The organism is Flavobacterium sp. (assembly GCF_041392085.1).
Classification (GTDB): domain Bacteria; phylum Bacteroidota; class Bacteroidia; order Flavobacteriales; family Flavobacteriaceae; genus Flavobacterium.
The window spans coordinates 173,014-230,684 of the sequence record NZ_JAWKMW010000008.1 but is presented as its reverse complement, the minus strand read 5'-3'; the positions used below and the strand labels follow the sequence as shown (position 1 = coordinate 230,684).

The 57,671-nt window shown below is 35.9% G+C and carries 47 protein-coding genes, 2 tRNA genes and 3 rRNA genes (2 of these 52 only partly in view); 35 read left to right on the top strand and 17 right to left on the bottom strand.

Annotated elements, in window-relative coordinates; all coding sequences use genetic code 11:
• From R2782_RS08715 to R2782_RS08695, 5 genes are all read left to right on the top strand, one after another.
• Positions 1-610, top strand: the 3' portion of a protein-coding gene (locus R2782_RS08715; protein WP_371267844.1) for a homocysteine S-methyltransferase family protein. 380 nt of this gene lie to the left of the window's left edge; only the last 610 of its 990 coding nucleotides appear in the window; the start codon falls outside the window, past its left edge; the stop codon is at positions 608-610.
• A complete protein-coding gene (gene metH / locus R2782_RS08710) occupies positions 610-3,297 on the top strand; it encodes a methionine synthase (protein WP_371267843.1) in 2,688 nt (895 codons plus the stop codon). Before R2782_RS08715 ends, metH begins: the two co-directional genes overlap by 1 nt.
• Positions 3,298-3,374: 77 nt before the next feature.
• On the top strand, positions 3,375-4,331 hold the full coding sequence (gene metF / locus R2782_RS08705; protein ID WP_371267842.1) for a methylenetetrahydrofolate reductase [NAD(P)H]: 957 nt from the start codon (positions 3,375-3,377) through the stop codon (positions 4,329-4,331).
• 67 nt (positions 4,332-4,398) lie between these two features.
• Entirely contained in the window at positions 4,399-5,481 is a 1,083-nt protein-coding gene (locus tag R2782_RS08700; RefSeq protein WP_371267841.1) for an acyloxyacyl hydrolase, read from the top strand.
• A 4-nt stretch (positions 5,482-5,485) separates the two neighbouring features.
• Positions 5,486-6,223 (top strand): head GIN domain-containing protein, encoded by a 738-nt coding sequence (locus tag R2782_RS08695; RefSeq protein WP_371267840.1) that lies wholly within the window; start codon positions 5,486-5,488, stop codon positions 6,221-6,223.
• Position 6,224: 1 nt separating this feature from the next.
• On the opposite strand, the gene gldA is transcribed toward R2782_RS08695, so the two are convergent.
• Positions 6,225-7,124 carry a gliding motility-associated ABC transporter ATP-binding subunit GldA gene (gene gldA / locus R2782_RS08690; protein WP_371267839.1) on the bottom strand — a complete coding sequence of 300 codons (900 nt, stop codon included), beginning with the start codon at positions 7,122-7,124 and terminating at the stop codon, positions 6,225-6,227.
• Positions 7,125-7,384: 260 nt separating this feature from the next.
• Here gldA and R2782_RS08685 point away from each other — a divergent pair, with 260 nt between their 5' ends.
• The 18 genes from R2782_RS08685 (at position 7,385) to R2782_RS08600 (ending at position 26,280) form a co-directional block, all read left to right on the top strand.
• Positions 7,385-8,212, top strand: coding sequence for a prephenate dehydratase (locus R2782_RS08685; RefSeq protein ID WP_371267838.1), 828 nt, complete (start codon positions 7,385-7,387; stop codon positions 8,210-8,212).
• Positions 8,209-9,354 (top strand): pyridoxal phosphate-dependent aminotransferase, encoded by a 1,146-nt coding sequence (locus R2782_RS08680; RefSeq protein WP_371267837.1) that lies wholly within the window; start codon positions 8,209-8,211, stop codon positions 9,352-9,354. The genes R2782_RS08685 and R2782_RS08680 overlap by 4 nt, the downstream gene beginning before the upstream one ends.
• A gap of 1 nt (position 9,355) precedes the next feature.
• On the top strand, positions 9,356-10,195 hold the full coding sequence (locus tag R2782_RS08675; protein ID WP_371267836.1) for a prephenate dehydrogenase: 840 nt from the start codon (positions 9,356-9,358) through the stop codon (positions 10,193-10,195).
• Positions 10,196-10,236: 41 nt separating this feature from the next.
• A complete protein-coding gene (locus R2782_RS08670; RefSeq protein ID WP_371267835.1) occupies positions 10,237-11,319 on the top strand; it encodes a chorismate mutase in 1,083 nt (360 codons plus the stop codon).
• Between the two features lie 25 nt (positions 11,320-11,344).
• Entirely contained in the window at positions 11,345-12,313 is a 969-nt protein-coding gene (rsgA, locus tag R2782_RS08665) for a ribosome small subunit-dependent GTPase A (protein WP_371267834.1), read from the top strand.
• A gap of 21 nt (positions 12,314-12,334) precedes the next feature.
• Positions 12,335-12,787, top strand: a complete 453-nt coding sequence (gene dtd / locus R2782_RS08660) for a D-aminoacyl-tRNA deacylase (RefSeq protein WP_371267833.1) — start codon at positions 12,335-12,337, stop codon at positions 12,785-12,787.
• A gap of 37 nt (positions 12,788-12,824) precedes the next feature.
• A complete protein-coding gene (locus R2782_RS08655) occupies positions 12,825-15,260 on the top strand; it encodes a hypothetical protein (RefSeq protein ID WP_371267832.1) in 2,436 nt (811 codons plus the stop codon).
• Between the two features lie 295 nt (positions 15,261-15,555).
• Positions 15,556-16,626: a Fic family protein gene (locus R2782_RS08650; RefSeq protein WP_371267831.1), complete on the top strand. Its 1,071-nt coding sequence runs from the start codon at positions 15,556-15,558 to the stop codon at positions 16,624-16,626.
• Positions 16,627-16,953 (top strand): nucleotide pyrophosphohydrolase, encoded by a 327-nt coding sequence (locus R2782_RS08645; RefSeq protein WP_026711001.1) that lies wholly within the window; start codon positions 16,627-16,629, stop codon positions 16,951-16,953. It begins immediately after the preceding gene.
• Between the two features lies 1 nt (position 16,954).
• Entirely contained in the window at positions 16,955-17,140 is a 186-nt protein-coding gene (locus tag R2782_RS08640) for a hypothetical protein (RefSeq protein ID WP_371267830.1), read from the top strand.
• Positions 17,137-17,463: a multidrug efflux SMR transporter gene (locus tag R2782_RS08635; protein WP_371267829.1), complete on the top strand. Its 327-nt coding sequence runs from the start codon at positions 17,137-17,139 to the stop codon at positions 17,461-17,463. Before R2782_RS08640 ends, R2782_RS08635 begins: the two co-directional genes overlap by 4 nt.
• A complete protein-coding gene (gene aroA / locus R2782_RS08630; protein ID WP_371267828.1) occupies positions 17,463-18,734 on the top strand; it encodes a 3-phosphoshikimate 1-carboxyvinyltransferase in 1,272 nt (423 codons plus the stop codon). The genes R2782_RS08635 and aroA overlap by 1 nt, the downstream gene beginning before the upstream one ends.
• Positions 18,735-18,911: 177 nt before the next feature.
• Positions 18,912-19,961, top strand: a complete 1,050-nt coding sequence (gene queA / locus R2782_RS08625; protein ID WP_371267827.1) for a tRNA preQ1(34) S-adenosylmethionine ribosyltransferase-isomerase QueA — start codon at positions 18,912-18,914, stop codon at positions 19,959-19,961.
• Positions 19,962-20,231: 270 nt separating this feature from the next.
• Positions 20,232-21,509, top strand: coding sequence for a kynureninase (gene kynU / locus R2782_RS08620; RefSeq protein ID WP_371267826.1), 1,278 nt, complete (start codon positions 20,232-20,234; stop codon positions 21,507-21,509).
• A gap of 87 nt (positions 21,510-21,596) precedes the next feature.
• Positions 21,597-21,947: a four helix bundle protein gene (locus R2782_RS08615; protein WP_371267825.1), complete on the top strand. Its 351-nt coding sequence runs from the start codon at positions 21,597-21,599 to the stop codon at positions 21,945-21,947.
• Positions 21,948-22,085: 138 nt separating this feature from the next.
• Positions 22,086-23,174, top strand: a complete 1,089-nt coding sequence (locus tag R2782_RS08610) for an agmatinase family protein (protein WP_371267824.1) — start codon at positions 22,086-22,088, stop codon at positions 23,172-23,174.
• A 109-nt stretch (positions 23,175-23,283) separates the two neighbouring features.
• A complete protein-coding gene (locus R2782_RS08605; RefSeq protein WP_371267823.1) occupies positions 23,284-25,674 on the top strand; it encodes a penicillin acylase family protein in 2,391 nt (796 codons plus the stop codon).
• Between the two features lie 45 nt (positions 25,675-25,719).
• Positions 25,720-26,280, top strand: a complete 561-nt coding sequence (locus tag R2782_RS08600) for a hypothetical protein (protein ID WP_371267822.1) — start codon at positions 25,720-25,722, stop codon at positions 26,278-26,280.
• Here the strand turns inward: R2782_RS08600 and R2782_RS08595 are convergent.
• The 4 genes from R2782_RS08595 to R2782_RS08580 form a co-directional block, all read right to left on the bottom strand.
• Positions 26,252-27,814 carry a cryptochrome/photolyase family protein gene (locus tag R2782_RS08595; RefSeq protein WP_371267821.1) on the bottom strand — a complete coding sequence of 521 codons (1,563 nt, stop codon included), beginning with the start codon at positions 27,812-27,814 and terminating at the stop codon, positions 26,252-26,254. The genes R2782_RS08600 and R2782_RS08595 overlap by 29 nt on opposite strands.
• A 130-nt stretch (positions 27,815-27,944) precedes the next feature.
• Positions 27,945-29,237, bottom strand: a complete 1,293-nt coding sequence (locus R2782_RS08590; protein WP_371267820.1) for a DASH family cryptochrome — start codon at positions 29,235-29,237, stop codon at positions 27,945-27,947.
• Positions 29,238-29,327: 90 nt separating this feature from the next.
• Positions 29,328-29,477, bottom strand: coding sequence for a DUF2256 domain-containing protein (locus R2782_RS08585; protein WP_371267819.1), 150 nt, complete (start codon positions 29,475-29,477; stop codon positions 29,328-29,330).
• A gap of 1 nt (position 29,478) precedes the next feature.
• Positions 29,479-30,114, bottom strand: a complete 636-nt coding sequence (locus R2782_RS08580; protein WP_371267818.1) for a flavin reductase family protein — start codon at positions 30,112-30,114, stop codon at positions 29,479-29,481.
• A gap of 148 nt (positions 30,115-30,262) precedes the next feature.
• Here R2782_RS08580 and R2782_RS08575 point away from each other — a divergent pair, with 148 nt between their 5' ends.
• On the top strand, positions 30,263-31,606 hold the full coding sequence (locus R2782_RS08575) for an FAD-dependent oxidoreductase (RefSeq protein ID WP_371267817.1): 1,344 nt from the start codon (positions 30,263-30,265) through the stop codon (positions 31,604-31,606).
• Position 31,607: 1 nt separating this feature from the next.
• Here R2782_RS08575 and R2782_RS08570 read toward each other — a convergent pair whose 3' ends face one another.
• The 3 genes from R2782_RS08570 to R2782_RS08560 are packed head-to-tail and all read right to left on the bottom strand — an operon-like array spanning position 31,608 to position 33,958.
• Positions 31,608-31,973: a cupin domain-containing protein gene (locus R2782_RS08570; protein ID WP_371267816.1), complete on the bottom strand. Its 366-nt coding sequence runs from the start codon at positions 31,971-31,973 to the stop codon at positions 31,608-31,610.
• 25 nt (positions 31,974-31,998) lie between these two features.
• Complete coding sequence (locus R2782_RS08565) at positions 31,999-32,367, bottom strand: DMT family protein (RefSeq protein ID WP_371267815.1); 369 nt, start codon at positions 32,365-32,367, stop codon at positions 31,999-32,001.
• A gap of 49 nt (positions 32,368-32,416) precedes the next feature.
• Positions 32,417-33,958, bottom strand: a complete 1,542-nt coding sequence (locus R2782_RS08560) for a helicase HerA-like domain-containing protein (RefSeq protein ID WP_371267814.1) — start codon at positions 33,956-33,958, stop codon at positions 32,417-32,419.
• A 120-nt stretch (positions 33,959-34,078) separates the two neighbouring features.
• Here R2782_RS08560 and R2782_RS08555 point away from each other — a divergent pair, with 120 nt between their 5' ends.
• Positions 34,079-34,711, top strand: a complete 633-nt coding sequence (locus tag R2782_RS08555; RefSeq protein WP_371267813.1) for a 7-carboxy-7-deazaguanine synthase QueE — start codon at positions 34,079-34,081, stop codon at positions 34,709-34,711.
• A 63-nt stretch (positions 34,712-34,774) separates the two neighbouring features.
• On the opposite strand, the gene R2782_RS08550 is transcribed toward R2782_RS08555, so the two are convergent.
• Positions 34,775-35,476 carry a class I SAM-dependent methyltransferase gene (locus R2782_RS08550; protein ID WP_371267812.1) on the bottom strand — a complete coding sequence of 234 codons (702 nt, stop codon included), beginning with the start codon at positions 35,474-35,476 and terminating at the stop codon, positions 34,775-34,777.
• 71 nt (positions 35,477-35,547) lie between these two features.
• Between R2782_RS08550 and R2782_RS08545 the strand changes: the two genes are divergently transcribed.
• Both R2782_RS08545 and R2782_RS08540 read left to right on the top strand, forming a co-directional pair.
• On the top strand, positions 35,548-36,042 hold the full coding sequence (locus tag R2782_RS08545) for a YkgJ family cysteine cluster protein (protein WP_371267811.1): 495 nt from the start codon (positions 35,548-35,550) through the stop codon (positions 36,040-36,042).
• 1 nt (position 36,043) lies between these two features.
• Positions 36,044-36,433: a PH domain-containing protein gene (locus tag R2782_RS08540; RefSeq protein WP_371267810.1), complete on the top strand. Its 390-nt coding sequence runs from the start codon at positions 36,044-36,046 to the stop codon at positions 36,431-36,433.
• Here the strand turns inward: R2782_RS08540 and R2782_RS08535 are convergent.
• A complete protein-coding gene (locus R2782_RS08535; protein WP_371267809.1) occupies positions 36,430-37,698 on the bottom strand; it encodes an exo-beta-N-acetylmuramidase NamZ domain-containing protein in 1,269 nt (422 codons plus the stop codon). The genes R2782_RS08540 and R2782_RS08535 overlap by 4 nt on opposite strands.
• 83 nt (positions 37,699-37,781) lie before the next feature.
• Here R2782_RS08535 and R2782_RS08530 point away from each other — a divergent pair, with 83 nt between their 5' ends.
• The 6 genes from R2782_RS08530 to rrf all read left to right on the top strand — a co-directional run bounded on the left by R2782_RS08530 (position 37,782) and on the right by rrf (position 45,082).
• Positions 37,782-39,017, top strand: a complete 1,236-nt coding sequence (locus tag R2782_RS08530) for an ABC transporter permease (RefSeq protein WP_371267808.1) — start codon at positions 37,782-37,784, stop codon at positions 39,015-39,017.
• 827 nt (positions 39,018-39,844) lie between these two features.
• Positions 39,845-41,360 (top strand): 16S ribosomal RNA (locus tag R2782_RS08525).
• Positions 41,361-41,456: 96 nt separating this feature from the next.
• Positions 41,457-41,530, top strand: a tRNA-Ile gene (locus tag R2782_RS08520).
• Positions 41,531-41,620: 90 nt separating this feature from the next.
• Positions 41,621-41,694, top strand: a tRNA-Ala gene (locus R2782_RS08515).
• Between the two features lie 227 nt (positions 41,695-41,921).
• Positions 41,922-44,801, top strand: a 23S ribosomal RNA gene (locus R2782_RS08510).
• A 172-nt stretch (positions 44,802-44,973) separates the two neighbouring features.
• Positions 44,974-45,082, top strand: a 5S ribosomal RNA gene (gene rrf, locus R2782_RS08505).
• Together the 16S, 23S and 5S rRNA genes with 2 tRNA genes alongside form the textbook arrangement of a ribosomal RNA operon.
• A gap of 322 nt (positions 45,083-45,404) precedes the next feature.
• Here rrf and R2782_RS08500 read toward each other — a convergent pair.
• The gene (locus R2782_RS08500; protein WP_371267807.1) at positions 45,405-45,986 is read right to left on the bottom strand and encodes a tRNA-(ms[2]io[6]A)-hydroxylase; all 582 of its coding nucleotides are present in this window, start codon (positions 45,984-45,986) and stop codon (positions 45,405-45,407) included.
• Between the two features lie 75 nt (positions 45,987-46,061).
• On the opposite strand from R2782_RS08500, the gene R2782_RS08495 reads away from it, so the two are divergent.
• Positions 46,062-47,282, top strand: a complete 1,221-nt coding sequence (locus R2782_RS08495; RefSeq protein ID WP_371267806.1) for a glycosyltransferase — start codon at positions 46,062-46,064, stop codon at positions 47,280-47,282.
• 54 nt (positions 47,283-47,336) lie between these two features.
• Here the strand turns inward: R2782_RS08495 and R2782_RS08490 are convergent, their stop codons facing one another.
• From R2782_RS08490 to porU, 6 genes are all read right to left on the bottom strand, one after another.
• Positions 47,337-48,254, bottom strand: a complete 918-nt coding sequence (locus tag R2782_RS08490) for a fibronectin type III domain-containing protein (RefSeq protein WP_371267805.1) — start codon at positions 48,252-48,254, stop codon at positions 47,337-47,339.
• A 154-nt stretch (positions 48,255-48,408) separates the two neighbouring features.
• On the bottom strand, positions 48,409-50,025 hold the full coding sequence (locus R2782_RS08485; RefSeq protein WP_371267804.1) for a pyruvate dehydrogenase complex dihydrolipoamide acetyltransferase: 1,617 nt from the start codon (positions 50,023-50,025) through the stop codon (positions 48,409-48,411).
• 5 nt (positions 50,026-50,030) lie between these two features.
• On the bottom strand, positions 50,031-51,029 hold the full coding sequence (pdhA, locus tag R2782_RS08480) for a pyruvate dehydrogenase (acetyl-transferring) E1 component subunit alpha (protein WP_371267803.1): 999 nt from the start codon (positions 51,027-51,029) through the stop codon (positions 50,031-50,033).
• A gap of 172 nt (positions 51,030-51,201) precedes the next feature.
• Positions 51,202-51,684, bottom strand: coding sequence for a cytidine deaminase (gene cdd, locus R2782_RS08475; RefSeq protein WP_371267802.1), 483 nt, complete (start codon positions 51,682-51,684; stop codon positions 51,202-51,204).
• 70 nt (positions 51,685-51,754) lie between these two features.
• Positions 51,755-52,969, bottom strand: a complete 1,215-nt coding sequence (porV, locus tag R2782_RS08470; protein ID WP_371267801.1) for a type IX secretion system outer membrane channel protein PorV — start codon at positions 52,967-52,969, stop codon at positions 51,755-51,757.
• Positions 52,970-53,008: 39 nt separating this feature from the next.
• Complete coding sequence (gene porU, locus R2782_RS08465) at positions 53,009-56,872, bottom strand: type IX secretion system sortase PorU (RefSeq protein WP_371267800.1); 3,864 nt, start codon at positions 56,870-56,872, stop codon at positions 53,009-53,011.
• Positions 56,873-57,080: 208 nt separating this feature from the next.
• On the opposite strand from porU, the gene gldJ reads away from it, so the two are divergent.
• Positions 57,081-57,671, top strand: the 5' portion of a protein-coding gene (gldJ, locus tag R2782_RS08460; RefSeq protein ID WP_371267799.1) for a gliding motility lipoprotein GldJ. The gene runs 1,125 nt beyond the window's last position; the window shows 591 of its 1,716 coding nt (coding positions 1-591); the start codon lies at positions 57,081-57,083; its stop codon lies beyond the right edge, outside the window.

Here is a 57,671-nt window from a genome sequence, read left to right as displayed (position 1 = left end):
AACCAATCGAACCGCTTCTATGAGTCCCGATGTGAATGACCCCGGATTTCGTGCCGTAACGTTCGACGATTTACGCATTGCTTACAAACAACAAGTCGAGGCCTTGATAGAAGGAGGTTGTGATATGTTGTTGGTCGAAACTATTTTCGACACCCTCAACGCCAAAGCAGCACTTTTTGCTATTGAAGAAGTCAAAGAAGAACGAAACATCGATATTCCGGTTATGGTTTCAGGCACCATTACAGATGCATCTGGACGAACACTTTCCGGTCAAACCGTAGAAGCTTTTTTAATTTCCATTGCACACATTCCATTGTTAAGCATCGGATTCAATTGTGCATTAGGTGCAGACCAATTGAAACCTTACTTGAAACGTTTGGCGATTAATACACAACTCAATATTTCTGCTCATCCTAATGCCGGATTACCAAACGCTTTCGGGCAATACGACCAAACTCCAGAGGAAATGCAAGCGTTAATTCGTGAGTATTTGCAAGATAATTTAGTCAACATCATTGGTGGTTGTTGTGGCACTACTCCGGATCACATCAAATTAATTGCCGAAGTTGCCAAAGAATTTAAACCTAGACAAATTTTAGAAAAGATATAATGCCTGAAGTTGATTGTAAAAAACAGTTGAAATTATCCGGTCTAGAACCGCTAATTATAACTCCAGAAACAAATTTTGTTAACATTGGCGAACGAACTAATGTGACCGGCTCTCGTAAATTCCTTCGTTTAATTAAAGAAGAAAAGTACGAAGAAGCTCTTGATATCGCTCGTGCTCAAGTGGAAGGGGGAGCTCAAATCATCGATGTCAATATGGATGAAGGAATGTTGGATGGTGTTCAAGCCATGACCAAATTTCTCAATCTAATCGCTGCCGAACCTGATATTGCTCGAGTTCCGGTGATGATTGACAGTTCCAAATGGGAAATCATCGAAGCCGGATTAAAAGTCATTCAAGGAAAAGGAGTCGTCAATTCCATTTCGTTAAAAGAGGGAGAAGAAACATTTATTCATCACGCCAAATTAATTAAACGTTACGGTGCAGCTGTAATCGTCATGGCTTTTGATGAAAACGGTCAAGCGGATACCTACGAGAGAAGAATCGAGATTTGCAAGAGAAGCTATGATATTTTAGTAGATAAAGTTGGTTTTCCGGCAGAAGACATCATTTTTGATCCCAATATTTTTCCGGTAGCCACCGGAATGGAAGAACATAAATTAAACGCATTGGATTTTTTCAAAGCCACCAAATGGATTCGTGAAAATCTGCCTTATGCTCATGTTTCCGGTGGAGTGAGCAACGTTTCTTTTTCTTTCCGTGGTAATGATAAAGTACGTGAAGCCATGCATTCTGCTTTTCTTTATCACGCCATTCAAAACGGAATGACGATGGGAATTGTGAATCCGGAAATGCTTGAAATTTATGATGAAATCGACAAGATTTTATTAGAACATGTAGAAGATGTTTTATTAAATCGAAGAGAAGATGCTACTGAACGACTTTTGGAATTAGCCGAGAGTTACAAAGGTGATTTTAAAGTCAATGAAAAAGCGATACAAGAATGGCGAAATGGTTCCGTGCAAGAACGATTAACCCATTCCTTAGTTAAAGGGATTGATGAATTCATCGAAATAGATGTGGAAGAAGCTAGACTAAATTCCACAAAAGCTATTGAAGTTATCGAAATCAATTTAATGGCTGGAATGAATGTCGTAGGCGATTTGTTTGGTAGTGGAAAAATGTTTTTACCACAAGTCGTAAAATCTGCCCGAGTGATGAAAAAAGCGGTTGCCTATTTACTTCCTTTCATCGAAGCCGAAAAAGACTCAACCGCTTCGTCGTCTGCCGGAAAAGTGTTGATGGCAACCGTGAAAGGAGACGTACACGACATTGGTAAAAATATTGTCGCGGTAGTTTTAGCTTGCAACAATTTTGAAATCATCGATTTAGGCGTAATGGTTCCGCCGGAAAAAATAATCGAAACTGCAATTCGTGAAAGCGTAGATATCATTGGTCTAAGCGGATTAATCACACCTTCGTTGGATGAAATGGTTTATTTAGCCAAAGAAATGGACAAGTTGAACATCAAAATCCCAATTATGATTGGTGGTGCAACGACATCTCGTGCTCATACGGCTGTAAAAATTGCACCCGAATACAAAGAAACGGTTGTGCATGTGAATGATGCTTCCCGAGCGGTGACAGTTGCCACAAATTTATTGCAACCGGAAACAAAAACAACTTACGCTAAAACAGTTCGAGAAGAATATGACCAACTTCGTGAGGGTTATTTAAATAGGAGTAGAGAGAAGAATTTTTTATCCATTGTAGAAGCTAGAAAAAATAAATTGTTGTTGGATTGGAAAAATTATCAGCCCGTTAAACCAAATTTCATTGGAACAAAAGTTGTCGAAGTTGAGTTATCTGAATTAGTTGATTTCATTGACTGGACACCTTTTTTCCAATCGTGGGAATTGTATGGGAAATATCCTGCCATATTAATTGATGAAGTAGTGGGTGAACAAGCTACCCATTTATTTGCAGATGCTCAAAAAATGTTGAAACAAATTGTCTATGAAAAGTGGTTCACTGCCAAAGGAATTTTGGGAATTTTCCCTGCAAATTCAATAAATGATGATGACATCTCTGTTTTCCCGACAACCAACAACCGACAACCGATAATTTTTTTGACCCTAAGACAACAATCCCAAAAAACCGCCGGTGCTCCAAATCTCGCTCTTGCCGATTTCATTGCCCCAAAAGAAAGCGGAATTCAGGATTATATTGGCTGTTTTTGTGTCACAACCGGCTTTGGTGTAGATGAAAAAGCATCCGAATTTGAAAAACAATTAGACGATTATAACTCCATTTTAGTAAAAGCATTGGGCGACCGATTAGCAGAAGCTTTTGCCGAATATTTACACCTAAAAGTGCGAAAAGAAATTTGGGGTTATGCTTCCGATGAAAAATTATCCAATGAGGATTTAATTAAAGAAAATTATGCCGGAATTCGTCCGGCTCCGGGATATCCCGCCTGTCCGGATCATTTAGAAAAACCTACCATTTGGAAACTATTAAATGTAGAAGAAAAAATAGGTGTAACATTAACCGAAAGTATGGCCATGTGGCCCGCAGCATCGGTTTCGGGATACTATTTTGCCCATCCGGAAAGCAAATATTTCGGATTAGGAAAAATTAAAAAAGACCAAGTAGAAGATTATGCCAAACGAAGAAATAGTAGTGTAGAAATGACGATAAAATGGCTTTCGCCGAATATAGCAGATTAAATAATTTGTTTCAGGTTTAAAGTTTCAAGTTGCTCAGCCAACCTGAAACCTGAAACCTGAAACCTGAAACTTAAAACATGAAAGTAACCCAACATATCGAAAACGCCAACGGCAAACCTTTATTCTCATTTGAGATTTTACCGCCTTTAAAAGGTCAAAATATTCAATCTATTTTTGATTCGATTGATCCATTGATGGAGTTCAACCCGCCTTTTATTGATGTAACCTATCATCGGGAAGAATACGAATTCAAAGAATTACCCAGCGGATTATTGCAAAAGAAAATTGTAAAAAAACGTCCCGGAACGGTTGGTATTTGTGCCGGAATTCAAAATAAATATGAGGTTGATGCTATTCCGCACATTTTGTGTGGCGGTTTTACGAAAGAAGATACCGAAAATTTATTAATTGATTTAGATTTTTTGGGTATTGATAATGTGGTGGCTCTTCGAGGAGATGCCTTGAAAAACGAAATTTATTTCAAACCCGAAAAAGAGGGAAATGAGTATGCTTCGGAATTGGTGACGCAAATTCATAACCTAAATAAAGGAATTTATTTGGATGAAGATTTGCAAAATTCGTCATGTACCAATTTTTGCATTGGCGTGGCCGGTTATCCTGAAAAACACATGGAAGCACCTAGTATGGACAGCGATATTTATTTTTTAAAACAAAAAATCAAAAATGGTGCAGACTATATTATTACTCAAATGTTTTTTGACAATCAAAAGTTTTTTGATTTTGTTGACAAATGTCGTAAAGCTGGTATTGATGTGCCTATTATTCCCGGGCTAAAACCAATTACGACAAAAAAGCAATTGAATTTAATTCCGCATCGATTCAAAGTGGATTTGCCGGATGATTTGATTATGGAAGTCGTAAAAGCTAATGATAATGATGCCGTTAAACAGATTGGTATTGAATGGTGCACCGCTCAAAGTAAAGAACTAATCGCTAGAGGAATACCTGTTTTGCATTATTATTCAATGGGTAGAGCAGAAAATATCAAAGCAATTGCAAAGGAAATATTTTAATATCAATTTTTTTATAAAGTTTCCGTACTAATTATATTCTTTTATATTTGCCGGAATAACTTTTAGAATGAGGAAACTTTATTTTTTATTATTATTTTCTTTTTATCTATCTGCCCAAGAAAAAACAGAGACAACTGCTTTAGATGTTCAATATTTTCGTGGAAATGTTTTGCCTCACACGGATGATTTACAGCACTTTCTGCAAGGTCATCCCGATGGAGTTCTAGTCAGTTTATATAAAAAAACATACGGCCATCAAGAATGGGAAAGAGCATTTAATTATCCGGATTATGGGGGTTATTTTATTTTTCAAGATTTTAAAAATGATATTTTAGGAAAAGTTTATGGAGTAGGAGCTCACTATAATTTTTATTTTTTAAATCGAAAAGTTCAGTTTAAAATTGCCCAAGGGGTAGCTTATACAACTGACCCACATGATAAAGAAACCAATAGTAAAAATTATGCTTTTGGTTCCAAAATAGTAGCAAATACTAACTTTGCACTAAATTATACCACACCGCTTGTTGATCGATTTGAATTAAAAGCAGGATTGTTATTCACTCACTTTTCTAATGGAAGAATTAAAGCTCCCAATAGTGGAGTGAATTCGTATGGCGTAAATCTTGGCATTACTTATAATTTTCAAGAACCACTTGAAAGAAAAATAGATACACTACCAAAGGTTAAATTTACAGAACCACTAAAATATAATTTAGTTTTAAGAACCGGAATTAGCGAAAACCCGATTATAGGGAGTGGTCAAAAACCCTTTTTTCATCCGGCTTTTTATGTTGATAAGAGGATTAGCAGAAAAAGTTCTTTTCAATTGGGAGCGGAAGTGTTTTTTACCAATTCATACAAAGAATTTATCAAGTTTCAATCCATAGCTTATCCTGAAGAAAATGTAACGGCAGATACAGATTATAAAAGAGCAGGTGTTTTTATTGGTTATGAACTTTTTATTAATAGAATTTCGCTTGAAGCACAAGTAGGATACTATGTCTATCAACCTTACAAGTCAGATATACCGGTTTACGACAGGGTAGGAATGAAATATTATATTACTAAGAAAGTATTCACCGGATTATCCATTAAAACTCATATTTTCTTAGCGGAAGCCATGGAGTTTGTGATGGGTGTAAGATTTTAAAACTATGAAAAAGTTAATTTTAATTTTCGTAATTGCTATTTTTTTTTACAATTGTGAAAAACCTGGAGATTGCATTAAATCAACAGGGGAAATGATTACAAGAGAAATTGAGGTAACTCCTTTTGAAACTGTTTTTGTTTACACGGGTATAGGATTAGTCATCAAACAAGGACCCGAATATAAGGTAGAAGTTAAAACGGGTGAAAATTTAATTGATGATATTGAACTAAAAGTAGAAAACAATACGCTGACTGTAAAAGATAAAACCACTTGCAATTGGGTTCGCGATTACGGACAAACAATTGTTTATGTTACAGCTCCAAATTTGACAGATATTCATTCTAAGACAGAACAAGATATTAAGTCTGATGGTGTATTGACATACCCAATTATTCGGTTGTATGCTATGGATTTAACAGATGGTGCCGGAACCGGTGATTTTATTTTTGAAGTTGATAATGGTCAATTAGTAATTGCGAATAATAATGTTTCTCGTTTCTTTATTTCCGGAAATACTCAAGAAGCTTTATTAAATTTTTATGATGGGAATGGAAGGTTTGAGGCCCAAAATTTATCTATTGATGTTGCGAAAGTTTTTCATCGCGGTTCAAATGACATGATTATTAAACCAATGCAAAGTGTGGAAGGAGATTTATTTAGTACCGGCAATTTAATATTAGAAAATACACCTCCTAATGTAAATCTAACTGAACATTACCAAGGAAGAGTAATTTACAACTAACTTATTTCTTCGTTTTTTCTCTGAAAATAGTTTCCAAATTTTTACTTTTCAAATGAATTTGAAGGGTTTTCAAGCCATTTTCATTGGCAAAATCAAATAGTTTTGATCGCATATCTTCTGAAGAGATGAACGTTATTTCCCAAACAAAATCTGTTATTTTTTGGGCTGATTTAAAATTGGGTAAAGTAGTAAGCAATTCTTCTGAAACGGCTTTATCAAATTCCACTTCAATCACCTGTTCTTGTTCATCTGACATTAATTTTTCTAATTTTTTATCGGTAACAATTTTTCCTTTGTTAATAATGATGACGCGGTCACAAATGGCTTCCACCTCTTGCATGATGTGTGTAGATAGAAAAACAGTTTTATCTTTTCCAATATTTTTTATCAAATCTCTTATTTCAACCAATTGATTCGGGTCTAATCCGGTCGTTGGTTCATCTAGAATTAAAACATCAGGATGATGTAATAAAGCACATGCTAAACCAACCCGTTGACGATATCCTTTAGATAATTGTCCGATTTTTTTATGGCTTTCCGATGCTAATCCAGTTAACTCGATAACTTCTTGAACTCTGTTTTTTGAAATATGATATACATCGGCATTAAAACTAAGATATTCCCTAATATATAAATCCAGATAAAGTGGATTGTGTTCCGGCAAATAACCAACAACTTTTTGCACCTCTTGACGGTTTTCACTCACATCAAAATTACTCACCAACGCAGTTCCTTCATCAGCTGTAATGTAGGTTGTCAAAATTTTCATTAATGTAGATTTTCCGGCACCATTTGGACCCAAAAAACCGACAATTTCCCCTTTTTTTACAGAGAAAGAAATGTTATCTAAAGCTTTTTGAGCACCATACATTTTTGAAATATTTTTAACCGTAATTGACATACTAATATGATTTTAAGCAAAAGTATAGTTTTTTATTTAACTGATTTTTTTTAAGAAAAGTATTTTCGTAAAATTAAATTACTATATTAGCAAAACAAAATCAAAAAAATGATAACACAAAACACCTATTATTTTACCAATTTCTTTTATTTTTTCTTTGGGAAAAAATCGGGATTGGTATTGTGTTATGTAAGGTAAATTTTTAATTCACAACAAATATAAATCCCGGTTCTTTAGAGTCGGGATTTTTTTATGTATTTATGATAACAAAAATCGCAATTCAGGGTATAAAAGGTTCATTTCACCATCAAGTGGTAGAAAAATACTTTTCGGAACCATTTGATTTGGAAGAATGTCATTCGTTTGAAAGTCTTGTGAAAAATGTAATGAATAATAAGTCAAGCAAAGGAATTATGGCTATTGAAAATTCAATAGCAGGTTCAATTATTCCAAATTATGCATTAATCGATGCTAACAATTTACATATTATTGGCGAATACTATTTGGATATTCATCATCATCTGTTAGCTCTTAGAGGGCAAACAATCGCAGATATAAAAGAAGTACAATCACATCCAATGGCTTTATTGCAATGTGCTGTTTTCTTTTCCAATTATCCACATATTAAATTAATTGAAAGTAGCGATACAGCAGAAACAGCCAAACGAATTCAAGAACAAAAGTTGCTTGGCGTTGCCGCTATTGCAAGTAAAAAAGCAGCAGAATTATATGATTTAGAAATTTTAGCTAATGGAATTCATACCGTAAAAAATAACACTACTCGGTTTGTTATTATAAAATCGGAAAATAAAGAAATTTTGAGAAAAGAAATCAACAAAGCATCTTTAAAATTTGAATTGGAAGATAAACCCGGAAATTTGGCCATTGTGTTGAAGAAGATTAGCGATTGTCAATTAAATATGACTAAAATACAATCGTTACCCATCATTGAAACCCCTTTTCAATATTCATTTTTTGTTGATGTGGTTTTTGACAGATATGAATTTTATGAAGAAGCAAAATTTATTTTACAACAAAAGACTAGACATTTTAAAGTATTAGGGGAATATAAAAATGCACGAACATGATAGCAACAGCAGAACGTTTGAACAGTGTTCAGGAATATTATTTTTCAAAAAAACTAAGGGAAGTAAATCAACTGCTTTCCGAAGGTAAACCAATCATTAATATGGGAATTGGAAGTCCGGATTTATTGCCGCATTTTTCCGTTGTCAATGCTATTCAACACTCAATGAATGACAAAAAAGCCCATGAATACCAAAGTTATCAAGGTTTACCCGAACTTCGAAAAGCGATGGCGAAATTTTATCAAAATCAATTTAATGTTTCACTGGATTTTGATTCCGAAATTTTGCCTTTGATGGGTTCGAAGGAAGGAATTATGCACATATCTATGGCATTTTTAAATAAATCCGATGAGGTTTTAATTCCAAATCCTGGCTATCCAACGTATGCATCCGTTACGGAATTAGTTCAAGCAAACCCCATTTTTTATGACTTATTAGAAGAGAATAATTGGCTTCCTGATTTTGAATCTTTGGAAAAATTAGATTTGTCCAAAGTCAAAATCATGTGGGTGTGTTATCCGCATATGCCAACCGGAGCCAAGGCTACCAAAGAAGTTTTTGAAAAACTAATTACTTTTGGGAAAAAACATCAGATTTTAATTGTCAATGATAATCCGTATAGTTTTGTTTTGAATGATAATCCGATGTCGATTTTTCAGGTTGAAGGAGCAAAAGAAATTGCGTTAGAACTCAATTCGCTCAGCAAATCATTCAATATGTCCGGTTGGCGTGTTGGGATGGTTTTGGGTAATAAAGTTTTCTTAGAGGCTATTTTAAAAGTGAAAAGCAACATGGATAGCGGTATGTTTTACGGCATTCAAAAGGGTGCAATCGAAGCATTAAATTTGGATAAAAATTGGTTTGTGAGTCTAAATAAAATTTATATCAAACGAAGAGATTTACTTTTTAAATTAGTTGAAAAATTAGGTTGTTCGTATGATGAAAAAGGCGTAGGATTATTCATTTGGGCAAAACTTCCAAACAAGGAAATTTCATCCGAAGAATTTATTGATGAAATGTTGATTAAAAAAAATATTTTCATTACACCGGGAACAATTTTTGGCAGTAATGGAGAAGGATACATTCGGTTTTCCCTGTGTATTGAAGAAAAAAAAATAAAAGAGGCTCTAACACGATTTTGATATGAAAGTATATATTGTTGGTTTAGGATTAATAGGTGGTTCAATGGCCTTGGATATTCAACGATTGTATAAAAATACTAAAATCATTGGCATTGATTCTAGTGAGAGTCATCTTAACGAGGCATTATCATTAGGTTTAATTCATCAAAAAGGAAATTTGGAAGATGATTTAGATGGCGATTTTGTTATTTTGGCTGTACCGGTTGATGTGGCTATAGTACTATTACCAAAAATTTTGGATAAAGTTTCAGATAATACAATCGTTTTTGATGTTGGTTCTACCAAAAAACCAATTTGCAAAGCAGTGGAAAGTCATCCTAAAAGAAATAACTTTTTAGCGACACATCCAATTGCTGGAACCGAATTTTCAGGGCCAAAAGCAGCCATCGAAAATTTATTTGAAGACAAAGTAAATATTATCTGTGAAATTGAAAAAACTTCCTATAAAAAACAAGAAAAAGCTTTAGAGTTATTCCGAAGTTTGAATATGCGAATTCGGTATATGGAACCCAAGTCACACGACAAACATATTGCGTATGTTTCTCATTTGTCCCATATTAGTTCGTTTATGTTAGGGAAAACCGTTATCGAAAAAGAAAAAGACGAAAAAGATATTTTTGATATGGCAGGAAGCGGATTTGAAAGTACCGTCCGATTAGCCAAAAGTTCACCTTTAATGTGGACACCAATTTTTAAACAAAATAAAAAACAAATTATCAAATCATTAGAAGAATACATCGCTAATCTATCTTGTTTTAAATCTTTTTTAGAATCCGATGATTATGAAGCCATTTTTAATGAAATGAAAAACACAAACAGAATTAAAGAAATTTTAAAATAAAAAGTTGTCTGACAACCGATAACAGACAACCGACAACCGATATGGAAAACGATAAAAATTTAAAAAACTGGTTAACAGATTTTCAATTAGATCATCCGTTAGTAATTGCAGGACCTTGCAGTGCAGAAACCGAAGAACAAGTAATAAAAATTGCTCACGAATTAAAAGATTCGGATGTGAGTATTTTTCGTGCCGGAATTTGGAAACCTCGTACACGACCGGGCGGATTTGAAGGAGTAGGTGAAATTGGATTAAATTGGTTACAAAAAGCAAAAGCAGAAACCGGACTACTTATGGCGGTTGAAGTGGCTAATGCAACTCATGTAAAATTAGCGTTAGAACATGATATTGATGTGCTTTGGATTGGTGCCAGAACTACCGTAAATCCTTTTGCCGTCCAAGAAATTGCTGATGCCTTGGAAGGAACGAATAAAATAGTGTTGTTAAAAAACCCCGTAAATCCTGATTTATCATTGTGGATTGGCGGTTTAGAACGATTATACAATGCCAATATCAAAAAATTAGGTGTTATTCACCGTGGGTTTTCTACGTATGAAAAAACAAAATACCGTAATAATCCGGAGTGGCAAATTGCCATTGATTTACAAAATAGATTTCCCGATTTACCATTGATTTGTGATCCTTCACATATTACGGGAAGACGTGACATGATTCAGGAAGTTTCGCAACAAGCGTTGGATTTGAATTACGATGGCTTAATCATTGAAACTCACATTGATCCGGATAATGCATGGAGCGATGCGGCTCAACAAGTAACACCAACGGTTTTGAAACAAATTTTTCATGATTTACGCGTTCGAAAAGTAACCGATGAAGCCGATGATTACACTGTGAGGATGAATAAACTACGTACTCAAATTGATGAATTTGACAGTAAAATTCTTGAGATTTTAGGAGGAAGGATGAAAATTGCAGATAAAATCGGTACTTTAAAAAAGGAGAAAAATGTGGCTATTTTACAAAACAAAAGATGGCAAGAAATTTTGGATAAAATGATTGCAGAGGGAAGTCAAAAAGGACTGAGCGAAGATTTTATTGTGCAACTCTTTAAAGCCATACATCAGGAAAGTATTGATCATCAAGAAAAAATTATCAATTCTTGATTAACAAAACGTGTATCTTTGTTCTATGACAGGAATCGTTTATAAATCTACCGGGAGCTGGTACACCATTAAAACCGAGAACAATCAGTTTTATGATTGTCGAATAAAAGGTAAATTCCGTATAAAAGGAATTAAAAGTACCAATCCAATTGCTGTGGGCGATGTGGTAGATTTTGAATTAGATGAAACGTCTGATGAAACCATAGGGTTAATTCATAATATTCATGAGCGGACGAATTATATCGTTCGAAAATCTGTAAATCTTTCTAAGCAATCTCACATAATTGCATCCAATATTGATATAGTTTTTTTATTGGTAACCATCAATAATCCGGTTACTACCTCCAGTTTTATTGATCGGTTTTTGGTAACTGCGGAAGCGTACCACATCAAAGCAGTTTTGGTTTTTAACAAAATTGATACGTACGATGAAGCTACTTTGGAAGAACAATTATATCTTCAATATGTTTATACACAAATAGGATACGAATGTATACGTATTTCTGCCACTGCAAAAAAAGGATTAGATGAGCTGAAGCAAATGATGGAAGGAAAAGTGTGTATGTTTTCAGGTCATTCCGGTGTTGGAAAATCAACTTTAGTGAATGCTTTAGAACCTAATTTGAATTTAAAAACCAAAGAAATATCCGACCTACATCAACAAGGACAACATACGACCACCTTTGCTGAGATGTTTGACTTGTCTTTTGGAGCTAAAATTATTGATACACCCGGTATACGTGGATTTGGGATAGTTGATATGGAAAAATCGGAAATTAAAGGTTATTTTCCCGAATTTTTTGCTTTGGAGGACCAATGCAAATTTAACAATTGTCTGCACAAAGACGAGCCCTATTGTGCTGTAAAGAAAGCCTTGGAAGAAGATAAAATTGCTTGGTCGCGTTACAATAGTTATCTTCAAATTTTAGAGGGTGACGAAGAACAATATCGAAATGATATTTATGCTGATGGAAGAAATCAGGATTTAGATTAACTAGTTTATCTTTACCATAAAATGAAAGCCCTTATCCAAAGAGTTTCGCAATCCTCTGTAACCATTGATGGAACAATTGTCGCCTCCATCCAAATAGGATTATTGATTTTAGTTGGAATCGAAGAAGTCGATACAAAGGAAGATATTGAATGGCTTTCGTCAAAAATTGTCAATCTTCGCATTTTTGCTGATGAAAATGATGTCATGAATTTATCTGTAAAAGATATTAATGGTGATGCAATAATTGTTAGTCAATTTACCCTTCATGCTTCCACCAAAAAAGGTAATCGTCCTTCTTATATCAAAGCCGCAAAACCGAACATTGCAATTCCGATTTATAATCAATTTATTCAACAAATTGAAAAGGATTTAGAAAAAAAAGTACAAACCGGACAGTTTGGAGCGGATATGAAAGTATCACTTTTAAACGACGGACCGGTTACAATTCTTATTGACACGAAAAATAAAGAGTAAATACTTATATTTGTGCTAATTCCTTTATAAAGGCAAAATGAAGTACAACAAAATTCGAGAAGAAGAACTAAAAAATAAAGTAGGAGCCGATTGGTTTAGACAATTTGACACTACTGAAATTATTGGAAATATTGATTTTACTGTTTTTCCATATCAAGATAATTTATTCGGACGCACTCCTTTACTTTGGGCAGAAGCCAAAACAGGTAATTTTGATGTAGCAACCATGTTTGTTCAACTCATTTTAACGATTGGAAAAGCAAGAACCTTTGACAAAACTATACCGCCCGCTTTTTTAGGAGCTTTTGATTTTAAAAAAATAGCGTTTGTGCCTTATATCAATGTGCAAGATATTTTTTATATTAATGATTTCAATTGGAATGTTACACCGAGTAATCATGAAACCAAAGAATTTCAATTGATTAAACAGCGTATTGAGGCCACACTCAAAAAAAACACGTATGTTTATGATTTTGAAAATGACGAAAAAGAACTGCTTGCTTTTATAAAAAATAATGTTGCAAAAGCTACAACAGCGAACAAACTAAAAATCGATAAAAATAATTTTATTCCTATTTATTTACGTTGGTTGGAAACAATAAAACCGATTATCGATGTGAATTGGGACGAACTCAAAAAAGCCAATATTTTAGACAGCGATTTCTATTTGGCCGATTTGTTTGTTGACGATAAAGACACACAAAACATTGAAGATGATCTATCTATTCGGGATAATTTATTTGTCGTTTTTCAAAATGAAGGGTATAAAATTGCCAAGGAAAACCTAAAGCAAATGTTTGATGCGGTCATTCGATTAAAAAACAAAGATACGTATCTTCATTTTTGGAAACGCTACAAACGACCGCCACTTAAAGAATTTCAAGATTACATCATAGAACGCCGTGATTTAATGGTACCACAAGATATTCGTGAGCGTAAAGGTGCATTTTTTACACCACGTATTTGGGTAGAACTTTCTCAAAAATACCTTACCGATTATTTAGGTGAAAACTGGCAAGACGATTATTACATTTGGGATTGTGCCGCCGGAACAGGAAACTTATTAGCCGGATTAACCAACAAATACAACATTTATGCCAGCACACTCGACCAAGCCGATGTAAACGTAATGCACGAACGTATAGACCACGGTGCCAACTTGCTTAAAAATAATGTGTTTCAGTTTGATTTTTTGAATGATGATTTTGCCAAGCTACCTAAAAGCTTGCAAGACATTATTAAGGATGATGAAAAACGGAAAAAGTTAGTAGTTTATATTAATCCGCCTTATGCGGAAAGTGGAGATAGTAAGCAAAGGATGGGAACTGGAAAAAATAAAGCTAATGTTGCTTCTGAAACAATGATATATAAAATTCATAGTGATAATTATGGAACTGCAACAAGAGAATTATTTACTCAATTTTTAATTCGAATAAATAGTGAAATTAAAAACTCTATTGTTGCACATTTTTCTACATTAAAATTTGTGCAATCCCAAAATTTTAGAAAATTCAGAAATTACTTTAAAGCAACATACAAATCTGGATTCCTTGTTCCTGCTAATACATTTGATAATGTAAATGGTCAATTTCCAATAGGATTTTATATATGGAATTTGAAAGAGAAAAAAAATATCGAATCTTTTAAAATAGATGTTTATAACCTTAATGGTTACATTGGAGAAAAATTAATTCACACACACATTAAAGGAACTTTTTTGATAGATTGGCTTCGTAGTTATTATGATAAATCAGGCTATAGTCTTGGATTTCTCAGGGTAAACGGTCCAGATGTACAAAATAATTTAGGGGTGTTTATAACTAGTAATCCTACAGAAAATGATATAAAAAAACATTTTATTTATAACATTACTCTAATGAATATAATTCAGATGTCAATATATCATTCTGTACGAATATCAACAAAAGCAACTTGGCTAAATGATCGAGACCAATTTCTTTTTCCAAATGAAGGTTGGCAAAATGATTTAGAATTTCAAAATGATTGCTTTGCATTTACACTATTTAGCAATAATATTTCCTCAAGTTTTGGCACCAACCACTGGATTCCGTTTACAGAATATGAAGTAAACGCCCAAGCCAAGTTTGAGAGTAATTTCATGACCGATTTTATAAAAGGTAAAATCAAAAAAGAAAGCGGGTCAACTACACTTTTTGAACAATCTACAACAACAGAAAATAAACCACTTGTTTTTTCAGAAGAAGCCACCGCCGTTTTTGATGCCGGTCGAGAACTTTGGAAATATTATCATTCCCAACCCAATGTAAATGTGAATGCCAGTTTATATGACATCCGCGAATATTTTCAAGGTAGAAATGACAAAGGTAGAATGAACAGTAAAAGTGATGATGCTATTTACACTAAACTAATTGCCGAACTAAGAAACAAATTAGCTGTTTTAGCTGATAAAATAAAACCTAAAGTGTACGAATACGAATTTTTGAAAGAGTAAAAACGTTTACAAAAAACAGTGTTTTCTTATTCATGAAACAGTAACATACACAAAAAACATCACTTTCTTGTACATAAAAAAATAACGTGCATAAAAAACACGACTTTCTTGTGCATGAAAAAACAATGTGTATAATTTTCTTTATTTTTTATACATGACATAAATAACGTGCACAAAAAACGTCATTTTCTTGTGCATAAACAAATAACGTGCACAAAAAACGTCATTTTCTTGTGCATGAAATAAGAATGAACACAAAAAAACACCTAAATTTGTGTATAACTAATAGAACATCATGGATAACTTTGAAGTTACAGCATTGCCGCCAAGTATCAATTTAGAAAGTATAGCTATATTAAAGGCATTGGTAACAGCAACTAGAGCATTAGGCGAACTGCGTGGTGAAATAAAAAAAATACCTAATTCTCAAATTCTAATAGATACTATTGCTTTGCAAGAAGCGAAAGATAGTAACGAGGTAGAAAATATTGTAACTACAGATGATGAGTTGTATCAGGCAGCAATTGAAGATGAAAACATTTCACAAGCAGCAAAAGAAGCTCAGAGTTATGCAAAAGCTTTAAAAACAGGTTTTTCAATAATAAAAGAAAAAGGTATTTTAACCATTAATGATATAAAGAAAATACAAGAAATAGTTTCTCCAAATCATCCAGTTCGAAAAGTTCCCGGAACGGTTTTAAAAAATCCAAAAACAAAAGAAATTGTTTATACACCACCACAAAATCATTTAGAAATCATAAAACTTTTAGAAAATTTAGAAGTTTACATCAATGATGCATCATTTCATGAAATAGATGGATTAATTAAAATGCCAATCATTCATTATCAATTTGAAAGTATTCATCCGTTTTATGATGGAAATGGTCGGACAGGTAGAATTTTAAATATGTTGTATTTAGTACAGCAGCAATTGTTAGATATTCCTGTTTTGTATTTGAGTAGTTATATCATTAAAAACAAATCAGATTATTACAGATTATTGCAAGAAGTACGAACAGAAAATAAATGGGAAGAATGGATTACTTGGATGTTAAAAGGGGTTGAGATAACATCAAAAGACACAATTAAAGTGGTTAATAATATAAAATTATTAATGGATGATTACAAACAAAAAATACGAGCTAATCATAAATTTTATAGTCATGATTTAATAAATACTATTTTTAAACACCCTTATACAAAAATTGATTTTATTGAAAAAGAGCTCGGTGTACACAGAAATACAGCCGCAAGTTATCTTAATGCATTAGTTGATGATGAAAATCAGTTTTTAAAGAAAATAAAGATTGGTAAGAGCAATTATTTTATAAATGATAGATTGCTTCAAATATTAAAAAACAGATAAATGAACCTCCAAAACGCCCAACTCGAAGTAGACAACTGGATCAAAAACCACGGTGTTCGCTACTTTAACGAACTCACCAACATGGCACAACTGACCGAAGAAGTAGGTGAGGTGGCACGAATCATAGCCCGTCGCTACGGCGAACAATCCGAAAAAGAAAGCGACAAAAACAAAGACCTTGGCGAAGAATTAGCCGATGTAGTTTTCGTAGTGCTTTGCCTCGCCAACCAAACCGGAGTTGATTTACAAGCCGCTTTTGATAAAAAAATGGACTTGAAAACCAAACGCGACCACGACCGTCATCACAATAACGAGAAATTGAAATAGGTTGAAAAAGAAAGTTATTCATTTCATAACCGCTTTGATTATTTACGGACTCATAGGTTGGTTAATGACCTATTTTTTGGAAGATGAAAATCATAATCCTTGGTTTTTTGTTCTTTTTTGGGCAGTTTCCATGGCTTTGGCTGAATTGTTTATCTTTGAAAAAATAAGAAACAGAAAAAAGAAGTGAACTGGATTCTCCTTATCATCGCCGGTTTATTTGAAGTAGCCTTTGCAGCTTGTTTAGGCAAAGCAAAAGAAACCACAGGAGCAACTATGTGGTTATGGTATACTGGATTTTTAGTTTGTCTAATTATCAGCATGGTTTTATTGGTCAAAGTAACCAAAGAATTACCCATCGGAACCGCTTATGCTGTTTGGACCGGAATAGGTGCGGTTGGAAGTGTACTAGTTGGTATATTTGTATTCAAAGAACCCGCCACTTTTTGGCGAGTATTTTTTATCAGTACCTTAATCATCTCCATCATCGGACTTAAAGTTGTGACTAAATAATGAATTTGCACTTAAAATATAACTCCAAACTCCCAACTCCCAACCCCCAACTTTCCATAACAGGTTCCAAATCCGAAACCAACCGATTGTTGTTGCTACAAGCTCTATATTCAAACATCAAATTAGAAAACACTTCTAATTCTGATGATTCAGAGGTAATGCTCAAAGCCATCCAAAAACACACAACAGACAACGGACAACAGACAACAGACAACGGACAACAGACAACCGTAATCGACATCCACCACGCCGGCACCGCCATGCGTTTCCTCACTGCCTATTTTGCCATTCAAGAAGGAAAAGAAGTCCTACTCACCGGCTCGGCTCGTATGAAAGAACGTCCCATCAAAATTCTGGTAGAAGCCCTTCAGCAACTGGGTGCCGAAATCAGTTATGAAGAAAACGAAGGTTTTCCACCCATTCGCATCAAAGGAAAAAAAATTACTCAAAACAAAGTTGCTCTTCCGGCCAACGTAAGTAGTCAATATATTTCTGCATTATTATTAATTGCACCCAAACTGGAAAAGGGATTAGAATTAACTTTAGAAGGAGAAATTACGTCAATTCCCTATATCAAAATGACATTGGCTTTACTGAATGAAATTGGAGTAGAAACCTCTTTTATTCAAAACCAAATTACCGTCAAACCACTCCATACTCTCAACTCCCAACTCATTACTATTGAAAGTGACTGGTCTTCCGCTTCCTATTGGTATTCCATTATTGCCTTATCTCCTATCGGAACACAAATAACGCTTTCCAGCTACAAACAAAACAGTTTACAAGGTGATGCTTCTTTAGTTGAAATCTACAAAATTTTTGGAGTAGAAACGGTTTTCAAAGGCAATTCAATTGTTTTGCACAAAATAAACAACCTGAAACCTGAAACGTTAAACCTGAAACTAAATAATTCCCCCGACATCGCCCAAACCATCGCTGTAACCTGTTTCGGTTTAGGGATAGGCTGTCATTTAACCGGTTTACACACCTTGAAAATTAAAGAGACGGACAGATTAGAAGCGTTAAAAACTGAGTTAACAAAGTTAGGAGCTAAAGTCTCAGTTACTAATGATAGTTTGATTTTAGAAAATTCAATCAGCATCAACGAAAATATTGCAATTTCCACCTACCAAGATCACCGCATGGCTATGGCTTTTGCACCATTAGCCATAAAAACATCAATTATAATTGAAGAGGCTGAAGTCGTCTCAAAATCCTATCCCACTTTTTGGGAAGATCTAGAAAAATTCGGATTTCAAATTTCAAAATGAGACCATTATGAGTATAAAAATTAGCTCAGAACCTTAGTGCCTTAGCACCTTAGCATCTTTCCAAAAAAAATAAACCCCAAAACACTTGACAACCCCTATTTCGCAATCGTATATTTGCCTCCGGAATTTTAGAACTAGTGAAACTATTCACTAATTACTATTCACTAATCACTATATATGAAATTATCTCATTTTAACTTCAATTTACCTGCCGAATTATTGGCAGAATTTCCAACAGAAAACCGCGACGAATCTCGTTTAATGGTGGTAAACAGAGCCAAAAAAACAATTGAACACAAATTATTCAAAGACATCATTGATTATTTTGACGATGGCGATGTAATGATTATGAACAATACCAAAGTTTTTCCGGCTCGTTTGTACGGAAACAAAGAAAAAACCGGAGCGAGAATTGAAGTGTTTTTATTGCGTGAACTCAATGCAGAACAACGCCTTTGGGATGTGTTGGTTGACCCGGCAAGAAAAATTCGAATCGGAAATAAATTGTATTTTGGGGATGACGATTCATTAGTGGCTGAAGTTATCGACAATACTACTTCTCGAGGTAGAACCCTTCGTTTTTTATACGATGGTTCGTATGATGAGTTCAGAAATAAATTAACCGAATTGGGTGAAACCCCTATTCCAAAATATATCAATAGAGAGGTTACGCCTGATGACGAAGAGCGTTACCAAACGATTTACGCCAAAGTAGAAGGAGCTGTGGCGGCTCCAACTGCCGGTTTACACTTTTCAAAACATTTGATGAAACGTCTTGAAATTAAAGGGGTTGACTTTGCAGAGGTAACCTTGCATGTTGGGTTGGGAACTTTTAGTCCAGTTGAAGTTGAGGACTTGTCTAAACATAAAATGGATTCCGAAGAACTAATTATTACCCAACAAGCTTGCGATGTGGTAAACAATGCTATTGCAAACAAAAAACGTGTTTGTTGTATCGGAACAACCTCCATGAGAGCCATTGAAAGTTCGGTTTCTTCTGCCAAAACATTGAATCCTTACGAAGGATGGACCAATAAATTTATTTATCCGCCTTACGACTTCAGTATTGCCAATTGTATGGTTACCAATTTCCATACACCAAAATCAACACTCTTAATGATGATTTCGGCTTTCTGTGGACACGATTTAATGAAAAAAGCCTATGAAGAAGCTATCAAAGAAAAATACAGATTTTACTCCTATGGAGATGCTATGTTGATTATTTAGTCTGAACCTTTTTCAGATTCTATAAATACCAAATCCCAATCTTTTCCGGTTGGGATTTTTTTTGGCGTGTTCCGCCTAAAAGGCGAACGGGCTTTCGCCACTCGCTTTTTTATTTCATCCCCCTGGGCTGAAATAAAAAGAGCTCAAACAATGGCTCTATCCCTCACGCAATCTGTGCAACATAAAGTTTCAAATCAAAAGTTTATCAGAATTAGTGCAATCCCAAGATGCTAAAAAATTCCTATCTTTACCACACAAACAAACTACTACATGAATTTTCAAAATACACGCGAATTTGCTCAACAATTAGACGCACAAGACGAACTTTTTAAGTACCGTGACGAATTTATTTTTCCCAGTATAAACGGTAAAAACGTGATTTATTTCACCGGAAATTCACTTGGTTTACAACCCAAACGCACTCAGGCCTATGTAGATGAAGTTATGAACGATTGGGCAAAATTAGCGGTAGAAGGTCATTTTTATGCCGACAAACCTTGGTGGGATTATCACGAACGTTTTGCTGTTCCCCTAAGCGGAATAATGGGAGCAAAACCCTCCGAAGTCACAGTGATGAATACCTTAACGGTAAACCTTCACTTGATGATGGTTTCTTTTTATCGACCTACACCCAAAAAATACAAAATCATCTGCGAAGAAAAAGCCTTTCCATCTGACCAATACATGTTTCAAAGTCAGGTTAAATTTCATGGATACGACCCCAAAGAGGCCATCATTGAAATTAAACGTAGAGAAGGAGAACACAACATTCGCCTTGAAGATATCATTGCCAAAATCGAAGAAGTAGGAGAGGAGTTGGCCTTAGTTTTAATTGGAGGTGTAAACTATTATACCGGACAAGTGTTTGACATCAAAACCATCACTGAAGCTGGTCATAAAACCGGTGCTTATGTGGGTTGGGATTTGGCTCATGCTGCCGGAAACATAGAACTTCTATTGCACGACTGGAACGTAGATTTTGCTTGTTGGTGCAGCTACAAATACATGAATTCCGGACCGGGTAATGCATCGGGTTGTTTCGTTCATGAAAGACATCACCACGACAACGATTTACCTCGTTTTGCCGGTTGGTGGGGACACAATAAAGAACGACGTTTCAAAATGGAACCCGATTTTGATCCCGTTCACGGAGCCGATGGATGGCAAATCAGCAATTTACCGATTTTATCTTTAGCTCCTTATCTAGCTTCGGTTGAAATGTTTGCCGAAGCGGGCATGAAAAAATTAATTCAAAAAAGAAATCTGTTAACCGCATATTTAGAATTCATCCTCCACGAAATCGATCGCGAAATTGATGGAACCGAATTTGAAATCATTACACCGCAAAACCAAGAAGAAAGAGCGTGTCAATTATCGGTTTATCTTCACGGTCAAGGTAGAGCATTATTTGAATATTTAATGAAAAACGGCGTCATCACCGATTGGCGTGAACCCAATGTAATCCGCCTTGCTCCCGCACCGTTCTACTGCTCTTTTGAAGATATGTATGAATTTGGACAAATATTAAAAGCAGGAATTAGTAAATAGGATTGTTAGATTATTAGATTTTTGGATTTTTAGAAAGTTTTGAGAATCGAGTAGTTTAATATCCAATAATATGAAAATCAAGAGAATATGCATAGATACAAAGATTTAGAAATATGGAAATTAAGTAGAAAATTTTGTACGCCAATTTACAAAGTTACCCAAAGTTTTCCTGATTCTGAGCGTTACGGGTTAATAAGTCAATTGAGAAGAGCAGCTATATCTGTTCCATCAAATATTGCCGAGGGGTCTGCAAAATCATCAAATAAACATTTTTTAGTTTTCTTAGAAAATGCAATTGGCTCATGTTATGAAATTGAAACCCAGTTGTTGGTTTCCAATGATGTTGGTTATTTGAATGATTCTGATTTAAAAGGTTTATCAGATGAACTTTATAAAATTACATTAATGACAGCAAAATTCATGTCAACATTAAAATAAATACGATTTTTAGATTACCTAATTGTCTGGTTTTTCAAACAATCTAACAATCTAACAATCCAACAATCTAAAAATCCAACAATCTAAAAATCCAACAATCTAAAAATCCAACAATCTAAAAATCCAACAATCCAAAAAATGACAAAACAAGAAATACTCCAATCCTTCGACCCCAGCCAACCCGGTTTAGCCGATGCCACCATTTTTGGCTTACCATTTTCTATAGAAGACAGTGAAATAATCGTAATTCCCGTTCCATGGGAAGTAACAGTAAGTTATGGTTCCGGTACTTCAAAAGGACCGGAAGCCATTTTAGACGCTTCTTTTCAAGTGGATTTAAATCACCAAGAATTCCCTGAATTATGGAAATTAGGAATCTTTTTAGACGAATCGCCAAAAGGAGTTAAAAAGAATTCAAAAAAATATAAAAAGAAAGCTGCTCCCATTATCGAAGCACTCGAAAGTGGTTCGGTAATTGAACATCATCCCGGTTTACAAAAAAACTTGGATAAGATTAATTACGCTTGTTCCGATATGGTAGAAGCCGTTCGTGAAAAAACATTACATTGGTTGAATCATGGTAAAAAAGTAGTTTTATTAGGTGGTGATCACAGCACACCGCTAGGCTATTACCAAGCTTTAGCTGAAAAACACGATAACTACGGAATTCTTCATTTAGATGCTCATATGGATTTGCGAATTGCCTATGAAGGTTTCACGTATTCGCATGCTTCCATTATGTATAACGCTTTGCAAATTCCGCATGTTTCAAAAATAGTACAAGTAGGCATTCGTGATTTCTGCGAACAAGAAGTGGAGGTGGTGAAAAAAGAAAACGGTAGAGTGGTTATTCACACCGATTCCGATTTGAAAAAAGAAACGTTTGAAGGGAAAACTTGGCAACAACAATGCGATACTATTATCGCGGCATTACCACAAAAAGTCTGCATCAGTTTTGATATTGACGGCATGTATCCTTGGTATTGTCCCAATACAGGAACTCCGGTTCCGGGTGGATTTTCCTTTGAACAAGCCGCTTATTTGTTGAGTCGTTTAGCTGAAACAAACAAAGAAATCATCGGATTTGATTTAGTAGAAGTCGCTCCCGGTGAAAATGACGACTGGGATGGAAACGTCGGTGCTCGCATGTTGTTTCACATGTGTGGCGTTTTAGCCAAAAACAATAAAATGAATGTTGGAGAGAAAATCAGCTTTCCACGTAAATAGTATTTTTTAAACTATATACCATTAAGAAGTTGAGAAATTGAGCATCAAAGCTTAATGAATCTTAATTTCTTAATGGTTTTTTTGTAATTTTAAATCAAAATTCTTTCCCATGCGAATTCTGAAAAAAATTGTTGTCATCATTTTTATCCTTTTTGTAATTTTGGCTATAGGTGTTGGAAGTTATGCCTACTTTTTAACCCCAAAATACGATGGTGAAATTGCCTTAAATTCCATCCAAAAAGAAACCACTGTTTATTTTGACGAATACGGAATTCCGCATATTTATGCTCAATCTCAAAAAGATGCAATGACTACATTGGGTTATGTGCATGCTCAAGATCGTTTATGGCAAATGGAACTCATGCGACGCATTGCTCCGGGAAGATTATCCGAAATTTTTGGTCCGGTAATGCTTAAAAACGACAAATTTTTCTCTGGTTTAGGATTAAATGAAGATTCCGAAAAAGCCATCGCTCAATTGGATAAAAATAGCGAAAGTTATCAATTAACATTAGCTTATCTCGATGGAATTAATCAGTTTTTAGAAGAAGGGCCAACATCCATCGAATTTCAATTGGTTGGCGTTCCAAAAAAAAAATTTACCATTAAAGACGTGTATAACATTTTTGGGTATATGGCTTTTAGCTTTGCTATGGCTCAAAAAACCGATCCATTATTGACCGATATTCGGGATGAATTGGGAATGGATTACCTCAAAGATTTTGGAATTGATGGTTCTTTGGCCTATACCAAACTAAAAAGTTTCAAAGGAAAATCAGAAGCGTATTCAGAAATTTCAAAATCGGTCGCTTCGTTGTTGGAGCAATCTCCCATTCCGCCTTTTATTGGAAGTAACAGTTGGGTGGTTGGCCCTCAAAAAACAAAAAGTGGAAAAGTGCTGTTTGCCAATGATCCACACATAGGTTTTTCACAACCGGCCACTTGGTACGAAGCTCATATTGTTACGCCCAATTATGAAATGTATGGCTATTATTTAGCCGGAACGCCTTTTCCGCTTTTAGGACATAATCGTGACTATGCGTATGGTTTGACCATGTTTGAAAACGATGACATGGATTTGTTTTTGGAAACCAACAATCCCGAAAATGAAAACCAATACCAAACTTCGGAAGGATTTAAAAACTACCAAGTTGCTGAAAAAACCATCAAAGTAAAAGACAGTTCCGAAGTAGTTATCCCTATAAAAAAATCGCATCACAGACCTTTAATGAATAGTTTGCTGGAAGGTTTGAATGAAGACAAACCCATCTCGTTGTGGTGGACGTATTTGCAACATAAAAATCAAATTTTGGATGCCGTTTATTCACTCTCGCATGCTAAAGATTTAGAACATTTTCACCAAAGTATCGAATTGATTGCCGCTCCAGGATTGAATATCATGTACGGCGATGCCAAAGGAAATATCGCTTGGATTACCTCCGGGAAGCTTTATAAAATGCCCGAAAATGTCAACGCCAATTTTATTTTGGATGGTTCAAATGGTTTAGACGAGCAAAAAGAATACTATGATTTTTCCGAAAATCCGTATGCCATCAATCCGGATTGGAACTATGTTTATTCGTCCAACAATCAAGTAGAACCTATAAATGATTATTTGTATCCGGGTTATTATTTGCCTGAAGATAGGGCTAAACGTATTGTGCAATTACTCGAACCCAAAAACGATTGGACTAAAGAAGATATGATGAACATGATTAACGATGATCAATCGTCGGTAGCTCCTTCAATCGTAAAAAGTATTTTAAATGGAATTGTACAAAATAAGCTTTCGGAAACTGAAAAAGCAGCCATTTCAGAACTTCAAAAATGGAATGGAAGAAATGGTTTAAATGAAATAGCTCCCACCATTTACAACCAATTTCTATATCATTATCTTCAAAACACCTTTGAAGACGAATTGGGAAAAGACCGTTTTACGATTTTATTGAACACGCATATTATGAAACAAATGATTGCGTTTCAAATTGCGAATGAAACTTCACCTTGGTGGGACGACAAAACTACGTCGGATAAAAAAGAAACCCGAAGTGAAATTTTAACGCATTCTTTCCAACAAACCATTTCACATTTAGAAAAAAAATTGGGCAATCAAGTCTCGGAATGGACGTGGAATAAAGTGCATACAGTAGAACACAAACATCCGTTGGGTGAAGTAGCCGCTTTGCGAAGTTATTTCAATGTGGGTCCGTTTGAAATCAATGGTTCCAATGAAGTCATCAATAATTTAATGTTTACGTTTACTGAAGCCGGAAATCACCAAGTAAAAGCCGGACCTTCCACCCGAAGAATTATCGATTTTTCAGATATTGAAAATAGTGTGAGCATTCTTCCTACCGGACAATCGGGAAATCCGTTGAGTGAACATTATAAAGACCAAGCTGAACTATACAACCAAGGCAAATTCCGAAAAATGAAAATGAATAAAAAAGAGATTGAAGCGAGTGCAAGAAAGTTGTTGTTTAAGCCTAGGACGAAGTAATTTCAAGTTTTTAAAATTTTTATATTAAAATTTGAACAGTTTAAAATGACTCAAAAGCAAGAAATATTTTTAAGGCAATATAATGAGGAGAGAGATAATTTGAGAGATCCTGAAATTTTTTTCAGAGAAAATACAATGATTATTAATCCAAAAAAAATTAAAAAAGTAAATTTAATTGGGGATTTAATTTTATTGTTTTCATTACCGCTTATTGTTTTTGTTGCAGTTTACAAATTGAATTTTGATTATTTTTTTAGAATATTTTGTTTTGGAGTTTCATTGATATGGATAATTATCATTTTGAAAACAAGAGCTATCCGATTTAAAATGAACAATAATATTCGAATTGATATCGAAAAAGAGTTAGTAACAATAACACCAATTGATTATTTGAGAAAGGATATTTTAAAACAAAAAGGTTTAATTTTATCTTTTAATTCTATTGATGAAATAGAAACTAAACGGATTAAATTTGATAAATTAAACATTGGAATAAGGATAATTCTTAGCTTCAAAAAAAGCAAAATAAATCTAATTGATATTTGGACTAAATCTTTAGGAGATAAATTGGTCGAATTCACAACTGAAATAATTCTAAAAAAATAGTTCTAAACAGTATCCAACCCCCCATTATCTCCTTCGCCTTCATTTTAATCTGATACAATTCCTCCGCCGGAATCTTATGCAATAAATTCAACATCATCGCCATGCGTTGGTTGTTTTTGAAATGCTCTTTTTTGTCATCCAAAAAATTCCAATACAAAGAGTTGAACGGGCACGCTTTTTCGCCCAATTTGTCTTTGACATTATAGTGACAACTTCCACAATAATTACTCATTTTGTTAATGTAACTACCCGAAGAAACATAGGGTTTCGTGGCCAAAATTCCACCGTCAGCATATTGACTCATCCCACGCGTGTTGGGCATTTCTACCCATTCAATCGCATCGATATAAACACCCAAATACCAAGCATCTACTTCATCGGGGTGCATTTGCGTGAGTAACGAAAAACTCCCAATGATCATTAATCGCTGAATGTGATGAGCATACGCTTCTTCCAAACTTTGCGAAATGGAATGTTTCATGCAATTCATTTTCGTCTTTCCTGTCCAATAAAAATCGGGTAATTTGTTTTGGTTTTCTAATGCATTCATTTGTCCGTAATTCGGCATTTCTTTCCAATAAATCCCGCGAACATATTCTCGCCAACCTAAAATTTGTCGAACAAAACCTTCAACTTGCGAAAGGGTAATTTCAGCTTCATTTTGTTGATAGTAATGGACAACTTGCTCAATCACTTCCTTCGGCGAAAGCATTTTCGAATTCATCGCAAACGACAAACGCGAATGAAAGAGAAATTTTTCTTCCGTATGCATCGCATCTTCGTAATCGCCAAAATGTTTTAACAAGTGATGACAGAAATAATCCAATTGCTCCAAACATTCTTCTCTCGAAGTCGGCCAATTGAATTTTTCCGCATCAATAAAACCAAAGGTTTTGACTTCCATTTTTTCTAATTGATGAATCACTTTTTCCACATTTTTACGAAAAGTTTTTGCCTTCGGAATCGGGACTTCGCCTTTGTATTTTTTGCGATTGTCGTGATCAAAATTCCATTGATTTCCAACCGGATTAGCTCCAACCATCAAAACATCGTGCTTTTTTCGCATCATGCGATAGAAATTCTCCATCAACAACAATTTCTTTCCCTGAAAAAATTCTGCTAATTCGGTTCGGGTTGTATAAAAATGTTCCGTATCAAAAACTTCAGTTGAAATGGAAAGTTTTTGACAAATTTGCTTTAATTGTTCATCCAATCGAAATTCATCCGGTAATTGGTATTCAAATTTTTGAATGGAATAATGTTCAATAGTTTGTTGAATTAATGCTTCTAAATGTTGCGGATTTTTGGCATCATCAATTTCAAAATAAACCACTTGATAATTGTTTTTTTTCAAATACAAAGCAAAATTCCGCATACTCAAAAAGAACGCCACAACTTTCTGAATGTGATGTTTTACATAATCGGTTTCCTGACGCATTTCCGCCATCAGATAGATGACATTTTCATCGGTTTGTTGAAACCAAGAATGGTTGTGATTTAATTGGTCGCCGAGAATGAGTCGAAGTGTTTTCATTTTTTTTTGTTTCAAGTTTCAGGTTTCAAGTTTTGTTATGCTCTGTGAAATAATTTAATTAGTGAAATTCATGTCAAATGAATTCTACTTTCAGCTTCAATCAACTTGAAACTTGAAACCTGAAACAAACTTAACCTAACCATAATTTTTGATACTTTCCATCCCCATCATACATTTCCGCTTGGCGTTTGATGTTGAATTTGCGATCTCTCGGGTCATTTCCCACACCGGCATTATAGATCCAATTGCCGTAATTGGAATGGACATCGTAATCAATCAACATGCTTTCAAAATAAGCCGCAGCTACTCGCCAATCTTGCTCCCATTCCTTTGCCCAATAACTCGCCACATTTTGCCTGCCTCGATTACTCATGAAGCCGGTTTGTTGCAATTCAATCATATTGGCGTTTACAAAAGGCTCACGCGTATTGCCGTTCATCCATTGACGAAGGGCTTTTTCATTGAACTTCCAATCGTATTTTTTTCCTAAAATGCCATCAAGTTGAAAGATTTTGTTGCCGTGTTTCAGTGAAATGTATTTGAAATAATCCCGCCAAATCAATTCAAAAATCAACCAATACGTGTCTTCATTTTTACAAATTTCTTGTTCATAATTTTGCACTTCCCAATAAATGGTTCGGGCAGAAATGCTACCGTTGGCCAACCAAGCCGAAAATTTCGAACTGTAATCGGTGCCCATTAAACCATTCCGTGTTTTTTTGTATTGCGATAAATTTTCGGTATCAAAAAAATAGTGATTCAAACGTTTTAATGCTGAAGTTTCTCCACCCCGAAAAGGGAAGGCCGAATGTTTATGCACCTTAAACGATTCCAAACCCAAATCTTCTAAACTCGGAATTATATTGGATGTTTCCACCAAATTTTCTTTGGGTTGAACCGAAATTTCAACTGTAGGTCGAATCTTAGATTCTTTTTCACATTTCTTTCGAAACTCTGTAAAGACTTCCGGAATTTTGGTAAAATCAGCATACGGAATATCATCCGGATGAAATAAAAATTGGTCGTACGTTTCTACAAATTCAACCTCTGAAATTTGATTTTTGCCATTGTCATTGCCATTGTCATTGACATTGACTTCTTCCTGCGTCCATTCTTTTTGAAGAAAAATAGTTGAAATGTGATGTTCTTCCACCAATCTAGGAATCACATTTTCAGGCAAATCATGAAAAATGAGCAAAGAAATATTTTTTGCCGCTAAATTATTTTTCAAATCTCGAAGCGTTTCCAATAGAAATTTTGCTCTGTATTTTTCAGTTTTTTTGAAACCAAAGCGAGTCATTTCAAATTGTCTGGGGTCTAAAAAGTAAACGCCAATGACTTTACCGGTTTTTTGGCAAGCACTGTATAATGAGTGATTATCTTCCACTCGTAAATCATTTCGAAACCAAACGAGATTGTTCATTTTTTATGGTAATGGGTTATAGGTAATTGGTAAAGGTTAATTATAAATTGAAAACTGTTACAGCTCCCGAAGCCTCGGGATGAAAACTCCCTACTCCTTACTCCCAACTTTATTCCTCCTGCATCGCTCACTACAATACAACACATCCTCCCAATTTTTCTCCCATTTTTTTCGCCAGGAAAACGGAAATCCACAAGTTTTGCAGTTTTTTTGAGGAAGATGTACTTTCTTATGAGCCATTTTAGAGCATCGATTTTGTTGGAACATTCGGGCGTGCATATTCAAATCGGTCCACTAATTTTGGTACACAATAGCCATCTAGTCCATTAATAGCTACTACGTTTTCTTCGTCCAATCGCAACCAATAATCTTTTTGAAGTAGTCTTTCCTCAACAAATATTTTTTCAATAGATGCAATGATATGAATCGTTCCGTTTTCATTGATTTCATATTCGTTGAGGTATTTGCAAAGAATTTGAACCGGACTACCTTTTACAAACGGAATGGAAATGCCTTCATGATACGTTTCTTCCAAGTTGGTTTTATCAAATTCGGATATATGTTCATCATAACTTGCTGAGGAATGATGAGCATCTGCAATCATGGTTTTCGTAATATGATTCACCGTAAAAAAGCCTACATCTTTAATATTTTTATAGGTATTTCTCGGTACGGTTGTCGGTCGGAGAATAAATCCTAATAGAGCAGGATCACTTCCTAAATGCGTAATACTGCTAAAAACCGCCACATTGGAAACTCCTTCAGCTGTTTTTGTGGCTATTAAATTTGCCGATTTGTAGCCGGTACAACTGTTAATCAAATTCAATCGTGGAATTTTAGCAAGCTCTTGGATAGCTTCTTTGGTAAACTTTTTCACAAGCAATTTTTTTCAAAAATACAAAATGTTTAACAATTGTGTAAAAATGTTAAACAAAATTATTGTTAGAGTTAAAAAATTCTCATCTTTAGGGCGTTTTATCTTTTGGTATTCCGTACTTTTGTAATCCATTTTTTGATTTTATATCATGCAAAATCCTCAAAAAATTGCTGTTGTTGGTTCCGGTTTAGTAGGAACTTTATTGGCAATTTACCTCAAAAAATTAGGGCATACCGTTCATGTTTTAGACCGAAGTCCAGATATTCGCACAGTTGAATTTTCCGGTCGTTCGATCAATTTGGTGATGTCAAACAGAGGTTGGAAAGCGTTGGAAGATATCGGCTTGACCGAGGAAATTAAAAAAATTGGAATTCCGGTTGATAAGCGGGCCATTCATTTAAAAGATTCCAAACTCAATTACCAATATTACGGTAAAGAAGGGGAAGCCATTTATTCACTCTCCCGTGGGGTTTTGAACAGAAAAATGATTGATTTGGCAGAAGAAGCCGGAGTTGAATTCTTTTTTGAACACCGCATTTGGGATGTTACTTTAGCTGATGCAACCTTACACATCGGCGAAACCGAAAGAGGCGAGTGGACCGATTTAAAATACGACAAAGTTTTTGGTGCAGATGGAGCTTTTTCAAGAATTCGCCATCGGATGCAACGCCAAAGTATGTTCAATTATTCACAAGAATTTTTGAATATTGGGTACAAAGAATTACACATTCCGGCTAACTTGGATGGTTCACATAAAATTGATAAAAACTCGCTACACATTTGGCCGCGTGGTAATTTTATGTTGATGGCTTTAGCCAATCTGGATGGATCTTTTACCTGTACTTTATTCATGCCGTTTGAAGGAGAAAATTCCTTTGAAAGCTTGAAAGATGAAAAATCATTAGTCGGTTTCTTTGCCGAATTTTTCCCTGATACGAAAGAAGTGATTCCGGATTTAGTGCGAGATTTTTTTAAAAATCCAACGAGTTATTTGGTGATGATGAAATGTTTTCCGTGGACGCATGCTGATAATGTGGCTTTAATTGGCGATTCGGCTCATGCCATTGTCCCTTTTTATGGTCACGGAATGAATGCCGGATTTGAAGACATTACTGTTTTAAATGAAATGATTTCAAAGTATGGCGATGATTGGGAGGCCATTTTCAAAGCGTATGAAAAATCTAGAAAACCCAACGCTGATGCGATTGCCGAACTCTCCTATCGCAATTTCATGGAAATGAGTGCCAAAACCGCCGATGAGAAATTCTTGTTACAAAAGAAAATTGAAAAATGGTTTTCCGATAAACATCCCGACAAATGGATGCCCTTGTACAGCCGAGTAACCTTTAGTTTGCAACCTTATTCTGAAGCTTTGGCCATTGGTGATTTCCAAAATAAAATCATGGAAGAAGTGATGCAAATGGAAAATATTGAGGCCATTTGGAATAGCAAAGCAGTAGAAGCGAAGATTATTTCGCTTCTTTCAAAATAAATTACGCTTCTTCCCGATTTATCTTCTCAAAATCAAAAGCCGGTTGGCAAATGGTAATGTATTCACACACTTCCTCAAACGGATTGGAATATTGAACACGTGTGTTTTTCTCAATTTTGATGGATTGCCCGGCTTTTAAAATAACCACTTCACCTTCAATAATAAATTGTTTTTTGCCTTTGATGATATAAGTATATTCATCAAATTCAGGCGTTTGGAAAGGTTCGCTCCAATGCGGCGGAGCAATCATGTGAGCAATGGAAATATTGCTGTTGCCATCGGAAGCTTTACCAAAATGTTCTTCGATTACTTTTCCATCAGTTGTTGGAATAATGAATGGGGATTTTTGGATGAAATATTTTTTCATAACGTCTATTCTCTGTTTTTTTTCTCTATTTTCTAAAAATAAAATAAACCGCTAATACCAAACAACACATTCCCACAAAATGATTCCATTTAAACGTTTCGTTTTTAAAGAAAAGCATTGAAAAAATCACAAAAATAACCAATGTAATCACTTCTTGAATCACCTTTAGTTGCATGAGTGAAAAGGGTCCGCCATTTCCTTCATACCCAATCCGATTGGCCGGAACTTGAAAAAAATATTCAAACAAAGCCAAACCCCAACTGATTAAAACAATTGTTATTAATCCGGCATTTTCAAACCATTTCAACTCTTTAAATTTCAAGTGTCCATACCACGCCAATGTCATAAAGATGTTGGAAAGTATGAGTAATCCGATGGTTAAAAATCCCTTCATAAGTTAAACCTCAAATTCTCACATTGACACATTTACAAATTGACACATTTTACTTTTTAAACATCTTACTCAAAATTCCCAATGCACCGCGTATAAAAGTTGCACTGGTTAATACTTTTACCACCGCTTTTGTGGTCTGACTTTCAGGTGCTCGTCGAGATGAAGTAGTTGTAGTTTTTTTAGCTTCTTTTTGTTTAGCTGCTTCTTCTGCTTGTTTGGTGGCTTGCTCTTCAGCAACGGCAATTTTTTTGTTTAATAATTCGTACGCACTTTCACGGTCAATCACTTCATTGTATTTTTTTGCCAATTTTGAACTAGAAATATGCAAATCAATTTCTTGTTGCGTTAACACATCCATGCGACTCATCGGTGCACGAAGCATGGTGGCAACCAATGGTGTCGGAATCCCTTTTTCGTTCAATGCTGTCACAAATGCTTCTCCAATTCCGAGTTGTGTAATCACTTCATCCGTTTTGTAATAATCGGATAATGGATAATTTTCAGCCGTCATTTTAATCGCTTTTCGGTCATTGGCTGTAAAAGCTCTTAACGCATGTTGGATTTTTAAACCCAACTGACTCAACACACCGGCCGGAATATCTTGAGGGTTTTGTGTGATAAAATAAACGCCAATTCCTTTGGAACGAATCAGTTTTACGATGGTTTCAATTTGATCTTGCAAGGCTTTACTGGCTTGGTCAAAAATTAAGTGAGCTTCATCAATAAAAATGACCAATTCCGGTCTTCCGGCATCGCCTTGTTCCGGCATGGTACTGTAAATTTCAGCTAACAAACTCAACATAAAGGTTGAAAACAACTTCGGTTTATCCTGAATATCGGTCAAACGGATAATGTTCACATAGCCATTTCCATTTTCATCTATTCGCATTAAATCATTGATGTCAAAGGATAATTCCCCAAAAAACACATCAGCACCTTGTTGTTCCAATTCAATGATTTTTCGCAATATCGAACCGGTAGAAGAAGTGGAAATCCGGCCGTATTCTTTTTCAATTTCCGCTTTACCTTCTTCGGTAATGTATTGTAAAACTTTTTTAAAATCTTTTAAATCCAAAAGTGGCAAATGATGGTCGTCGCAATATTTAAAAATGACAGCCACCACACCACCTTGCGTATCATTCAAATCTAAAATGCGTGAAAATAAAACCGGACCAAATTCAGAAACGGTAGCTCGCAATCGAACGCCATTTTGTTTGGATATGGTCATCAATTCCACCGGAAAACCTTTGGTTTCATAGCCTAAATTGATTTTTGCGTGTCGTTCTGTGATAAAAGATTGTTCAATTCCCGGCATGGCAATTCCGGAAAAATCACCTTTGATATCCATCATCAACACCGGAATTCCGTTTTGAGAAAGTTGTTCAGAAAGTACCTGGATGGTTTTGGTTTTACCCGTTCCGGTTGCTCCGGCAATCAATCCGTGACGGTTTAACGTTTTTAAAGCAATATTTACATGGGCTTCTCCACCAACCGGAACACCATCTAACATGGCGCCTCCCAGCGTTATAAAATCACCTTTGGTGGTGTATCCGTTTTTAATATGTGAACTGAATTCTTCAACTTTATTCATGATAAAAAATTTATATTCCAAATGTAGTAAAAGCATTTATAATTCAAAAGGTATCATTTTCAAATTTTCAAATGGCTTCATTTTCAAATTAACTATCTTTGCACACTTATTTCAGAAAAAATGCTTCAAAAAGAAATACAATTAGCCGTTGAAAAAGGAGAAATGCTTCCGTTGATGGAAGAGTTTTACACCATTCAAGGTGAAGGATACCATACAGGAACTGCTGCTTATTTCATTCGAATTGGGGGTTGCGATGTAGGTTGTCATTGGTGTGATGTGAAGGAAAGTTGGAATGCTGAACTTCATCCACCCACGGAAACAGATATCATTGTTTCGAATGCTAAAAAATATTCGGATACGGTTGTAATTACCGGCGGTGAACCACTTACTTGGGATATGAGTTCATTAACTGAAAAACTCAAAAAGGCAGGAATAAAAATTCATATTGAAACTTCAGGTTGTTATCCCGTTACTGGAAAATGGGATTGGTTTTGTCTTTCGCCCAAGAAAAACAAATTACCGGTTCAAAGTGCTTATGATATGGCGAATGAATTAAAAGTCATCATCTACAATAAGCACGATTTTATTTTTGCAGAAGAGCAAGCGGCAAAAGTAAATACGAATGCCATTTTATTTTTGCAACCCGAGTGGAGCAAAAAAGAAGAAATGACACCGTTAATTGTAGATTATGTAATGAAAAATCCAAAATGGCGAGTATCTTTACAAACGCATAAATATTTGAATATACCTTAAATAAAAAATTATAATTAGTTTGATTTAAATTCCAATGAATTCATTTTATTGGAATTTTTCGTTTTAAGATAATCTCGCTAAATAATCATAATGTTCACCTTCTTGCATTAATTCGCAATTCAAACCATTTTCATGAGCAGCATTTTGAAGTGTATTGTAATCCAAATACAACCAATCAAAAGGTTTTTCTGTTTCTCCTTTGTAATGAACGGAAAAAGTTAATTCCCCATAATATTTATCTGCCGGAACTTCATATGCACCCTCTTCATCTTGGTCATACATGTAAATTAAATCGGAACTGTCGATTAGTATTTGACCGCCATCGTTTAAAAGTGATTTTAATTTTTTTAGATAAGTAGAAATATTTTTTAATTGACCAAAAATCCCCGTACCGTTCATTAACAATAAAATAGTCTCAAATTTTTCAGAGGAATTTAGATTTAAAATATCCGAAACAAAACAATTCGTTAAACCCCTCAATCGACAAGCACTTATAGCGTTTTCAGAAATATCAATCGAAGTCACATCGTAACCTTTTTTTTGTAAATACAAAGAATGACTTCCGGCTCCGCAACCCACATCCAAAACTTTTCCTTTGCAAAGTGATAAAGCCTTTTGTTCTAATTTTGGCATTTCCTTAAAACTTCGAAACAAATAGGCTACACTCATTTCATCTGCCTCTGAAATGGAAGTTTCGGTTATCAAATCTTCCGGATTATTTCCGGTTTGATAGTCTAAAATGGCTTTTCCAAAGAGGTCTTTCATTTTTTTGTTTCAGGTTTCAGGTTTCAAGTTTGAAGTTCACTAATTTTGTAGTTCAACTTGAAACTTGAAACTTGAAACCACAATTAGAGGAACTCGGAAAACTAGCCAAAGATAAGCATATCGAAAACAAAAAGTATTTTGATAAGCTAAAAAAGAAAACACCCAAAAATTTGGATTATGTGATGCAAGATTTACATGAAGCCGAATTTAAAAAAACGGATTGTTTAGCATGTACCAATTGCTGCAAAACAACCGGACCGCTTTTTACTTCGGCTGATATTGATCGAATTTCAAAGCATTTTAAACAAAAACCACAACAATTCATTGACCAATACCTTAGAATAGATGAAGATAATGATTATGTGTTAAAGTCGGTTCCATGTACATTTTTAGAAAGTGACAACAAATGTTTTATTTATGATGTTCGCCCAAAAGCGTGCCGGGAATTTCCGCATACCGATAGAAAAAAATTCCAACAAATATCGGATTTAACGTTGAAAAATGTAGCTATTTGTCCAGCCGCTTATAATATTGTGGAAGAAATGAAAAAAAAATTACCTTTATAATATGAAAACGTATAGATCAAAAGTAGATTGGTGGTTGATTCTGATTATAGTAGGAATCTTTAGTTATCCAATTGTGGAAGGCATATCGACTAAACAATATGGTTTATCAATCACAATGATTTCAATTTTAATGATCATGTTTTGGATGTTTTCTAAAATAAAATATGTGATTGAAGGAACTATGCTCAAAGTTTGGTGGATAAAAATCGACATTCATTCTATAAAAAGAATATTTAAAACGAACAATCCTTTGAGTTCTCCTGCTTTATCTTTAGATAGAATTGCCATTGTTTATAATAAATATGATGAAGTACTAATTTCACCAAAATTTAAAAAAGAATTTGTGGATGAATTATTGAAAATCAACCCTTCGATAATTGTTGAAATTTAGGAATAAATCAAATAGTTTTTCCTCATTTCTTTAAATTCCTTTAATCCTTTCTCCCAACTTTTTCTGATTTCATGTTCAGAAATACCTTTTTCAATTTGCTCTTGTAATTTTTTTGTCCCCGCCAATTTCACAAAAAACGAATTAAAAAATGCTTTTTTATCAGATGTTGATTCATAAGCTTTGATGAGCCATTTTAATTCCAAACGATTCACTTTTTCAATGTTACTTAAATCTTCACCATAACAGAGTTTCCCTTTATGCATTGGGTCTTTGGCACCCATATTTGGTTTTGGTGTGAAGCTGTAATCAGTGATTGCTAAAAAAGGAGAACCATAAATTTGGAATTGCTTTTCCGTACCGCGACCCACACTCACATTTGTTCCTTCAAAAAAACACAAACTTGCATATAAATTGATTGACTGATCGTTAGGCAAATTTGGCGAAGGTTTTACAGGTAAGCTATATTTCATGTTTCGATTGTAATTCAAACAAGAGATTACAGTCAATTGACATCGAACACCATTTTTTAACCATTTTTCACCATTTATCATTAAAGCATATTCACCAATGGTCATCCCATGCAAAACCGGAATAGGATGCATACCCACAAAACTCGAAAATTCCTTTTCTAAAATCGGACCATCAACGACACTTCCATTTGGATTAGGTCTGTCTAAAACAATCAGCGGAATATTATTTTCTGCACAAGCTTCCATTACATAATGCAAAGAGGAAATATAAGTATAAAACCTCGCACCAACGTCTTGCAAATCAAACACCATTACATCTATTCCGGTTAATTGCTGAGGTTTTGGTTTTTTATTATCACCATAAAGCGAAATTATTGGTAAACCGGTTTTAGTATCTTTTCCGTCTTTAATTAATTCCCCTGCATCAGCCGTTCCTCTAAAACCGTGTTCGGGGGCATAAATTTTTTGAACTTGCACTTTTCTTTCAATTAAAAAATCGACTAAATGAACATTACTAAAAATACGTTGATATTCTTTTGTGCCATTTTCAACAATAATATTTTCAGATTCGATTTTTAAAATTCCGGTTTGATTGGTTATTACACCAACTTTCTTTCCGACTAATAGGGGCAAATAGGCAACAAAATTTTCCGCCCCGGTTCTTAATTCAGCGGATGTTGAAAGTTCATAAATAGTTGAAATTTCTTCGTTTATTTCAGTGTCATCTATTTTCTTTCTTCCTCCACAACAGATCAACAAACACAACAAACTCAAACACAAAAAATAATATTTCATAATAAAAATTGTTTATTAAAAATCTTAGCCACTCAGCTTCTCAGCCACTCAAAAAAACTATATTTGCATCAAATCAAATTCCATTGAATTTAGAATATTTCATTGCAAAAAGATTAACTACGTCAAAACACCATAAAAGTAGTATATCCAAACCAATTATAAAAATTGCAATTACCGCTATTGCAATCGGAATCATCATGATGATTATTTCCGTTGCAACCGGTTTGGGATTACAACAAAAAATACGCCAAAAAGTTTCGGCGTTCAACGGACATATTATTGTTTCTAATTTCGATGACAATCAATCCGAAGTCAGCAAAGTACCCGTTTCAACAAAACAAGATTTTTATCCAGAATTCAAATCTGTCGAGGGTGTTAATCATATCCAAGCAGTTGCTAGCAAAGCAGGAATTATTCGAACAGAAAAAGCATTTGAAGGAGTTATTTTTAAGGGTGTTGGTGCCGATTATAAATGGGATAATGTTAACGAATACGTGGTCCAAGGGAGCATTCCAAATGTTAAAGACAAATTGAATCCAGAAGTGATTATTTCTCAATATCTGGCTAATCGCCTACATTTAAAAATTGGTGATAGATTCAACACTTTCTTTATGAAAGAAGATAGTAACGAAATGCCAAACTTGCGTGTTTTTACCATTGTAGGTGTTTATAATTCCGGATTTCAGGAATTCGATGCAACGTATATTATTGGTGATATCCGTCATGTACAAAGAATCAACAGATGGAAACCCGATGAGGTAGGAGCTTTCGAGATTTTTATTGATGATTTTAATAAAATTGAGCAAAAAGGAGAAGAAGTATATGAACAAACCTCTTATATGCTCGACAGTAAAACCATCATTGAAAAGTACTATTTTATTTTTGAATGGTTACAACTCTTTGATTTCAATATCATTGTTATTCTTGTGATTATGATTGCGGTAGCAACTATAAATATGGTTGTAGCACTTTTGGTTCTTATTCTCGAACGTACTCAAATGATTGGGATACTCAAAGCACTTGGAGCAAATAACTGGACGGTCAGAAAAATATTCCTTTACAATGCGTTCCACATCATCCTCCGTGGATTACTTTGGGGAAATGTCATTGCAATTACTTTAATGCTTATTCAGCAACAATTTGGAATTGTAAAGCTTAACCCTGAAAATTACTACGTTAGCGAAGCTCCTGTTTATTTCAATTGGTTCTATATTATATTACTCAATGTAGGAACAATTATCGTGAGTCTTATGGTGTTACTGATACCATCTTATATCATAACCAAAATATCTCCGGTAAAAGCAATCCGTTTTGATTAATTTTTATTTTCCAGAAGCTATTTCCTGCTTTGCATTCCAAGCTTGTTTGTCTTGTTGTTTTTTTTCTAAGACCAAAAGAGCTTCCGTTGGTCGCTTTTTTTCGCCAAGAAAACATACATCAATCCTTCACTAGGCTTTCCATTTCAATCGGGGCTAGGGGTAGCAGAGATAAAAAGAAGTTTCAAGTTTCAAAGCTTCGTGTTTTGATTTCTTAGTGGTAAAAACAATCAACCATTGTGAAGCAATCCTTTTCTGTGTATTTTGTGTTTTCCGTGCGAAATAAAGTTTTCCACCAACCCACCCCTGCAACTTTAAGCCCACCAGCTAAAACCTCAAAGAAAAAAAACTTTCGTTTATTTTCGTCTCAGATTCAGCGAGTTAAAAAAAAGATTAAAAAAGAGTTTAAAAAAGATTTTGAAAGGCGAAAAAGAGTGCTACTTTTGCACCCGCAATAAGGGCGATGTTCAGCATAGTATATTGTAGAAAAAAAATCTATAAAAGATTTGGTAGGAGAGTAGAAAGAGTATTATCTTTGCCCTCCGCAAATGCCAAAATCGGGGTTTAGAAAAAGGGGAAAAAAGAAAAAATAAATTTTTTTTTCGAAAAGTTTGCCTAATCAAAAAGAAGTTGTACTTTTGCACCCGCTTTGAGAGACAAGCGAATAAAATAAGTAGATACGTTCATAGACATATTGGATTGACAGCACAATTAGACAGTGATGTTTAATTGAAAAAAAGAGAGAGTAAGGTTAATCGAGAGATTAAGAAAAAGACTAGTAATCTTTGTCTAAAAAAACAGTTTGGTTAATATAACCAAACGAACAATATACGATGAAGAGTTTGATCCTGGCTCAGGATGAACGCTAGCGGCAGGCCTAACACATGCAAGTCGAGGGGTAGAGGAAGCTTGCTTCCTTGAGACCGGCGCACGGGTGCGTAACGCGTATGCAATCTACCTTGTACAGGGGAATAGCCCAGAGAAATTTGGATTAATGCCCCATGGTATAGTTGACTGGCATCATTTGACTATTAAAGTTTCGGCGGTACAAGATGAGCATGCGTCCCATTAGTTAGTTGGTAAGGTAACGGCTTACCAAGACGATGATGGGTAGGGGTCCTGAGAGGGAGATCCCCCACACTGGTACTGAGACACGGACCAGACTCCTACGGGAGGCAGCAGTGAGGAATATTGGGCAATGGGCGGAAGCCTGACCCAGCCATGCCGCGTGCAGGAAGACGGTCCTATGGATTGTAAACTGCTTTTATACGGGAAGAAACACTCCGACGTGTCGGAACTTGACGGTACCGTAAGAATAAGGATCGGCTAACTCCGTGCCAGCAGCCGCGGTAATACGGAGGATCCAAGCGTTATCCGGAATCATTGGGTTTAAAGGGTCCGTAGGCGGCCTTATAAGTCAGTGGTGAAATCTCCTAGCTCAACTAGGAAACTGCCATTGATACTGTAGGGCTTGAATTTTTGTGAAGTAACTAGAATATGTAGTGTAGCGGTGAAATGCTTAGATATTACATGGAATACCAATTGCGAAGGCAGGTTACTAACAAACGATTGACGCTGATGGACGAAAGCGTGGGGAGCGAACAGGATTAGATACCCTGGTAGTCCACGCCGTAAACGATGGATACTAGCTGTTTGACGCAAGTTGAGTGGCTAAGCGAAAGTGATAAGTATCCCACCTGGGGAGTACGCACGCAAGTGTGAAACTCAAAGGAATTGACGGGGGCCCGCACAAGCGGTGGAGCATGTGGTTTAATTCGATGATACGCGAGGAACCTTACCAGGGCTTAAATGGGAGACGACAGTTTAGGAAACTAGACTTTCTTCGGACGTCTTTCAAGGTGCTGCATGGTTGTCGTCAGCTCGTGCCGTGAGGTGTCAGGTTAAGTCCTATAACGAGCGCAACCCCTGTTGTTAGTTGCCAGCGAGTAATGTCGGGAACTCTAGCAAGACTGCCGGTGTAAACCGTGAGGAAGGTGGGGATGACGTCAAATCATCACGGCCCTTACGTCCTGGGCTACACACGTGCTACAATGGTAGGTACAGAGAGCAGCCACAACGCAAGTTGGAGCGAATCTATAAAACCTATCTCAGTTCGGATCGGAGTCTGCAACTCGACTCCGTGAAGCTGGAATCGCTAGTAATCGGATATCAGCCATGATCCGGTGAATACGTTCCCGGGCCTTGTACACACCGCCCGTCAAGCCATGGAAGCTGGGGGTACCTGAAGTCGGTGACCGTAAGGAGCTGCCTAGGGTAAAACTAGTAACTGGGGCTAAGTCGTAACAAGGTAGCCGTACCGGAAGGTGCGGCTGGAACACCTCCTTTCTAGAGACAAAAAGAAGAAGAACATCTTAAATTAGTCAGATAGATTTATTTTACTCTCGCTGTTAATTCAAAAAATACATAAGCAAAAAAATACAGAGTCTCGTAGCTCAGCTGGTTAGAGTACTACACTGATAATGTAGGGGTCCCCAGTTCGAGTCTGGGCGGGACTACTATTTTTAAGAAGCTTAAAGGAAATTCTGGAGGTTGGCTAACCGTTTTAGTTACTGTTAACTGATAACTGTTAACTAATCACTGAAAGCGGGGGATTAGCTCAGCTGGCTAGAGCGCCTGCCTTGCACGCAGGAGGTCATCGGTTCGACTCCGATATTCTCCACTATTCTAGTGAATAGTAATGAGTAAATAGTCCTTAGTCTTTTGACTAAGTGCTAATTACTGCGGACTAATGACTAGAAAAAAGTTCATTGACATATTGAGATAAAACATTTAAAAAGTAGAAAACACATATAATTGTAATTATTTACGATTATATAATAATAGAGTAGAGTCGTGACAATGTTACGATTTTACAGAAAGGTCTTGTTATGAAAATAGCAAGGCGGCACATAAGCAAAATAAGGGCGTATGGGGGATGCCTAGGCTCTCAGAGGCGAAGAAGGACGTGATAAGCTGCGAAAAGCTACGGGGATTGGCACACACGAGATGATCCGTAGATATCCGAATGGGGCAACCCAATGCATTGAAGATGCATTACACCGATAGGTGAGCAAACCCGCTGAACTGAAACATCTAAGTAGGCGGAGGAGAAGAAAACAAAAGTGATTCCGTAAGTAGTGGCGAGCGAACGCGGATTAGCCCAAACCAGAGTTGTTACGGCAATTTTGGGGTTGTAGGACCACGACATTTCTTGCTAATTGAATTAGAACTACTTGGAAAGGTAGACCAAAGAGGGTGATAGTCCCGTATAAGTAAGAGAGGATAAGGATAGTGGTATCCTGAGTAGGGCGGGGCACGTGAAACCCTGTCTGAATTTGGCGGGACCATCCGCTAAGGCTAAATACTCCTGAGAGACCGATAGTGAACCAGTACTGTGAAGGAAAGGTGAAAAGAACCGTGAATAACGGAGTGAAATAGATCCTGAAACCATACGCTTACAAGCGGTCGGAGCAGAATTATCTGTGACGGCGTGCCTTTTGCATAATGAGCCTACGAGTTAACGTTGCCGGCAAGGTTAAGTGATTCAGTCACGGATCCGTAGCGAAAGCGAGTCTGAATAGGGCGAATTAGTCGGTAGTGTTAGACGCGAAACCGTGTGATCTACCCATGGGCAGGATGAAGCTGTGGTAACACATAGTGGAGGTCCGAACCGGTTGACGTTGAAAAGTCTTCGGATGACCTGTGGGTAGGGGTGAAAGGCCAATCAAACTCGGAAATAGCTCGTACTCCCCGAAATGCATTTAGGTGCAGCGCTGATCGTAAAGTTATATAGAGGTAGAGCTACTGATTGGATGCGGGGGCTTCACCGCCTACCAATTCCTGACAAACTCCGAATGCTATATAATGTTTATCAGCAGTGAGGGCTTGGGTGCTAAGGTCCAAGTCCGAGAGGGAAAGAACCCAGACCATCAGCTAAGGTCCCCAAATGTATGCTAAGTTGAAAAAACGAGGTTTGTCTGCCCAGACAGCTAGGATGTTGGCTTGGAAGCAGCCATTCATTTAAAGAGTGCGTAACAGCTCACTAGTCGAGCGGACGAGCATGGATAATAATCGGGCATAAGCATACTACCGAAGCTATGGATTTGTAGTAATACAAGTGGTAGGGGAGCATTCTATGTGGGTTGAAGGTGTAGCGTGAGCTATGCTGGACCGTATAGAAAAGAAAATGTAGGCATAAGTAACGATAAGCGGTGCGAGAAACACCGCCACCGAAAGACTAAGGTTTCCGCAGCTATGCTAATCAGCTGCGGGTTAGTCGGGACCTAAGGCACACCCGAAAGGGGAAGTCGATGGCCAACGGGTTAATATTCCCGTACTACTTATTATTGTGATGGAGTGACGCAGTGGTGAAAGTACCGCGGACTGACGGAAGTGTCCGTTGAAGGTTGTAGCTAAACGATTTATAGGCAAATCCGTAGATTGTGGCAAAGACTGATAGTACTCGGAGTCTTCGGACAAAGAGATAGTGTACCTAAAGGCTGCCAAGAAAAGCTTCTAAACTTAGATAATAAGTACCCGTACCGTAAACCGACACAGGTAGTTGAGGAGAGAATCCTAAGGTGCTCGAGAGATTCATGGCTAAGGAATTAGGCAAAATAGACCTGTAACTTCGGGAGAAAGGTCGCCAGCAGCAATGCTGGCCGCAGTGAAAAGGTCCAGGCGACTGTTTATCAAAAACACAGGGCTCTGCAAAATCGTAAGATGAGGTATAGGGCCTGACACCTGCCCGGTGCTGGAAGGTTAAGAGGAGATGTTATCTTCGGAGAAGCATTGAATTGAAGCCCCAGTAAACGGCGGCCGTAACTATAACGGTCCTAAGGTAGCGAAATTCCTTGTCGGGTAAGTTCCGACCTGCACGAATGGTGTAACGATCTGGACACTGTCTCAGCCATGAGCTCGGTGAAATTGTAGTATCGGTGAAGATGCCGATTACCCGCAGTGGGACGAAAAGACCCTGTGCACCTTTACTATAGCTTAGTATTGGTCTTGGATAAGTGATGTGTAGGATAGGTGGGAGACTGTGAAGTGGCGTCGCCAGGCGTTGTGGAGTCATTGTTGAAATACCACCCTTTGCTTATCTGAGGTCTAACCCGTCTAAGGCGGGGACATTGCTTGGTGGGTAGTTTGACTGGGGTGGTCGCCTCCAAAAGAGTAACGGAGGCTTCTAAAGGTTCCCTCAGCACGCTTGGTAACCGTGCGTAGAGTGCAATGGCATAAGGGAGCTTGACTGAGAGACATACAGGTCGATCAGGTACGAAAGTAGAGCATAGTGATCCGGTGGTTCCGCATGGAAGGGCCATCGCTCAAAGGATAAAAGGTACGCCGGGGATAACAGGCTGATCTCCCCCAAGAGCTCACATCGACGGGGGGGTTTGGCACCTCGATGTCGGCTCGTCACATCCTGGGGCTGGAGAAGGTCCCAAGGGTTGGGCTGTTCGCCCATTAAAGTGGCACGCGAGCTGGGTTCAGAACGTCGTGAGACAGTTCGGTCTCTATCTACTGCGGGCGTTAGAAATTTGAGTGGATCTGATTCTAGTACGAGAGGACCGAATTGGACAAACCGCTGGTGTATCTGTTGTTCCGCCAGGAGCACCGCAGAGTAGCTACGTTTGGAAGGGATAAGCGCTGAAAGCATATAAGCGCGAAACCCACCACAAGATGAGATTTCTTTAAAGGGTCGTGGAAGATGACCACGTTGATAGGCTATAGATGTAAAGGCAGTAATGTCATAGTCGAGTAGTACTAATAACCCGTAAGCTTATGTGAATAAAGTTCCCCCGATGCAAGTCGGGGGATGAAAACTTTTCTACAACATTAATTTTTATCTCAGTATGTTAAGATATTAGCCTCGTTTTATAACGAGATAGTTAGGAGTTGAGAGTTAGGAGTAAGTAGTGAAAACTGATTACTGTAAGCTGAGAACTGAAAACTAAAAATTTAAGGTGGTTATTGCGGCGGGGCTCACCTCTTCCCATTCCGAACAGAGAAGTTAAGCCCGCCTGCGCAGATGGTACTGCATTTTGTGGGAGAGTATGTCGCCGCCTTCTTTTGAGTAGGGTTGTCCAAATAGGATAACCCTATTTTTTTATAGGGCGTCGCAGTCGCAAGGCTCGTGTCGCCGCCTTCTTTTGAGAATCCTCATTCACTAGAGCGAATGGGGATTTTTTGTTTTTAGTTTTGCCTGAATCAAAGAAAGGCACTCGTCTTAGGTTGATTTAGAGCTTAGCAGTGTGCTTTTTTAAAAGCTTTATATACTGAATGTTTGCATCAGGGATAGTAGCACAAAGCCCACAGAGAGGAACACTAACGACGAATAATAGCCCGACCCGAAATTTGTACTTGTTGAAGGGGAATGCTTAAATTATAAAATTACCCGTGAACCGCTTCTTTATTGCCATAGTTAGAAATGAGTTTGCCTTCAAAATCTAACCATTCTTGCCATCGTTTATCAACATCAACCTTTTCGGAATATTTACGAGCAAATTTTAAGAAAGTTGTATAGTGGTTAGCTTCACTAATCATAAGTTCTCTGTAAAACTTGGCAAGTTTTTGGTCTTTTATGTTTTCGGAAAGCACTTTAAAACGTTCGCAACTACGGGCTTCAATCATCGCAGCAAAAAGCAATCGTTCAATTAAAGCATCATTACGAGATCCTCCTTTTTTACTGAATTTTACAAGTTGATTAACGTAATCATCTTTTACTTCACGCCCAAATTGGTAGCCGCGTTCTTGAATGATATTGTGTACCATTTGAAAATGTTCCATTTCTTCGATGGCAATTTTGGCCATTTCGGTAACCAATTCAACATTTTCAGAATTATTGGTAATAATGTAAAGAGCATTGGCAGCCGCTTTTTGTTCGCACCAACAGTGGTCGGATAAAATTTCTTCGAGGTTTGATTCGGCTATATTAGCCCAACGTGGGTCGGTTTTAAGTTTTAATCCTAACATGATTCAAGTGATTTAATACAAAAATAATGTTTTTTATTTGAAAAGAATTGGCTCTTTTATTACTATTTTAGTCGGATGAACACATTGGAAAATAAACGAATTTTAATTATTGGTTTTGTATGGCCAGAGCCTAATTCTTCAGCTGCCGGAACAAGAATGATGCAGTTGATTTCTTTTTTTAAGAAAAAAGGAGTGAAAATTACGTTTGCCAGTACAGCTTCTGAAAGTCAATTTTCGAAAGAATTAATTGGTGTTGACAAAAAGAGAATAGCATTGAATTGTAGTTCATTTGATGAGTTTATATTGGAATTGAAACCAGTTTTTGTTTTATTTGATCGTTTTATGACAGAGGAACAATTTGGATGGCGAGTTGCTCAACATTGCCCTGATGCAATTAGAATGTTGGACACTGAGGATTTACATTGTTTGCGAGAAGCAAGGAGAATATCAGTTTTGAAGAACAAGCCGTTTGAGTTAATTAATGATATAGCGAAACGTGAAATTGCCAGTATTTTTCGTTGTGATGTAACGTTGATGATTTCGGAATTTGAAATGGAATTGTTGCAATCGCATTTTAGAGTCCCGCATTTTTTATTGTTTTATTTACCGATTTGGGTTGAAGATGAAATATTAAATTTACCCAATTTTGAAGAGCGAAGTGATTTTATGTTCATTGGGAATTTTCTTCATTCTCCTAATCACGATGCCGTTGTATATTTGAAAGAAGTAATTTGGCCTTTATTGTTTAAAAAATTTCCCGAGGCAAAGATGCAAGTTTATGGAGCTTATCCGACACCAAAAATAAATTCATTGCATAACCCAAAGCAGAGTTTTTTTGTTCACGGTAGAGCGGAAAGTTCTTTTGAAGTGATTTCGAAAGCGAAAGTTCTTTTGGCTCCCATTCGTTTTGGTGCGGGAATTAAGGGAAAATTGTTGGAAGCAATGCTGTATGGGATTCCGAGTGTAACTTCAACAATTGGAGCAGAGGCCATGAATGGTGAGTTTGAATGGAATGGTTTTATTAGAGATTCACCAATTGAATTTGCGGAAAAAGCAATCGAATTATATCAAAACAAACCAATTTGGTTGCAAGCTCAACAAAAAGGTCTTGAGATTTTAAAGCATCGGTTTTCGAAACATTTATTTGAAGATACATTTTGTGAAGTGTTGATTGATAAGTTGAAACAATTCAAAAAATATCGTGAGGATAATTTTATTGGTGCTATGCTGATGCATCATTTTTTACAAAGCACAAAATATATGGCGAAGTGGATTGAGGAGAAGAATAAAAGATAACGCAAAAAAAAAGCCTTTCCCGTCTCAGGAAAGGCTTTAAAACTTTTGAAGCAATTAAAAATTTATCGGTCCAGCCCATTCACTTGTACTACCATCTGAACAATTTGCTCTTACGTAAAATTGATTCCAACTACAAAACATATTGGAAAATGCAATTGATTCATTACTGGTGGTGAATTGATTTCCATTTTGCGGTAAGCCACCCTGACCTACTAAAGAAATAGTGAAACTTTGTGCATTACTATAGTCATAATTCCAGCTAAAGTTTCTGTATGCAGTTCCTTGTGTACAACTTCCTGAAATTAGCGTGGTATTTAAAAAAATAGGTTTTGGACACGGACCAATAGTGGTATAGGTGTATTTTTGAGCTTCCGATTTATCACTTTGATAACAAATAGCTCTAACATAAATGTCATAGGTTGTATTAGTTAGAATTCCTTGTATAGTTCCACTAGTAGAATTAAAAGTAAGTTTAGTACCATTTCCTACTGTAAAACCTTGTAATCCATATTCAACTTCAAAACTCTCAACACTACCTCCATTATATTCAAAATAGATTTCGATGTTTTGTGTGCTGTACCATTGGTTTAAAGTTGCACTTACTTGACCTGTACATTGACTTTGTTCAGTGGCAATATTAGCAATTTTATAAAAATTGGTTTGTCCTTGTTCACATAAGCTGGTAATATATATATCGTATAAAGTACCGGGTGTTAAGTTTTCAATAGATACACCATTTTGGGATGTTGGAAATGAAGTGCCGGTGCCTTTTGTAAAACCAGCAACACCGTATTCAATCAAATAAGAATTGACATTATTTACGGTTTGAAAGTTAATACTTATTTGAGTAGGACTTGTACTATATGATATATTGGATACTTTTCCGCATCCTTCCTCATCATTAGAAGAACAGGAATTAAATGTTATCAATAAAACTATTGATAGAAATAGGCTTAGACAAAGTGTCTTCATTTTTAAATTGTTATTTATTAGTAAAAGTTTGTAAAAATTTTGCCGCAAGATATAAATATCCCCTTAGAACTGCAACAATTTTCTCTATGCTAGATGTTATCACAAAAAAGCGAGTCCAAATTGAACTCGCTCTTATATATAGTTATAGTTAAATCTAAGCTAACATAGTAACCGGATTTTCTAAATACGTTCGAAGCGTTTGAAGAAATTGAGCACCTGTTGCACCATCTACGGTTCTATGATCACATGCTAGAGTTACTTTCATCGTATTTCCCACTACGATTTGACCATTTCTTACCACAGGCTTTTCAATGATCGCTCCCACTGATAAAATAGCAGAATTGGGTTGGTTGATAATAGATGTAAATTCAGTTATACCAAACATACCTAAATTGGATACGGTAAAGGTACTTCCTTCCATTTCGGAAGGTTGTAGTTTTTTGTTTTTAGCTCTTCCGGCTAAATCTTTTACCGCAGTACCAATTTGCGTTAAACTCATTTGGTCTGTAAATTTCAATACTGGAACTACAAGTCCATCTTCAACTGCTACAGCCACACCGATGTTTACGTGATGGTTGATAACTGTTACATCATCTTTCCATTGTGTATTTACTTGTGGGTGTTTTTTCAATGCCATTGCACAAGCTTTTACAACCATATCGTTAAACGATACTTTGGTATCCGGAACGGTATTGATAACTGCTCTGGATTTCATAGCTTCATCCATACCTACTTCAATCGTTAAGTAGTAATGAGGAGCAGTAAATTTAGATTCAGAAAGACGACGAGCGATGGTTTTACGCATTTGCGAGTTTTTCACTTCTTCTGAATAAGATTCTCCAGCCGGTACGAATGGTTGAACAACAGCTACAGGTTGAGTAACACTTTCTTGTTGTACTGCTTTTTGAGGAGTAACTGCTGATGGGGTGAAGTTTTCAACGTCACTTTTTACAATTCTACCGTTTTCACCGGAACCTTTTACTTGAGAAAGGTTTATTCCTTTTTCCTTAGCTATTTGTCTTGCTAATGGAGAAGCAAAAATTCTACCGTTAGATTCGGTTACAGTTGTCTCAGTCTTATGTTCGGATGAAGGTTTTGATTCTTCCTTTTTTGTTTCTGTTTTAGGATTTTCTCCAGCTTTAGTGAAATTTTCAGCAATACCGGTAACATCCGTTCCGGCCGGGCCGATGATAGCTAAAATACTATCTACCGGAGCAGACTGGCCTTCTTGCACACCAATGTATAATAATGTTCCGGAATTGAAAGATTCAAATTCCATCGTGGCTTTATCGGTTTCAATTTCGGCAAGAATATCGCCTTCTTTTACAGTGTCACCAATTTTTTTCAACCAAGTTGCTACTGTTCCATCAGTCATGGTATCACTTAAGCGAGGCATGGTTACTACTTTTACTCCTGCAGGAATTTCAGTAGCTACTTTCGGTTTAGTTTCATCAGCTTTTGGAGTTTCAGAAGTAACAGAAATACTTGAAGTAGCAGCACTTCCTCCGGCCAATAAACCGGAAATATCTTCACCTTCTTTACCGATGATGGCTAATAATGAATCAACGGGAGCAGATTCACCTTCTTGAATTCCGATGTGTAATAACGTTCCAGAATCAAATGATTCAAATTCCATTGTTGCTTTGTCGGTTTCAATTTCGGCTAAGATATCACCTTCTTTTACTGTATCGCCAACTTTTTTAAGCCATGTTGCTACAACTCCTTCTGTCATTGTATCACTCAAACGTGGCATAGTTATAATTTTTGCCATAGTGCTTATAGTTTATGTGGGATAAAAGGATAGTTTTCTTGTTCGTACACCACGTCATACAATTGTTGTACTTCCGGGAAGGGAGATTCTTCTGCGAATTTTTCGCATTCATCAACTAAGTCTTTCACGCGTTGATCAATTACTTCAATTTCTGCATCAGTAGCATAATTGTTTTCTTTGATAATATCTAAAACTTGTGTGATAGGGTCAATTTTTTTGTATTCTTCAACTTCTTCTTTACTTCTGTATAATTGTGCATCAGACATAGAGTGACCTCTGTATCGGTATGTTTTCATTTCTAAGAAAGTAGGTCCGTCTCCACGGCGAGCTCTTTCGATAGCTTCGTGCATGGCTTCGGCTACTTTTACTGGGTTCATTCCATCAACCGGTCCGCATGGCATTTCATAGCCTAAACCAAGCTTCCAAACATCAGTGTGGTTAGCAGTTCTTTCTACTGAAGTTCCCATGGCATACCCATTGTTTTCGCAAATAAATACAACAGGAAGTTTCCACAACATAGCCATATTGAAGGCTTCGTGAAGTGAACCTTGACGAGCAGCCCCATCTCCAAAATAGGTCAATGTAACGCCACCCGTGTTGAAATATTGATCGGCAAAAGCCATTCCGGCACCAACCGGGATTTGAGCTCCTACAATTCCGTGACCACCATAAAAACCATGTTCTTTAGAAAAGATGTGCATTGAGCCACCCATACCTTTAGATGTTCCGGTTGCTTTTCCGTAAAGTTCAGCCATTACTTTTCTAGGGTCAACGCCCATTCCAATGGGTTGAACGTGATTACGGTAGGCTGTAATCATTTTGTCTTTTGACAAATCCATTGCATGTAATGCACCAGCTAATACAGCTTCTTGGCCATTATATAAATGTAAAAACCCTCTGACTTTTTGTTGGATGTAAACGGCAGCTAATTTGTCTTCGAATTTTCTCCAAAACTGCATGTCTTCATACCATTGCAGATAAACTTCTTTGGTTATTTTCTTCATTTTTCTATTTTGAATCTTATATGATTGTTTTGTTGTTTTTACAAATAAGTTATGCACAAATTTGCGAGAAGCAAAAATAAGACATCCTAAGTAGATGTAAAAATTTAATCGGCTTAAAATATCAAAGTTTATAAAAAGTTATTTACGATAACGTTTTAGTAAGTAAATAATTTTACAGATAATTTTTGTCAAATACCAGTGGTAATAAGTTAGTCAAAGAGTCAGACTTATAAATTTCTCCAGATTCACCCATGAAGTAGATTTCAATAGGTGAATTTTGTTTAAATTCATACTCAGCGATTGATTGACGACAAGAACCACAGGGAGGAATAGGAGATAAAACAGGTTTCTCTTCTGAGGTTGCTGATATGGCCAATTTTAAAATCTTCCCATCAGGATAAATTGCTCCAGCTTGAAAAATAGCCACACGCTCTGCACAAAGTCCGGACGGGTAAGCCGCATTTTCTTGATTAGAACCCAAAATTATTTTTCCATTATCAAGTAAAATAGCTGCACCAACTTTAAATTTGGAATATGGGGCATAAGCTTTTTTTCTTATTTCGATTGCCTTTTTCATTAGGTCTTTTATTTCCTTTGGCAATTGTTCTATGTTTTCAAAAACAGTAAATTCGGTTGATATAGTAACTTTTTTCATAATGTATAGTGGAAAAAAAATCCAAATCTCTATGTAGAAATTTGGATTGTTTTTTTGTTAGTATGATGGATTAATATTCATCGTATTTATCGCCAAAATTAAAGGTTAAAGAGAAACGCAAGGTGTTTTCGAGCGGGTTTTTAACTTTAGAAGCAGAAAACAAATAAGAAACGTCTAATTTAATAACGGTATATTTAAATCCTGCTCCGAATGAAAAATATTTTCTTGCTCCTTTTGTTTCGTGTTCGTTAAAATAACCTAAACGTAGAGCAAAAGAATCCTGATAATTATATTCAGCTCCCAATGCCCATGTAAACTCTCTTAGCTCTTCGCTAAAACCATCCGGTGCATCACCAAATGATTTGAAAATTCCGGACACCCAACCTATACGTTGGTATTCATTTCTAGCATTTTGTTGTGCATTAGTGTTAATAGGGTCGCCAATATCTGTTTCATCAATAATCCCATTATCATCAACATCAATATATTTTGGAGGGATTGGGGTAGGTACTAATAATTTAGTCACTTCGGCATTTAATCCAATTTTGTTATATTCATCAAAAATAAAATCGAATCCGGCACCTAATCGCATATTAGCCGGAAGGAAGTTAGAATTTAATTCCGAAACTTCATCTTCATCATAATTAATTTTAGGACCAATATTTTGAAAATTAAATCCAGCTCTCCATCTTCCATTGAAGCTGTCATAGGCTTCTTCTTCAGATTGATAATAGCCCGCAATATCAAAGGCAAAAGAACTTGCCGGTTTGGCATCGGTTGTTCCCTCAGGGATTCTTAGTTGTGAGCGGATGTATCGAAAGGCAACTGAGGTGGAAAAACGTTCACTCAATTTCAATGCGTAGGATACATCTACAGCTAACTCATTTGGGCTTACAATTCTTGCTTCGTCATCAAAATTTTCTCTTAATTCAATGTCTCCTAAGCTGAAATAACGCAAACTTCCTCCAAAAGCACTTTTTTCACTAATACGATTGTAGTAATTTAATTGACCTAACGAAATGTCATTCACTAAATCTGTTAAATATGGGGTGTAGCTTACACCAATACCAACCTTTTCTAACGCAAAAGCATATTTTGCCGGATTCCACTGTTGCGAATAGGCATCTGGAGAAGTAGCTACTCCAATGTCTGCCATACCGGCTGCACGAGCATCGGCTGCAATCAGTAAAAAAGGTACTCCTGTGGTAATTACTCTATCTTGATTCTGAGCGAATATGTTTTGAAATGCAAAGAGACAAATTAAAAATACGGTTATTTTTTTCATTATAAAATCTGGATAATATTCAACAAATATAGTGTTTTCTTAAAGGATAACAAGTTTTTCTATTTTTTCAACTTTTTTATTGGTAAGGTTTGATTTGACAGTGAGTTTGTAAACATACACACCTTTTCCGATTTTGTCACCAAAATCATCTCTTCCGTCCCAAGTAATTTCTCTCGATAAAAAGCCTTCAGTATTAATGACTTGGTTTATGGTTTTTATAATCTTTCCGGTGATAGTAAAAACTTGTACCTGAACATCCAACGGTTCAAAGGGGCGATTATGCGAAAACCAAAATTGAGTATAATTGACAAAAGGGTTTGGGTAATTGAGTACATTGGTTAAACTGATGGTTTCTTCTCCAACGACAATAAATTGAATTTCTGCCGAAATCGGATTATTATACACATCCCAAGCTCTAAAGGTTATGGTATGTAATCCGGGAGCCAAATCTCTAAACGGAAAACGAACATTGCCTTTTGTATAATCATTCAGTTCTGTTTCATAATAATCATTTAAGATATATGGGTTGTTTTCGTCACCGTCTAATATGGCTACAATATCGTGACCAATTCCGCTTGCCGTATTTATTCCGTTTTCGTCTTCTAAAAAAGCCAAGAAAATTGGACTTGCATTTGTGATTCCACCTGAAATAAAGGATTGATCATTCATATAAAGTTTCACGCTTGGTCCAATGTTATCTTCCGGTGCGTTCTCATTTATTCCTCCTATTAAGATGGATGTGTCGTATCCTGTTTGGTCTTGCAAAGTAGGGTTTGGACTTTTTGCATAAAAACTAATTCTGCCATTTCCAACCGGTATAGAAATGTCTTTCGGAACAATAAATTCAATTTCAAACAGGCCGTTTGTAACCGATGCATTTCCCCTAAAAATTGTTTCGCCCAAGGTTTGAAAATTCATTAAAATCAAATTATTTGAACTGTCTCTCGTGTTGTCATTACCTAAAGTTGTTCGGTTGATTGATTTGTCAAAAATTTGAACAGCAATATCGCCATTGTAATTTGATAATAGTGCGTCTCCATTTTCATCTCTCACTTCACCGGACAATTTTATTTTACTTAAAGCATTAAAAACTAAAGTAGAAGATTCGGTTGGAACATCGTTAACTTTGGTCAGAACAATTTTAGGTTTAGGGATAGCTAATTTTAAGGCAGGGTCTCCAATATAGAAAACCATTAATGTTTGGCTGTTGTAAGCATTTTTTGCTCTACGTAAAGCTTCGGCAATGGTTGAATCTTCATTAGAATCAGAGCCATAGCCATAAAGAAAACTGGAAAATTCTTCATTTATCTGTTGACCCGTGGTAACACCAATTTGTCTGGTTGTTGTAATTAATGAAATCGCACCACCTGTTGGATTCCAATAAGTAAATTCTCCAGCAGTAGCTCTATATGGGTTGTCAAACCGAGTGAATTCACAAGTTACGGTTATGATAAGAGGGTATCGGTATTGGTTGTTTAAGTTTTGAGCATCTGTTTTTTCAAAAATACGTTCAGAGGCTAATTGGTCTTCGCCTCCATGGCCAAAATAATTAAAAACCAGAGAGCCATTTTGGATTGCATTCAAGAGTTCTTGCTTTAATTTGGGATAACGTTGTCCTCCTGCTGAAGCTTCTTGAACATAAGAATCCGCATGAAATTTGAGTACATTTACAAACGGTTTTTCACTATTAATAGTGTTTCCTAAATTGTCTATTCCGTTTTGAATTTGATTTTCCCAACTATCATCAACATCATCTGATACTAAAGTAAAATTGTTTCGCCATCTTCCGTAGGAATCAATGTCGTGGTATTGAATAACTTTGTCAACCATTTCTTTTGCCTGCTGTACCGAAGAAACCAGCATTCTGCCCACTGCAATATCTAAAGCTTCAAATCCTGGTAAGTTACTCTGGCTAGTCATTCTACCTTCGTGCGGGTCCATCATACCATAGAAATCATCTGTCATGGTTGAACTTAAAAGTGATTCACTATTCTGACTATGAAAAACGGGAACAATATTGGTGTTGTTTGGTATTCTGTCTTTGTAATCAAAGGAGGCATCCCCAAATAAATTGAGGTATTTTATTCTTTTAGAATCATCAGAAGCGTTGAAATAAACATATTTTACCAAATTACGGATTGCCCCAATATCTTGTTTTCCTGATGAAAATTCATGGTAAATTTTATCAAGCGTCACTACTTTAACATGTAAACCGGAGTAGTTTCTGTGAAAGTTAGCTAATCTTTCTGCTTCAGAGGCTAAATTAACAGGACTTATTATCAGATAGTCGATATCTTGAAATTGACCTTGTGCATCAGTGAAAATTGTTCCTTTTATGTTTTGATTGACTACTTTTGATTGTGATTCTCTTGAAGGGTTATAATAATCGTTTGGTTCAAGAGCAATGTATTTTCTGTTTTCTCCCAAATCAGTTCTAAAAGAAAAAGTTTGATTTCCAGTGTTTTCAAATCGGGTTACATTGTAAATATCTGTAATATCCCAAACTTGTTGAATTGATGAGGCATTTGATAATTGATATTCTCCCACACCAATTAAAGTTGCTGCCGCTTCATTTTGAAACCGAAATTGTTTACCGTAACCTATGAGGTTTCTAGTTGCACGAGCCACAATGTAATTTAAATATCCTCTCGCACTTGGTACTCCATTATTGTTGTAGTTCAATTCTATTGAGACATCTTGTGTGGCTGGAATGTTAAATTGAGCTGTTCCGGATGAAAACAATACGGAACTGAATGTTGGTATAGCTGTAAAGTTAATGTTTTGTGTCTGTCCGCCCACATTAATTGATAAACTAGAACTTGATAAAGAAACTGCAGCACTCGTTACTGTAAATTGAATAGTAGAATTCGTTAGAATGTTTGGAAAACCAAAATTAACAGAAAGGGATGTTTGAGAACTAAATTGGTCTCCAAACCAATTTCTTCCCAACCTACCAATATTTACGAGGTCTTTCTCATAAAATTGGTAGTCATCAAATGTTGTAAAAACAGTTGTGGCCGGATTAGTAGGTTGTGTAGCTTGCGTTATTCTTTTGCCAGTTCCGCCCAAAGAAGTGACATAATAATAGGATTTGTCTTCGTATAAATTAAGGTGGGTTAAGCATTCAGAGTTCCAATTATCGGTTCCCTCAGCATAGAATAAAATGTAATCTTCCGGATTAAATGTGCCGTCCTCTTCCCCCACAAATAGTATGGCGTTTTCTGCTAAATCAGACGGGTATTCAATACTATTAAGTAAAGGAATCATCCTTCCTCCATTCCCATATATTTTGATTGTTCTGGGGTCAACATTGGTATTCATGCCAAGTTGACTTAAGAAATTTCTTGAAATTTTATATATTCCAGATTTTTCAACATAAAACCGATACCATTCTCCCGTGGCTAAAACTGAATTTTGAATTGTATTGAAATTTAAGAGACTATCGTTTCTTTGTTGATAATTGTTAGCATTATTATATGTAACAACGAATGATTTTACTTTCTTGAAACCTTCATTTGTCTTGATTATAGGTGAAAACGTAATTAGAGCTTGTAGTAAACCTCTTGCTTTTCCGTTTTTTATTGTTATCGTAATATCATTTGGAATTTTGTCTAGTGCTAAATCTCCAAGCTCATTTTGCGAAATGTTTTCATAAGTTAGAGAAGTTACTTGAATTGAATTTTCGTCTACTGGAGTAGATAAATTTATTTTTTGATTGTAAAGAATTACCTTGCTAACATCGTCAAAAAAAAAGTTACTTTGCTGAAAATGAGGGATGTTTAAATGATGGTCTCCAAGGTTAAGTTTATTGTCTTTGTCCCAAGATACTTGAATGTTTACACTGTTTTGAGCAATGCTAAACAATCCATATAAAATGAAATACAGGAGTATAATCTTTTTCATAACAAGGTTTAAACGTAACGAATGCAAATTTATTACAAGATATAAATTTTCGCAACGATTTTTAATTTATACTAAACAAATTATTTTTTCGTTATAGGTTTGTATTTAAGACAATAAATTTGTTCTTTTGACAAAAATTTTAAAAAACTGTTGTAATATAAAGGTTTATTAGTATATTGCGGCTCTAAATTTATTACCTACTTAACGTATGAAAGTAAACAAAGTTATGACATTAAGATTGCTATTTGGATTGGCAGTGATGTTTCTTCTTGCAAGTTGTAGCAAGGGTTCAAGCTCAAAAAATTCATCTACGGCAACCGGTTGGAAAATCAACGATAAAAAAGGTGGTTTTCAGTACGCATCAAACTTCAAAAAGCAACAGGCTGCCCCTGGTCTTATTGCAATTGAAGGAGGGACTTTTACTATGGGAAAAGTTCAGGACGATGTAATGCATGATTGGAATAATACTCCAAATCAGCAACACGTTCAATCTTTTTTTATGGATGAAAGTGAGGTTACCAACCTTATGTATATGGAATACTTGGATTGGTTAAAGCGAATTTTTGATCCAAATAATGAGAACTATACCAATATTTATAACGGTGCTTTGCCGGACACTTTGGTATGGAGAAATCGATTAGGTTATAATGAACAGATGACAAATAACTATTTGAGACATCCTGCTTACAAGGATTATCCGGTAGTTGGTGTAAATTGGATTCAAGCTGTAGAGTTTTGTAAATGGAGAACTGATCGTGTTAATGAAGATATTTTGGAGAAAAATAAGTATCTAAAAAAA

Excerpts from the sequence above, each read along its gene's own strand:
- R2782_RS08600 (WP_371267822.1), top strand. The coding sequence starts at position 25,720 with ATGACTCAAAAGCAAGAAATATTTTTAAGGCAATATAATGAGGAGAGA.
- R2782_RS08490 (WP_371267805.1), bottom strand. The coding sequence starts at position 48,254 with ATGAAGACACTTTGTCTAAGCCTATTTCTATCAATAGTTTTATTGATA.
- R2782_RS08700 (WP_371267841.1), top strand. The coding sequence starts at position 4,399 with ATGAGGAAACTTTATTTTTTATTATTATTTTCTTTTTATCTATCTGCC.
- R2782_RS08685 (WP_371267838.1), top strand. The coding sequence starts at position 7,385 with ATGATAACAAAAATCGCAATTCAGGGTATAAAAGGTTCATTTCACCAT.
- R2782_RS08570 (WP_371267816.1), bottom strand. The coding sequence starts at position 31,973 with ATGAAAAAATATTTCATCCAAAAATCCCCATTCATTATTCCAACAACT.
- metF (WP_371267842.1), top strand. The coding sequence starts at position 3,375 with ATGAAAGTAACCCAACATATCGAAAACGCCAACGGCAAACCTTTATTC.
- R2782_RS08540 (WP_371267810.1), top strand. The coding sequence starts at position 36,044 with ATGAAAACGTATAGATCAAAAGTAGATTGGTGGTTGATTCTGATTATA.
- R2782_RS08615 (WP_371267825.1), top strand. The coding sequence starts at position 21,597 with ATGCATAGATACAAAGATTTAGAAATATGGAAATTAAGTAGAAAATTT.
- rsgA (WP_371267834.1), top strand. The coding sequence starts at position 11,345 with ATGACAGGAATCGTTTATAAATCTACCGGGAGCTGGTACACCATTAAA.
- R2782_RS08575 (WP_371267817.1), top strand. The coding sequence starts at position 30,263 with ATGCAAAATCCTCAAAAAATTGCTGTTGTTGGTTCCGGTTTAGTAGGA.
- porV (WP_371267801.1), bottom strand. The coding sequence starts at position 52,969 with ATGAAAAAAATAACCGTATTTTTAATTTGTCTCTTTGCATTTCAAAAC.
- R2782_RS08560 (WP_371267814.1), bottom strand. The coding sequence starts at position 33,958 with ATGAATAAAGTTGAAGAATTCAGTTCACATATTAAAAACGGATACACC.
- kynU (WP_371267826.1), top strand. The coding sequence starts at position 20,232 with ATGAATTTTCAAAATACACGCGAATTTGCTCAACAATTAGACGCACAA.
- R2782_RS08695 (WP_371267840.1), top strand. The coding sequence starts at position 5,486 with ATGAAAAAGTTAATTTTAATTTTCGTAATTGCTATTTTTTTTTACAAT.
- dtd (WP_371267833.1), top strand. The coding sequence starts at position 12,335 with ATGAAAGCCCTTATCCAAAGAGTTTCGCAATCCTCTGTAACCATTGAT.
- R2782_RS08585 (WP_371267819.1), bottom strand. The coding sequence starts at position 29,477 with ATGGCTCATAAGAAAGTACATCTTCCTCAAAAAAACTGCAAAACTTGT.
- R2782_RS08610 (WP_371267824.1), top strand. The coding sequence starts at position 22,086 with ATGACAAAACAAGAAATACTCCAATCCTTCGACCCCAGCCAACCCGGT.
- cdd (WP_371267802.1), bottom strand. The coding sequence starts at position 51,684 with ATGAAAAAAGTTACTATATCAACCGAATTTACTGTTTTTGAAAACATA.
- pdhA (WP_371267803.1), bottom strand. The coding sequence starts at position 51,029 with ATGAAGAAAATAACCAAAGAAGTTTATCTGCAATGGTATGAAGACATG.
- R2782_RS08500 (WP_371267807.1), bottom strand. The coding sequence starts at position 45,986 with ATGTTAGGATTAAAACTTAAAACCGACCCACGTTGGGCTAATATAGCC.
- R2782_RS08645 (WP_026711001.1), top strand. The coding sequence starts at position 16,627 with ATGAACCTCCAAAACGCCCAACTCGAAGTAGACAACTGGATCAAAAAC.
- gldA (WP_371267839.1), bottom strand. The coding sequence starts at position 7,124 with ATGTCAATTACGGTTAAAAATATTTCAAAAATGTATGGTGCTCAAAAA.
- R2782_RS08550 (WP_371267812.1), bottom strand. The coding sequence starts at position 35,476 with ATGAAAGACCTCTTTGGAAAAGCCATTTTAGACTATCAAACCGGAAAT.
- R2782_RS08670 (WP_371267835.1), top strand. The coding sequence starts at position 10,237 with ATGGAAAACGATAAAAATTTAAAAAACTGGTTAACAGATTTTCAATTA.
- R2782_RS08485 (WP_371267804.1), bottom strand. The coding sequence starts at position 50,025 with ATGGCAAAAATTATAACTATGCCACGTTTGAGTGATACAATGACAGAA.
- R2782_RS08605 (WP_371267823.1), top strand. The coding sequence starts at position 23,284 with ATGCGAATTCTGAAAAAAATTGTTGTCATCATTTTTATCCTTTTTGTA.
- metH (WP_371267843.1), top strand. The coding sequence starts at position 610 with ATGCCTGAAGTTGATTGTAAAAAACAGTTGAAATTATCCGGTCTAGAA.
- aroA (WP_371267828.1), top strand. The coding sequence starts at position 17,463 with ATGAATTTGCACTTAAAATATAACTCCAAACTCCCAACTCCCAACCCC.
- R2782_RS08675 (WP_371267836.1), top strand. The coding sequence starts at position 9,356 with ATGAAAGTATATATTGTTGGTTTAGGATTAATAGGTGGTTCAATGGCC.
- R2782_RS08590 (WP_371267820.1), bottom strand. The coding sequence starts at position 29,237 with ATGAACAATCTCGTTTGGTTTCGAAATGATTTACGAGTGGAAGATAAT.
- R2782_RS08680 (WP_371267837.1), top strand. The coding sequence starts at position 8,209 with ATGATAGCAACAGCAGAACGTTTGAACAGTGTTCAGGAATATTATTTT.
- R2782_RS08595 (WP_371267821.1), bottom strand. The coding sequence starts at position 27,814 with ATGAAAACACTTCGACTCATTCTCGGCGACCAATTAAATCACAACCAT.
- R2782_RS08565 (WP_371267815.1), bottom strand. The coding sequence starts at position 32,367 with ATGAAGGGATTTTTAACCATCGGATTACTCATACTTTCCAACATCTTT.
- R2782_RS08555 (WP_371267813.1), top strand. The coding sequence starts at position 34,079 with ATGCTTCAAAAAGAAATACAATTAGCCGTTGAAAAAGGAGAAATGCTT.
- R2782_RS08655 (WP_371267832.1), top strand. The coding sequence starts at position 12,825 with ATGAAGTACAACAAAATTCGAGAAGAAGAACTAAAAAATAAAGTAGGA.
- porU (WP_371267800.1), bottom strand. The coding sequence starts at position 56,872 with ATGAAAAAGATTATACTCCTGTATTTCATTTTATATGGATTGTTTAGC.
- queA (WP_371267827.1), top strand. The coding sequence starts at position 18,912 with ATGAAATTATCTCATTTTAACTTCAATTTACCTGCCGAATTATTGGCA.
- R2782_RS08535 (WP_371267809.1), bottom strand. The coding sequence starts at position 37,698 with ATGAAATATTATTTTTTGTGTTTGAGTTTGTTGTGTTTGTTGATCTGT.
- R2782_RS08495 (WP_371267806.1), top strand. The coding sequence starts at position 46,062 with ATGAACACATTGGAAAATAAACGAATTTTAATTATTGGTTTTGTATGG.
- R2782_RS08650 (WP_371267831.1), top strand. The coding sequence starts at position 15,556 with ATGGATAACTTTGAAGTTACAGCATTGCCGCCAAGTATCAATTTAGAA.